Genomic DNA, 54,920 nt, shown 5'->3' on the forward strand with positions numbered 1-54,920 from the left:
TCGTCGCAACCGTCGCCACCATGCGCAAGCTGCTCACCATCCTCAACGCCATCATCAGGGACGGACGACCATGGCAAAACGCTTGACAAAGAAGACAGTCGCTCTCCCCGCGCGCGGGGCGAAGGGGGATCGCCGCAAGCTTTCCGTCCCCACTCACCTCTCGTATGGCACGTCCCCTCTCCCCGTCAGAACGGGGAGAGGGTTAGGGTGAGGGGCAGACTTCTTGAAATATGGCCGCCATTGCGCAAAATTCTGCTGCGCAAAACCCTACTTCCCCTCGCTCAACGAAAACACCAGCGTCGCCTTCGTCCCGTCATGTCCGGGATCATAGGCTAGATCCGATTTCAAGCTCGCGGCCATGGCCGTCAGAATACGCGCGCCGAGCCCCGTTCCCCGCGCCGGGCTCTCCGGATCGAACCCTGCCCCATCATCCTCGACGACAACCCTCAGCGCCTCGTCCGTCTGATCGACAAAGACGCGGATCTCGCCCGGTACGCTGTCCGGATAGGCATATTTGAAGGCATTGGTGACGAGTTCGCTGACGATCAGCCCGAGCGTGATCACCTTGTCGGTCGCCAGATTGACCGGTTCAGCGGTCAGCACGATGCGGTGCGGCCGCTTGTCGTCGCGCATCGAGGCTTCGAGTTCGGTCAGCAGACTGTCCAGATATTCGTCGACCTGCACCGAGCCGACCTGCCGGTTGGTATAGAGCCGGCGGTGCACGCTGGCGATGGCGTTGATACGCATCTGCGTTTCGTGCAGCGCATCGATCGCCACCTGATCCTTGGTCATCGAGGATTGCATGCGGATCAGCGCGCCGACCAGGCCGAGGCTGTTGGCGATGCGGTGATTGACCTCGGCAAGCAGCATTTCGGCAAGATCGCGCTGCTGGCGGATCACCTCTTGCGCCTGCGCCGTCTCGCGGCGAAAACGCGCCCGCTCCAGCGCCTGTTCCAGGGCGGCGGCGAGCAGGTCGAAATAATCGGCCGAGATCCCCTTGAGCATGTAATCGTCGGCGCCGGCCTTGAGCGCCGCGACCGCGATGCTGGTATCATCCGAGCCGGTCGCGTAAATGACCGGCGGATGATTCGGCTGCGCCATGATGCAGGGCAGAATGTCGAGGCCGATCTCGTCAGCCAGGACATGATCGAGCACCACGGCGTCGAAGCCGCCTTCGCCGAGCCTGGCAAGGCCGGCAGCACCGTTCGGCGCCCATTCGACCGAAAAGCCCCGCCGGCTCAGATTCTTCTGCATCAAGAGGGCGAGCCCCTCATCGTCATCGATATAGAGGATGTGGATCAGGGCATCCGCATCGCCGCTAGAATTGCTCATTCCGTCTCCCGGCTTTCTCTCACAGCGACGACCGCCGGTAAGCGTCCGAGTCGTCCGCATGGCAATGTCGTATTGCATTGGCCGCCTGCGGTAAACAGCGGCGCCCTTGTCGCCGGCGGCACAGAGAGAGGATGTCGCGAAACACCGCGCGGCCCGATGGGTTCCGCCGGCGCGTTAATTTTCCCGAAATTTCCGATGACCGGATACTTCGGCCCCTGCCTCAGCCGGCAATTGCAGGAAGCGCAATGACGACATGACGCCGATCGCGCCGACCACGACGAAAGCCCAACGGAAATCGGCAAGCGCGGGATTGTCGGCGCCCCTGACAGCCGAGGCGATATTGAGCACGGCCGCCGCCACCGCGACACCGAGCAGCATCGACGCCTGCTGCAGCATGCTCGACAGTGTCGAGGCGGAGCTGCGCTGTGCCGGGCCGATATCGGCGAAGGCGAGCGTGTTCAGCGCGGTGAATTCCATCGACCGCGACAGGCCGGCGAGGAAAAGCAGCGCATGAATGACAAACCGCGGTGTATCCGGCGACAGGAAACCGCAGGCGGCGATCGAAAGCGCGGCGATCAGCCCATTGAGCACAAGCACCGTGCGGAAGCCGAAGACGCGCAAGAGCGGCGTCGTCACCGTCTTCATGCCGAGATTGCCGAGGAAATAGACGAGCAGATAGGTGCCGGCGGCAATCGAGCTCAGCCCGAAACCGAGCTGGAACAACAGCGGCAGCAGGAACGGCGTCGCATTGATCGCCACCCGGCAGGCCGTGCCCGCCGACAGCGTCGACATCGAGAAGGTCTGGACGCGGAAGGCCGACAGGTCGAGCAGCGGATTGTCGACGGTGAGGAAATGCCGGGTCGCCATCACAGACAGCACGATACCGGCTGCAAGCATGAGCAGGACCGGCAAAAGCCCGCCGTCCCATTTGACCGAAAGCTCCAGGGCGGCGAGCAGAAAGGTCAGACCTGCAGCGCTCAGAACGAAGCCGACGAGATCGAGCCGGCCGGGATCGGTTTCGCGCTGCTCCGGCACGAAGCGCAGCACCAACCCAATACCGAGAATGCCGATCGGAATATTGATGAGAAAGTTCCAGTGCCAGCTGGCATAGGTGGTGATGACGCCGCCGAGCACCGGGCCGACCACAGGTGCGGTCAGCGCCGGCCAGGTGATCAGCGCGATCGCCTGGACGAGCTCGGATTTACGGGCGTTCTTCAGCACGATGATGCGCCCGACCGGCGTCATCAGCGCGCTGCCAGCACCCTGGACGGCGCGCCAAAGCACGAATTCCGTGAGGCTGCCGGAGAGCCCGCAAAACAGCGAGGCCGCGGTGAAGACGGCGATCGACATCAGGAAGATACGGCGCGCGCCGAATCTGTCGCCGAGCCAGCCCGACAGCGGAATGAAGGCGGCCATCGTCAGCATGTAGACGGTGATGCCAATGCTCATCGACACCGGCTGGACGTCAAAGCTTGCCGCCATCTGCGGCAGCGAGGTGGCGACGATCGTGCCGTCGAGGATCTGCATGAAGAAGGAAACGGCAACGACCAGCGCCACGATCTTCGCCTGGCGGCCGCTTGCCGCCTCTTGCTCATTCTCGCTCGTCTCTGCCGTTGCCATCGATCTGCCAATGAAAATTCTGGATACCGCGGCAGGAAAACAGGAAGGAAGCCGATCGGAGATCTGCCGCGCGGGGATACGCGGAAGAGCCGCGCACTGGGTGCATACGCTCGTTACTTCAGGCTGGAAAGGCTAAATCTCGCACTGCGCGGGATATTCCCGGCGCGGCGGGCCGCGTAAGAAAAAGGCCCCGCCGGAGCGAGGCCAAGTTTGAACCGCTCCCGGGAAAACAGGAGCGGCGTGACGTCCATAGCCTGAGGTACGTTGCGCAGCGAGGCCAGATTTCGCTGTATCGGTACGCCTGCGAAGGAAATTTAACGATTCGTCAAAGTATCACTTGCCTCAGTCGTCACGGCGGAAACCGGTTTTTCGCAAAGGCGGTGGACAGCGCCGCTTGCCGGCGGCAAAAAGGCAGGGCGACGCAAACCAACGAACGAGGTCTCAGTCGATGAAACATTTCTTCAATCGCCGGGAAACGATCGTCACCGAAGCCCTGGACGGCCTCCTTCAGACGAGCGCCAAGGGCCGTCTTGCCCGCCTCGACAGCTTTCCCGACATCAAGGTGATCCTGCGCGCCGACTGGGACAAGTCGAAGGTGGCGATCATCTCGGGCGGCGGCGCCGGCCACGAGCCCTCGCATGCCGGCTTCGTCGGCAGGGGCATGCTGACTGCCGCCGTCTCGGGCGAGATCTTCGCCTCGCCGAGCGTCGATGCGGTGCTGACGGCGATCCGGGCGGTGACCGGGCCGAGCGGCGCCCTGCTGATCGTCAAGAATTACACCGGCGACCGCCTGAATTTCGGCCTTGCCGCCGAAAAGGCCCGCGCCGAAGGCTTCGACGTCGAGATGGTCATCGTCGCCGACGATATCGCCCTGCCCGGCATCAACCAGCCGCGCGGCGTCGCCGGCACGCTGTTCGTCCATAAGATCGCGGGCTACCACGCCGAACGAGGTGAAGACCTGAAGACGGTCGCAGCTCGGGCCAGAGGTGCCGCCGGCGATATCGTCTCGCTCGGCATGTCGCTTTCCACCTGCAGCGTGCCCGGCCAGACCCATGAGGATCGTCTCGGCGCCGACGAGGGCGAACTCGGCCTTGGCATCCATGGCGAGCCGGGCGTCGAGCGCATCACGCTGCAGCCGGTCGCCGATATCGTCGCCACCATGTCAGCCCGCCTCTCGGCAACGCTTGGCGATGTCGGCGATCATGCGCTGCTGATCAACAATCTCGGCGCCGTGCCGCCGCTCGAAATGGCGGTCATCGCTCACGCCGTGCTCTCCTCACCGCTTGGCCGCCGCACCCGCCTGATCATCGGCCCGGCACCTGTCATGACCGCGCTCAACATGAACGGCTTCTCGCTGTCGCTGATCCCACTCGATGCCGAGCGTAAGGCGGCGCTGACGGCCGATGTCGAACCGCATGCCTGGATGCCCGCCGTCGAGCGCCATGAGATCGAGATCATTGCCGCGCCGAGGACGGCCAGCCGCAAAGCGGAAGCCGGCGAGAATTCCCATAATCGCCGTCTGATCACCGCACTCTGCGAGCATCTGATTTCGCTGGAAGACGAGCTCAACCGCCTGGACGCCCGCGTCGGCGACGGCGATACCGGCTCGACGGTGGCAACGGGCGCCCGCAGCCTGCTCACTCGCCTCGACACGCTGCCGCTCGACCGGCCGGCGGAAACCCTTGCCGCGATCGGCGATATCCTCGGCACCAGCATGGGCGGATCGAGCGGCGTGCTGCTGTCGATTTTCTTCACCGCGGCGGCCAAGGCGATGGCTGACAAATCGGATATATCGGCAGCGCTTCTCGCCGGCCTCGAGCGGATGACCTTCTACGGCGGAGCCGAAGTCGGTGACCGGACGATGGTCGACGCGCTCTCGCCGGCGCTGCATGCGCTCGCCTCCGGCGATGTCGAAGAAGCCGCAAAAGCGGCGGCATCAGGCGCGGAATCGACGAAGGCGATGACCAGGGCAAGAGCCGGACGTTCCTCCTATGTCGGCGAAAGGGATCTTGCCGATGTCGCCGATCCCGGCGCTGCCGCAGTCGCCGCGGCCTTCGCCGTGGTGGCGAGCCTTTAAACGTCAAGCGCAGCCATCTTCCGCCAGGCGCCGGTGCGATGAGCGCGGCCGTACCGGCGCAGATATTCGCGGTTCATGGCACCGTGAAAAACTGTCCGATCTTGTCGCGGAGAACCGCCTCTTGCTCGGCGCCTCCAGGGGCGTCGAAATGCCCGGCGTCCAGGATGAAGATTTCATTGAACTTCGGCATCGAATTGGCGACGGCGAACTGGCAGGGCGGGGCGACGGCAGGATCGAAAAGCGCCACTGCCGTCAGCATCGGCACCTTGATCCGCCGCGCGGCGGTCGCGGCATCGTAGAAGCTGAGCGTCTCCAGCACATTTCCATGTTCCGCCTGATATTCCTGCACCGATTGCGCGCTGCCGACGCTCGGCAGCGTGAGGCGCAGCGGCTGATGCCCGAAGCTCGGCAGTGCCAGATGGCCGCGATCGATGCGGTCATCATAGGCGATCGCCATCGCCCCGACGCCGCCGCCGAAGCTGATGCCGCTATAGCCGACATGCCGTGAAAGCCAGGGATACAGCGCGGCGAGCGTCGAGACGGCAAGCCAGATATCCTCGACGCGGCCGCCGATGATATAGGAATCCTTCTTGTCGATATCGTGCAGCACATGCCAGGACGGGTTCTGCGAAATCGGCGGATGGGCACTCAGCGACAATCCGCGGCAGCAGGGAAAGATGAGCGCCGTATCCTTCACCGGCAGATCGAAATCCGGTCTGTCCCGTCCGCCGTAACCGTGGCTCACGACAAGGCCGCGCCGCACCTCCCCCTGACGCGGCAGCATCAGCCAGCCGCCGATCCGGAACGCGTCGGTGGAGCGATAGACGAGGTCGAGCACCTGCCAATCGGGATGGGTAAGTTCGCTCCGGGACAGCACCGGCTGCGGATCGACCGTCAGCGCCTTGCGATACCGCGCCTGCCAGAACGCGTCGAAACCATCAGGCTCCTCCGGCGGCTCGATCGCCAGCAGGTCTTCGAGCTGCATGCCGTAGGTGGGGTCGAAATCAAAGGGATGTGTCGTCGGAATACTCATTCGGGCTTTGTCCCGTGAAACGGCCGGCCGCGCAAGACATGCTATCTTGACGGTCAAACCGACGGCGAAATGGCCTCGCGCCGCATGCGCGCCTACATACTGAACGCCGCCGCCTCGCTCAGCCGTTCCCTCGAAGTCGGCGAGCTGGTGTGTTTTCCCCTAGGGAAGCGGGCAGTGGTATTTATAGTGAACCAAAGTCATCATCAGCTCGTCGCCGGTCGCTTCGCGTATGCCGGGATTCTCTTCCAGGAACGTGCAGAGCGTATTGCCGATCGCTTCCGCCGTGATTCCCTCGGGGATACAGACGTTGACGCCAACGGCAATTGCAAAATGCGCCGAGTTCACCATCCTGCTGGGTCGGGGAGCGGCTTCGGTAAAAATGCGACGGGCGAGATACTCGTCACTATTCCATTTGTCCAACCAACCGGCAACATATCCGACGACAAACTGCCGGGATCCGCTGCAATCAGAATAAAGCATGTTGCCGCTGGATAGTCCGGCGGGAATCTTTGCTGAAACCGTTGCCAACAGCGTGGCGATAAGAATCCCCGACATCACAGCTCCCTAGCTCTCGATGGCGCGGAGCTTCGATCGGGAAAGTGTCGGAAATGAGCTTCAAAAGTGTTATCCTTTTGCCGCATTCAAAAGTTGAAATTAGCTGCAACTTGTGTGCTTGCGAGGTCGACAAAACACCGCTGAGGGGGAGACGGCCCGGCCCTCTCCTTCGGTGCCTGTCACAGGAATCCAGCCACCGCGTGTCCACGCGCTGATTGAACTTACGACACTCCCGCTCGAAGGAGATTTCGAGTTCGAGAATGGTCGGCTCCCGGAGGCTCCTGGTGAGAAAATTGATGAACGGCCCGGTCTGCTTTCGCCTGACCGGCCGACAGTGCCCGGGCGTACCGGCTCCTGAAAGTAAAACTTCGGCAATGATCAGGTTTCCCAGCTTTCTTGCCGTTGCGCATACAGCCGCTCTCAGCTACATCATCCCCGTCAATGGCCGGGTCACCCGGCCACGTAAGCGTTAACGTCACTCAACGCGTATGATCGAACGGCTTTGCGGCTTCGATCTGCGCGACTGTGTCCTGCGGATCGAGCTCCAAAAGCTCCTGAGGACACATGGATAACAATCAATTCAAAGAGCAGACTTCACCGGCCCCCGGCATCGAGCGGGTGCGCCACGAGACGCGCCGGCGCGCACTGACGGTTGAAAGCGTCGTCGATATCACCCCCGGCATGCGCCGCATCACCCTGACCGGCGACGATCTTGCCGATTTCACCAGCCTTGCGCCCGACGATCATATCAAGATCTTCGTTCCCGCCACCGATGGCGGGGAAGAGCGCCGGGATTATACGCCGCGCCGTTATGACAATGCCGAGCGGAGATTGACCATCGACTTCGCCCTGCATGAGGCAGGCCCGGTGACCCAATGGGCGATCGGCGCAGGCCTCGGCGACAGACTTGAGATCGGCGGGCCAAGAGGCTCCGCCGTGGTCTCGAAGGCAGTGACGAGGTGGCTGCTGATCGGCGACGAAACGGCGCTGCCGGCGATCGGCCGCCGGATCGAGGAGAGTGCGGCCGGAACGGTCATCACAGCGATCGCCGCCGTCAGCGGCCCGCAGGACGAGCAGACCTTCGACACCCGCGCCGACCTTGACGTCCATTGGGCGCACCGGCCTCTCTCTGAGGCAACCGATGCCGCGGCACTCCTGAAACTGCTGCGTACGGTCGATATCCAGCCGGAAACATTCATCTGGGTCGCGGCGGAAGCCGCGGTGACGCGCGATATCCGTGCCTATCTTTTGACGGAACGGGGCTACCCGCTGAGCTGGATCAAGGCAGCCGGCTACTGGGTGTTCGGCAAGGCCGATACGACGGAGAAGTTCGGCTAACCCACGCCGACGCTGGCCGCCGCTGCGGAAGCTGGGGCGACGGCCGGACACGCCGTTCGAAAATAGCTCAAGGCTCATTGCGATTTAATCGGATGCGATGTATATGTCCTGGCAACCAGAGCCTTCATAGGAATCCCCATGCCCAGCTCCAAAACAGCGAAACAGTCCGTGCCTGTGTCCGCTGCCCCAGGCACGGACGGCAGGAAGCTTTCGAATTTCCTGTGTTTTGCGGTCTATTCGGCCAACCTCGCCTTCGGCCGGGCCTACAAGCCGATCCTGGACGCGCTCGGCCTGACCTACACCCAGTATATCGCCATGGTGGCCCTCTCGGAGCAGGACGACCAGACGGTCAGCATGCTGGGGGAAAAGCTGTTTCTCGAATCCAACACGCTGACGCCCATTCTCAAGAAGCTGGAGACCGTCGGTTTTATCACCCGCCATCGTGATCCCGCCGACGAACGCCAGGTGCGTGTCAGCCTGACGCCGGCGGGACGCGCAATTCTCGAAACCAATCCCGGCTCCTCCCTGACCGAGGCTACCGGCCTCGGCGACGATTTCCCCATCGTACAGAAATCGGTGACGCGGCTGCGCGACAACCTGTTGCGGGCGCAGGCCGAACCGGAAAAATCGTGATCGCGGCCCATTTCGGCACTCGGTGACATGCCCGAGATCGCAATCGGCGCATTGATTGGGAAGGGGGCCGTTCTTCTCGCAAGGCGAAGCTCGGAGCGCAGGACCCACCCGGATCGATGGAGCCTGCCGGGCGGTCATGTCGAAGACGGCGAAGATGCCGAGACGGCAATGCGCCGGGAATTGCTGGAAGAAATCGGCGTGACGCCGCAGCGCTGGCTATTTACCGGAAAATTCATTTCGGAAAGCCCGCCCGGGTCATTCGCCACCTTCCATGTCTATCACGTCGACCGATGGCACGGCTCTCCGCGACTTATCGGTGACGAACACACCGGGCTCAGATGGTTTACTGCCGCCGAGATCGAATGCGAAACCGAGCTGGCGCCGCCGCAACTTGTTGAAATGCTCCTAAACCTGCTCAGGCCGAAAACGAGCCAACAGGCATGGTGATCGAGCAGACGTGGCGCTGCCTTAGCCTATAGCGCCAGTTGCGGGACCACCTCCCGACGTGCGCCCTCCTCCATCATCTCGGCCGCCCTGGCATAACCGCCGCCCATTCCGTCGAGGAAATGCAGGTGTGAATCCGGCCGGCCCGACGGCAGGAGGCAGGTCATCAGCGCATGCGACTGCCGGTGCAGCCCGAAATCAATCTCGCCGCGCGCTCGTGCCGCAACGAGGATGGCTTCGACGGCGTCGATCTGGTCCGGCGCGCAGTCGAGCGTCAGCCGTAGCCCGTCGTCGAACTTGCGGAAATCGGAATTGGAGGCGACCTCCGACCAGCGTTTTGCGCTGACCAGCTTCGCACTCCCCCTGGCTATCGCCGTCTCTCCAAAAAACGGACGGGACCGGCGCGGCGCGGCATCGAAAACCGCAAGCACGCGCTTCGCCAGCGCCGCAAAGACCTCCGGGCGCGTCTGGTCGCGAGGCTCGACCAACAACGACAGGATCTCGCCGCGCTGGCTCGGGAACGGCGCCCAATCGCAGCTCAAGCCCGTCAGGTCAGGCCGCATCGCATAACGGCCGGGCTTCACCAGAAAGCGGCCGCTCTTGATCTGCTGTTCCGCCCATTTGAGCCCACCGCCGGCAAACATCGCATAGGTCGCGCTCTCGGAAGCGGCATAGCGCGCGATCCTGACATCGCGCCCGTTCGCGCGGATTTCACCGACCGTGACGAGCCCGACGCGCAGGTCGAGATGAAGATCGGTTCTGGCGAAGCCCGCGACATCACGCAAGGCCGAGGTCGCGGCCATGATGCCATTCGCCGGCAAGGCGAAGGCTGCTCCGTCTCCGCGAAACACGAAGGGAAAGTCGAACGAACCCCAGGCATTGCCGAGGGCGGCGATGATCGATGCGCCTGCATAATTGACGTCTTCATAGCGCCCCGCGCGGATCGCCGCGGTCGAGTTGAAGACGTCGGTAATGCCGATCAGCCAATCGTCGGGCAGCGGCTCGTAGACCTCGGGATCGAGCACCAGAGAAAACTCATCATAGGCCCGGCGCGGCGCCGCGTGGCTGTTGATCATGGCACTTTCTCCGGATCGGCAGGGGTTGCTGCCAGTTCAGAAACGGGTCTGCCGCCGATCGGCAGACCCCCGCTTGAAGATGACGGCACGAGGCCGGCCCTCCCGCTCAGATAAGCTTGGTTTCGACGTCGATATTGCCGTGGACCGCCTTGGAATAAGGGCAGATGCCATGGGCCGCCTCGATCAGCTCCTGTGCGATCGCGCGATCGATGCCTGCCAGGCTGACATTGAGCCGTGCACGCAGGAAGTATGAGCCGTTATCGCCATTGAGCGTAATCTCGGCATCGACCTCGGGACCGGCAGGCAGCGTGATCTTCCGTTGCGCGGCGGCGAGTTCGATGGCGCCGATATAACAGGCCGACCAGGCGGCGCCGAACAGGTTTTCGGCCGCCGGATGCGGTTGTGGCAGCTTGATGTCGAGCGTGCCGTCGCTGCTGCGTGCATAGCCGTTGCGGCCGCCGACGATGTGGGTTTTGCCGGCGAAAAGAAGCTTCTCAGTCATTGTCGTATCCTTTGGTTTGATCACTGTTTATCGCATCCGCTTAAATCGGACGCGCTCTAATACGCCGCAGCGAATTTGCTGTCAACAACATTCCGATTTAATCGGATACGATTTATTTACTTGCAGACGGCAGACGTCCGGGGCGGGCCTGCAGCCAGGCTCGACCGGTTGCGCATAGTCACATCTTGTCCGGGAACGAAGCTCCCTATAGGCTCGCCTTTGAGCCGAGGCTTCACGAGGCAGGTGGAGAGTTCAGATGTCCTCCATAACCGAAGGCAATGCGGCACAATATGGCGACAGCCGCAAGCTCACCGCCCGCGCCAGGCTTCATACCGAATACACCATCGCCGAAACGGGCTGGTTTCCGTGGGTTGCAGCGCGGCTGCCTTTGAAACCGGCAGATCGCGTCCTCGACGTCAGCTGCGGGCCGGCATGGTTCTGGGCGGCAACGGCGGGTCTGCTGCCGGAGAATCTGCACCTGACGCTCGCTGACCTTTCGTCAGGCATGGTCGACGACGCAGTGGCACGCTGCAGCGCACTGCCCTTCGCCTCCGTTCGAGGCTGCCAGGCCGATGCCGCGGCACTCCCCTTCGAAGACGGCGCCTTCGATTTCGTGATCGCCATGCATATGCTCTATCACCTGCCCGATCCGGCCGCCGGCATCGCGGAGATGGCGAGGGTGCTGAAACCGGGCGGCTTTCTCGCGGTCACGACCAACGGCATCGGCAACATGCGCGAGATCTATCGGCTGACGACCGTCTTCGGCAGCGCGCCGACCGACCCGGCCGCCGCCGCCTTTGGATATGACGCCGCCGAGCAGATGATGCGGACGCAATTCGGTAGCGTCGCCATATCGCAGTATCCGGCAAGCATGCGGATCACCGAGCCCGAGGATGTCTTTCTGGCGCTGACTTCCTATCCGCCCGGCGAAGGCGCCGACGAGCCTGAACTCAGTCACTTCCGCCAGGCCATCGCCGATGCCTTCAGGCAAGGCAGCGGTGCGCTCGATGTCAGCAAAGAGACAGGGCTGTTCCTCAGCAGGAAGCCGGCCTGATCGGATCGCCGCCTTTCAGGATCGCGGCCGGCCGAGATCCTCGAGATGCAGACACTGGCGGTGAGCGCGAAGAATTCCCGGCGTCGCCGATCACGTAACAATCGCCTCCACATCTGAATGCATGCCGAGGAAGAAATCGACGAGAGGACGCGGCGCCTGGGCGTTGAAGCAGCGATTGAGGCCCGCGGCCGATTCCTGAGCGGCGCTTTCGCTGCGGGGAAACATGGCGGCCTCGTAGCAGGCGAGCGCCGCCTCGATATCGTCGCCGTCAGCGATGATGGCCTGGGCCAGATCCGCGCCGTCGCGCATGGCGAGATTGGCTCCCTCACCGGCAAAGGGCGACATAAGATGTGCGGCATCGCCGATCAGGGTGACACCGGCCCTGCGGCCCCAGCGATGGCCGACGGGCAAAGCAAAGAGCGGCCTCGCGACTAAAGGCTTCTCGCTTCTGGCGATGAGATCGACGAGCGACCGATCCCAGTCGCCGAAACGTTTCAACACGTCTTCGAACAAGCCTCCGGCCTCCGACATGATCTCGGCCGACCATTCGGCCGGCGCCTCGAAAGCGGCGTAGCTGCAGATCACATCGCCCGGCTCGCGATGGGCCAGGATGCCTTTGTGCTCGGAAACCGCCATCATCGTCCCCTTCCCGACGATCTCGGCCTGTTCTGGAAACCGCGAGGACACTTCCGTCAGCCGCGCTTCCGCAAAGGACAGGCCGGTATAGACCGGCCGGATATCGGTCAGCAGCGGCCGAACCTTCGACCAGGCGCCATCGGCGCCGATCAGCGTATTCACCCTGACCGACCGCCGGTCCGCAAAGGTGATGATGTAACCGCCGTCCATCGCGGCGGCGACCTCGGTGGCGCGATGTCCCCACTGGATGATCCCTTCGGGCAATGACGCGATCAGCATGGCTCGCAATTGACCGCGCTCGACCTCCGGACGCAGATCGTTGCCGGCCTCGGCAAGGTACACCCTGCCGGTCTTGTCGAGCACGCGGAGCGCATCGCCGCCCTTGAGCACGATCCGACGGAACTCATCGTAAAGGCCGGCGGCCTCAAGCGCCATCTGGCCGGTCTCCACGTGCATGTCGAGCATGCCGCCCTGATGACGCGCTGATGCGGAAGCCTCGCTTTCGAAGATCCGCACATCGACCCCGTTGATATGCAGGATGCGGGCGAGAACGAGCCCGCCGAGGCCGGCGCCAAGAATAGTGATCATGGCTTCGTCTCCGCCCGTCGTGTCGCCAGAATGCCGTTAATCAGCACGTCGAAGCCCCATTCCAGCCGGTCGCCGCCGCCCGAGAACAGGCCTGCGCCGAGCCGCGAGATGTTCGGCAGGATCTCGGCGTTGGCGGTTTCGATCGCCGCGGTCAGTGAGGAAAAATCCGAGGGTGAGCGCGAGGATGCTTTCCAGGCCGCCTTCTCGGCTGCCTGCGCCGTCGCAAACAGCAGCAGCAGGTCGACTGCCCATGCCGTCTCGGCATCCGGCACGTCGCCCTCCTTCAGGAGCGTCAGGATCTTCTCCACCAGCACCAGATAATTCGCTCCGCTCGGCATGGTCGACATCGCCATGCGCGCCAGTTCCGGATGCTCGAAAAGCACGGACATGTAACTCCGGAGCGTGCCCTTCAGCCGGCCGCGCCAGTCCGACGGCGAAGAAGGCGCGGCAATCTCGGCAAGCAGCGCGTCGAGGATCTCGGCATGAAGGTCCTCCGTGTCGCGGATATAGACGTAAAGCGAGGCGGGCCCGGTATCGAGCACCGCGGCCACCCGCCGCATGGTGATCTTCTCCAGCCCCTCCTCGTGGAAAAGCGCCAGCGCCGCCGCAATGATCCGCTCGCGGCTCAAAGCCGGCTTGCTCGGCCTCTCCCGCCGGCTCTTCGGTTGTCGTGCCATACACTCTTGCTCCATGACGAACATGATCTTAACGAACATGTTCGTCGTGGAGAGTCAAGAGCAACCTTCCTTGGCGAGAAGCCGGCGACTATCGAACCATGGTGCTGATATCGAAAGGCAAGCGGCATGTTGCCGCTGCGGCAGGCAGCGCTCCGGTCAGACCTTCTCTTTCTTCTTGACCTTTTCCTTCGGCTCGACCGGCGCATCCGGCGTCGGCGCCAGAAGCTTGCGCAGCGATGCGATCTTGTCCTTCACCAGTGGCCGGAAGCGCGTCGCGCGATAGGGCATGTCGGCCGCACCGTAACCCTCCGGCCCGTCGTCATTGCCGCGATGGATTTCCGCGAGCTTCACCCCGATGAACGTGCCGTCGACATAATGGGTGTATTCGCCCACCCAACGGATCGTATAGATCTCGCCTTTGCGAATGAGCTGGTCGATGCTGACATGCTTGAAGGTGTCGTTGATGCAGACGACCTTCTGGCCGACATGGAAATCATAGCTCATGGATCCAACTCTCAAACGGCAATCCGCTCCACCGATCTATAGCGCGCTGGACCGCAGGGATGAACCATTTTCTGCCAGCGGGCTTATTTGCCGCGACAACAGCCGCACCCGCGCCGCACGGTTCAAGGCAAAGCATATCAGTCGCAATAGACCTTGCCGCTCTTGCGCGAGCGAAGGTCGAAGTGGAAGTGGTTCCAGTGTTCGGGGTTGCTGCCCGGCCCGAGCACCGTATTGAAGTAACGGCAGCTATCGGTGCGCACCGCCTTCAGGAGCCGACCCTCGCGCAGCGAAAACAGCCCCTTCTTGCGCACGTCGATCTCGTGGCCGTTCTTCAGCACGAACTTGCCGACGTCGATGGCGTTGCCGCGGGCGTGTTCCGACATCGGATTGTATCGCTGCCGGCTGTTGTTCATGCGACGGCAGGAATAGCCTCCGAGCGGCTGGATCGTTCTGATGCCGCTCCAGTAGCGGTAGCGGGCAGACGGCGCCAGCTCGTTCTTCACCCATTTGGCGAAGGCGAGCGTCACCTGGCAGTTCAGCGTCACCGCCGGCTTGACGCCGATATTGCCGGAAAGCCCCTTCAGCGATACCGGATACGGCACCTGGCAGGCCGGCCCGTTCGAGATCGGCGGCTTCTCGTCGAAGAGCACACCCATGCGCTTCAGCTCGCGCCGGCAGGCAAGCTCGGAGGCCGGCATGACGCTCGGATCGACGGGGGCTGCCGGCTCGCTCATCATCGGATTGTTCGGCCGCAGCATCGCGACCTCTTCGCTTTCGTCCTCTTCCGGAACGCGTGCCGGCGCCACCACAGGGCTGCCGTCGTTCCAGGCGGGCGCCCGGCTCATTTGCGCCTGTGCCGCCGGCTGCGGCATCGCCTGCGGCGTGGACTGGTTCAGCTGGGTCGGATTATCGGTGCCGATGCCGTCGACGACGGGCTCGGTGGCGTTGCCCTCGGCGATCTGCTGCTGCTGCTCCTGCGCCAACCCGATGACGGGTTCAGCCCCGAGTTCGTCATCCATATTGACGCCGCCGGGAGGGATCGCAAGGTTCTTCGTGCCGCCCCAATTGCTGCTCGGCTGGCCCGCCGCCGACGCCTCATCGCTGTCGATCATCGGCAGTTTGCGCCCGTTCTGCGCCGCTGGTGCGGCGTGACCAGTGCCGGCAAGGTTCGGCGTGTCGAGATAATCGACGGAACCTTGGCTGTTGCCGACCGGCGCATTGGAGACGGGATAGGAGGCCTGGCTTTCCACGGGCGCCATCCGCACCGCAGGCGCCATCCGCGCCGCCCCTCGCGACGGCGAGATCGAGCTGACCCTGGTTCCGCTGTCGACATTGGCCGGCGGCACCAGCCCATCGCTGATCGAACAGGTCGTCAGCGCCACCGAGAGCAGCAAGGGCAAAAGGGATCGCCGAGGAAAGGAAACAAACGCCATACTCTTATCGCTTCCGCAGGCCGACTGGGCAGTGACAGAAAAAACTCACTCCAATTTTAATTAAAAACGGTGAACGAAAACTTACCCGCACAATCTGAACGCGACGGAGATGAAAAAGGCCGCTTTCGCGGCCTTTGATCTGTCGTTTAACTCACGCTGCCCGTGTGTACCGGGCTCCAGGCGATTGCCCTGCCCCGCGCAGCCGGAAACTCGAAAGCAGCGTCTTCAGCTGGGTGCTCTCGTCGGCAAGCGTGCGGCTTGCCGCCGTCGTCTCCTCGACCATCGCGGCGTTCTGCTGCGTCATCTGATCCATATGGTTGACGGAACCGTTGATCTCGTTCAGTCCGGTCGACTGTTCGCGTGCCGCCGTCGCGATCGACGCGACGTGATCGTTGACCTGGTTGACCAGCGCCTCGATCTCCAGCAGCGCCTCGCCCGTCGACCGCACCAGTGCCACCCCGCCCTCGACTTCCGTCGCCGACCGGCTGATCAGTTCCTTGATCTCCTTGGCCGCATTGGCCGAACGCTGGGCGAGTTCGCGAACTTCCTGCGCGACGACGGCAAAGCCGCGGCCCGCCTCGCCCGCCCGCGCCGCCTCGACGCCGGCATTCAGCGCCAGCAGGTTCGTCTGGAAGGCGATCTCGTCGATAACCGAGATGATCTGGTTGATCCGGCTCGAGGATTCCTCGATCCGGCCCATCGCCGTCACCGCATTGCGGACGATATCGCCGGAGCGTCCGGCGCTCGCCTTGGTTTCGGCCACCATCTCGCGCGCCTCGTTCGCCCGCTCGGACGCGGTCTTGACCGTGGCGGTGATCTCGTCGAGCGCCGCCGCCGTCTCTTCAAGGGCGGCCGCCTGCTGTTCCGTCCGCTTCGACAGATTGCCGGTCGCTTCGCTGATATCGGAAGCGCTGTCGTTGACGACACGGCTCGATTCGGCGATCGCGTGGATGACGCCGTTCAGCGCATCGACGGCGGCGTTGAAATCGCCTCTCAGCTTGGCGTAGTCCTCGCCGATGTCGCCGATCGCAACCGTCAGGTCGCCGCCGGCGAGCTTCTCCAGGCCGACGCCGAGCGCCTGCATCGCAAGCGTCTGCCGCTCGGAAGCCGAACGCAGGCTTGCCTCGTTGCCGCGGCGCTCGTCTTCGATCTGCCGCTGCCTCTCGTCTTCCCGGCCGCGCAGCGCGCTGCGCTCGTCGACGGAATCACGCAGCACCAGAAGCGCCTTGGCCATCTGGCCGATTTCGTCGCGACGATCGCTGCCGGCGATTTCCACCGATGCTTCTTCGGCGGCGATCGCGTTCATCGCCGTCTTCAGCCGGGCGATCGGCACGGTGACGCTGCGCACGATGGCATAGGCGATGGCAATCGTGGCGGCCGCACCGAGCAGGCAGAGCACCGCCGCCCAGATCGCATTCTGGCGATAGAGGGCGGCAAGGTCGTCGGCATAGACGCCGGTGCCGACGATCCAGCCCCAGGGCTCGAAGCCGGCGACATAGGAATATTTCAGCACCGGCTCGTCGGCGCCCGGCTTCGGCCAGTAATAGTCAACGAAGCCCTTGCCGTCCTTCTTCACCTTGTTGACGAATTCGACGAACAGGAACTTGCCGTTCGGATCCTTCATCTGCGAAATGTCGGTACCATTCAGCGCCGGCTTGATCGGATGCATCACCATTGTGGGATGCATGTCGTTGATCCAGAAGTAGCCATCGGCGCCGTAGCGCATCGCGCCGATCACGTCCTTGGCGGCCGCCTGAGCCTGCTCGCGGGTCATGGTGCCCGCCTGCTCCATCTTGTAATATTTGTCGAAGATGCCGATCGCCGTCGCCTCCATCTTCTCCAGCCCCGCCTTCCGCTCCGCTTGCAGCTCGGAATAGGAATAGTTCAGAAAGAACACCATCGTTGCCGTGAGCACCGCAAGGGTGAAGCCGACGAGGCAGTAAAGGCGGGTGGAAATCTTGATGTTGCGCATGAGGTTCCCGGCGATTCTTCTATGTGAATTCGCGCACATACTGAAGCAGCGGAATTACTGGAGCGTAAAGTTTAATGAGAAGATGATTAAATAACGTAAGGTGAGGCCTGGGCGACCGAAATCAAAGGCTTGAAATCGAATGAAATTTCAAACCACAACGGCTGCAACATTTTTCCGCCAGCTGCCTGCAACGCCCTCTTATACCGTCTTTTACAGCCCATGGCCTTTGCACTAGGGTGCTCTGAAGGAATCGTCGGCCGATGCCGCACCATATGGAGACCCCTCAATGACCGACACTGCCAAGCCGAGAGGCGACCTGACGCTGCGCACGCTCGCCATGCCGGGTGATGCCAACCCGGCCGGCGATATCTTCGGCGGCTGGGTTATGGCGCAGATGGACCTTGCATCGGGCATCCGCGCCGCCGAGCGTGCCAAGGGCCGTGTCGTCACCGCCGCCGTCAAGGAGATGGCTTTCGAGCTGCCGGTCAAGATCGGCGATACGCTGTCTGTCTATACCGATATCGAACGCGTCGGCCGCACCTCGATCACTCTGATCGTCGAAGCCTGGGCGCATCGCGCCCGCTACGCCAAGATGGAAAAGGTCACTGCCGCCACCTTCATCATGGTGGCGCTCGACGAAGAGGGCAAACCGAAGATTGTCCCCGCGGAGTGACAAGTTAGGCCGGGGCACAAGGGATGGAAACGGTCAGCTCGCCGGAGGTCTTCCTTCACATCAAGGCGGTGATGGGGTGAGACGCGGTCCCGCAAAGCGGGAGCAATCGATCCAGTGAATCGATTGCAGCGTCGAACGCCCTGAGCCAAGCGAAGGGCCGGGCAGCCGCTTGCTCCACAAACCTGCGTCCCAAGTTTGCGCCATCTCTCCAGCTTCATCCTGAGGCGTCCCGCAGGGGCCTCGAAGGACAATGCTGACCACCGCTTCGCCAAATGCCAAGGCTGGCGTGGCGGCAAGCCACCCGCCCCCGTGGTTCGAGACGGGCCTTCGGGCCTCCTCACCATGAGGGCTGGTCGGTGTGCCGTACCGCCCACTCAAACCTTCAAAAATTGCGACCCCTTATCGAACCCCAGCCCCGGAAAGATCTTCCCAGTCAGATCGTCCGCGCCGACGTCGAACTGCCGATAGAGCATCGCAGCCGCTACCTCGCGCACATCCGTCGTCGGCATCAGGTCGCGGTCGTCGAGCAGTTGACCGTCGCCGAGCCCGGGCCACTTGCCGAGGATGCGGCCGCCGGATAACGCGCCGCCGGCAAGGAGGGCGCAGCCGCCGGTGCCGTGGTCGGTGCCGGCGGAGCCGTTCTGGCGGGCAGTGCGGCCGAATTCAGTCATCGCCAGCACCACCGTCTTTGCCCAGATCTCCGGCCCGAGCGTCGCCTTCAGCGTGTTGATCGCCTGCGCCAGATCCTGTGCCGGCCGCTTGAACTGGCTGGCCTGGCCGATATGCGTATCCCAGCCGGTGATCGAGAAACTGGCGATGCGGTAATCGCCTTTCAGCATGTTGGCGGCAAGCGCCGCCACATCGGCAACCTTCTCGCCGCGCTGGCCGTCCGGCTCGATCGTCATCGCAGCAGTATCGGCCCGCGTCGCCTCGGCAAGCGCTGCGGCAAACGGCGGATCGCCGGCATAAAGCCGCGCCAGGAACTGCATCTCGTCACGCGCTGGCGCCAGATTGGAATCCGACGCCCAGACATCGACGTCGTTCGGCCCGGAGAGGATCAGCTCGGTCGAGGTGTTGACGTCGATCGCCTTGCGCGCATCCGAGCGCGGAATGACTGCGAGCGCCCGGTTCAGCCAGCCGGTCTTTTCCTCGGCGACATGTTCACCGCCCGATTCCAGCATATCCTGACCGTCGAAATGGCTGCGCTGATCGCGATAGGGTGTCGACACCGCATGCACGAAGGCGAGCTCGCGGCTCTTCCAAAGCGGCATCAGATCGGCGGCTGCAGGATTGAGGCCGAAATGCCCGTCGAGATCGAGAAGCCCGGTATCGGGCGTCAGCGCCAGCGTCGGCCTAAGTGCGGCAAAACCGGCATCGCCATAGGGCTGCACCAGATCCAGCCCGTCCATTGCGCCGCGCAGCACGATGGTGACGAAACGCTTGTCACCGGGCATCGCCGCGAAAGTGACCGGCGTGAAGACAGGAGCGGCGGCGAGACAGCAGGCCGAGGTCAGAAAGCCGCGGCGGGAAAGCGAGATCCGGTTCATCGACAGCGTCATGGGCGGGCCTCCTGAGCAGGTTCCGAAGGTGTGCAGCGGTTTTCCGGTCAGAACCTGCGACAAAACAAATGAGCTAAGCAGACGAAGCGTTGGCTTGCCAACGAAAGTCTGCTTAGCGGCGATTGAATTCGGGCGACGCCAGTACCAGCGTCAAGCCGCTGATCTTGTTCGGGGCCTGCGACACCACCCGGATCGTCTCGTCGCGGGCGGCATCGGCTAGCGTCGATTTCAGGAATTCGCGCGGATCCTCGTCGCGGCCGAACTGCGCAGAAGCGCGTCTTGCCCAAGCCAGCCGCTCGGCGAGCTGGCTGCCTGTGATCCAGGCGGAAAAACCTTCCTCGAAGCCGGCCGGGCTCGGCGGCAGCCAGGTCGGCTGTCCCATGCGCTTAAGCGCACCCTGCCCCAGCGCCCGCGCCGTCCGGAAGGCCTTGAGACGCTTATCCCTCCCTTCGCCGGCAGGATCCGTCGTCACAGGCGATCCGGCCATGCCAGGCGTATTCGCCGCCATGTCGCCCTCCTCAGTGCCCTGCTGGTTGGCCGCCAGGAAACTGCCGACGACGCCGTTGACCGGTCCCGCATTCAGCGCCCTCAGACCGGCAACGAGATAGTCGAAGGGCTGTCGCGCCTTGGCGCCTTCGTTCTGCCAGGCGGCGGGATGGTCGAGCATGGCGGTGTAGACGGCGGTGAGATCACCATCCGTCTTCTTCCAGACGGTCGCCATGTCGGACAGCATGCCCTCATCGGGCTGGTCGGAGACGAAATGCACTGCCAGCTTGCGGCTGATATGCGCCGCCGTTTTCGGATGGACGGAAAGATCGTCGAGCATATCGAGATAATCGTCGCGTGAACGCTTGCGCCCGCCATAGCTGACGCCGAGCACCTCATGCACGCCGGGCTCGGAAATATTCGGCCGGAAGGCGATGTCCATTTCCTTGCGGTCGATGGTGAGCCCCGTCAGCACCATGGCCGCCGCCGTCACATCCGCCTGGCTGTAGCCGCTGCCGGCACCGAGCGTGTGCAGCTCCAGCAGTTCGCGGCCGAGATTTTCGTTCAGCCCTTTGTTGCGCTTGATGCCGCCGGCCGAATCCGGCCCGAGCGAATCCGCCTGGTCGAGATAGATCAGCATGGCCGGATGGGCCGTGGCGCTGCGCAGCAGATCACCGAACTTACCCGACATGAACGGCCGGATCGCCTCGGCCTCATAGAGCGGCACGATGAGGCGCATCGACAGGCTCTTATTGGCGCTGGTGGAGAAATGATCGGTCCAGAAGGTCGCCAGCCGCTCGTAGAAACCGTATGGCGACAGCACCGCCTGCATCAGCCGCAGGTTCGCATCGTGCTGGAATTGCTGCTGCGCTTGCCGCTGTACGCCCTTGCGCATCTCGCGCCGCGCCGTATCGTCGGTCACCGTCTTGGCGTCCTGGCGGATCTGCTTCAGCTGTGCCTGCAGGCTGAGGATCGCGCGATGGCGCGTCTCGGGACCGCCGAGCGGAAAATCCGGCGTCGCCGCCGCCCCCTTGCTGAGCTGACCGATCAGCTCATCCTTGCTGCTGGGCGGCGCCTCGCCCGGCCGGAAACCATAGCCGAACCGGATCGCCGCCATCGTCGGGAAAGAGAGGCTCATGGTCGGTCACTTCCTGATCAATGGATGGTGACAGGCTGCCAGCCGATTGCGACGCCAATCTGTAGGAAATGTGGCGATACCTAGACATGGACGATTTGTAATCTGTTGAAAAAACTACAATTTACGCCCGAAAGATGAAGGATGCTCCGATTGCGATCAGCGCAAAGCCGATCGCATGGTTCCAGGTCAGGTTCTCGCCGAGCCAGAAGATCGAGAAACCGGCAAAGACAAGCAGCGTGATCACCTCCTGCATCGTCTTCAGCTGCGCCGTCGTATAGACCGCCGAACCGATACGGTTGGCCGGCACCGCCAGGCAATATTCGAAGAAGGCGATGCCCCAGCTGACGATGATGGCCAGGAAGATGGCGCTGCTCTTGTGCTTGAGGTGGCCATACCAGGCGAAGGTCATGAAGATGTTGGAGGCAAACAGCATGACGACAGGCCAGAGGGCGGCGGGAGAAAAGGACATGGAGTAACTCGGGCTGTGGAGGGGACAGGACTGATCCGGCGAGATACCGGCGGGCTTTACCTAGCACGCCGCCATTCGACGGCAAGCCCCCCAGACCCGGACCGATCGTCTCACGTTGCCAAGACGAGGCGGATCTTGGGGAATGCAAAACACTGTATTAGTCGCCGGGTTATTTGTACTGCTGGATCGATTCAACCCGCCGTAGAGAGGACTATATGGCTGCCATGCAGCAACCCATCTCTTTGCCATCACGTTATTTCTGGCGGCGCTTCGTGGCCTTTGCCCTCGACCTTTTCATCTTTCAGGCTGCTATTCTCATATCCGTCCATTGCATTTCAACGGCCTTCTCCCTGGACCTCCGCTTCGCCCGGTGGACGTCCATGGAGTGCACAGAGAAAGTGCCCGGTCAGCTTGCAAAGCGAATTGAGACCGGCTGGCCATTGAAGCCTAACGAATTGCGCACCAACGAGATCTGCGAAGTGCGTCAATTTCCTTTCGGACGGCAGAGATATCTGCGGACAACCGTTCTGATCGAACCATGGGACTACGTGACACCAACTCAAGTGCTGACCATCCCCGTGGACACAGACGACAATCCGGTAACGAGAACCACGCCTTCTTACTCCAACCTGATATCAGGCATCGGCAACACCGTGTTGATCGCGCTGGCTTTCGCCTGCTTTTCCGCGAAGGGCCGCCGCACTTTCGGAAAGGCGGTTTTCTTTCTCAGGGTAACCTCGGTCGATGGCAAAGGCCCCGACTTCGTCACCGCGTTGAAACGCGAAATCCTGAAGTTCAGCCCGAACGTGCTTTTCAGTGCCGCTGCTTTCGCAAGCTCGCTGTTTCCGGCCTATCCGACGGAAGACTTCGACGCTTTGCTTGCCATATTCCACGACGGATATGCGCCTTCAGACACCACCATGATTTGGCTCTACGGCATCTGGACGGTCACGATCATGGCCTGGTGGCTCCTGCCGTTCGCCGAGTGGAAAGGAGAGGTCCTTTATGATCGCATCTGCGCCTGCAAAGTCATGACGACCCTGGAGGCCAAGGGCACATTTTCAAGCACGGTATTCAGCAGCGAATAGGAAGCCGCGCCTTTGACGCAGAGGCCGAAGCCTCGAAGCAAGCCGCAACGCTGCTTCTTGCCTCCATCTGACGCCCAGCACTTGCCTCGTCCTTCGAGGCCCCTGCGGGACACCTCGGGATGAGTCTCTTCGAAGCGATGGCGCATGCTGGCTATCTCGCAGTCTTTAAACCGCTACGCCTAGCCGCCCGCCACTCTACCCCGGCACGCCCACGCCACCGACGCAAACGACCGCGGCCCATCCGGCTCGCCGGCTTCATATGCGGCTCTCATGGCAACGCCGAGCGCCTTTCGCTTCGCTGAAGAGAGCCCCCAGACATACTTGCCGAGCGGCCCCTCACCTACGGCGATCGGCCCCCAATAGTCCTCGAAGGAGCCGTATTCCATCCGGATCAGCAGCGACGTCTCCTCGACGTCGACAAGACCTTGGCTGACAAAACTCTGCTTCAGCTCCCCCGGCCGCATCATCGGCTGAAAGCAATATTTGCGACGCAACGGCAGCGCCTCCTCGTCGAGCATGGCAGCCGTGTCCCACATCATCCGCATGACCGGCATGCCGCCGTAATGGTCCCAGACGGCGGCGGCAACCACACCGCCCGGGCGCACGACACGGGCCATCTCCGCCACCGCCTTGGCGGCCTCCGGCACGAAATGCAGCACCAGCAGCGACATCGCCCTGTCGAAACGGTTATCCTCGAAGGGCAGCGCGCAGGCGTCGCCCTGCTGGATCGTGACCCGCGGATCGGTATTCGCCCGCTTCGCTGCGTCAACGAACACAGGCGAATAATCGACGGCCGCGATCTCCCTGAGATCGGACCTTTCCGCCAACGTGAAGGCCAGGCTGCCGGTGCCGCAGCCGACATCGAGCACACGATCCCCATCCGCCAATCCGGCGAAATCGATCAGCATCGGCGCCAGCCTCTTGCTCCAGCGCCCCATCAGCCGCTCATAACCATCGGCACTTTCGACATTGAAACTCGACGGCATCGAAGCCTCCCTCTTCAACAACGATGGTCTATCGCCATAGAGCCGAGCGATCCGTTGCCGTGCGCAAGGCGGGTCGGGCTCTCCGTTGTCCCCGGTTCAGGCCGGGGACGACGGAGAGTGTATCAGGCGGATGCCTTGCCGAGAACGCTCCAGTCGAAGCCGCGCGCCCAATCGGCATAGCTGTGCCAGCCGACATCGGGGAAATCGCGGCGCAGGGCGGCGATGTCGACGTCGTAGCCGGTGCGGTCGAACCATTCGAACATCAGCGCCGCGTCCTCGCTCTGCTGGCGCATCGCGGCGATCGGCAGTTCCTGGTAGCGTATCGGCCGATCGAGTGTCTCAGACAGGATCTTCACCTGCTGCTCCCCAGACAATTCGTCGCCGGCAATATCGAAACGCTTGCCGAACACCTGTTCGCGCCGCTCGGCCAGTGCCGCGACGAAAGCGCCGATGTCGTCGATGGTGATCTGCTGCAGCACGCGCGCCGGCGGCAGGGCCGCCGCATAAACGCCGTGGCGCAGCCCGTCGATCGCCCAGGGCGCCACCGTGTTTTCCATGAAGGCGACGGGCGCGCTGATCGTATAGGGAATGCCGAGGCCGGCGATATGCTTTTCGACGAGGTACTTGCTGTCGAAATGGGGAATGCCGGTCTTCTTGTCGGCATCGCCAACCGAGGAATAGATCAGGTGGCCGATGCCGGCGGCTTTTGCCGCATCGGCGACGGTGATGCCCTGGCGCGTTTCCGCTTCGGTCCCGGACTCGTAGCTGTTGCCCATCAGGAACATCGTATCGACGCCGTCAGCCGCCTTCACCACGGATGCGCCATCGTTGAGGTCGCCGGCGACGACCTCGACTCCCGCCGCGGCCAGCCGCTTTGCGCCATCGCTGTCCGGCTTGCGTGAGATCGCCTTGACGCGGTGTCCCCGCGCGGTCAGGGCGCGAACGACCGCGCCGCCCTGCTGGCCGGTGGCGCCGGTGACCAGAACGTTTCGTGTGTTGCTCATCTGTCTTCTCCTTGTTTGTGGCTGATGGAGCAAAGTTAGAGCCTATCACATTGAACCATAATGGCTTATAATTGGGAAACATCGTACCATATCAGGATACAATGCTCGACCTCAACGATATCATGATCTTCGCCCGCGTCATCGAGGCCGGCAGCTTCACCGCCGCGGCGCGGCTGCTCGGCATGCCGAAGACAACAGTCAGCCGACGCATTGCCGCTCTCGAGCGCGAACTCGGCGTGCGCCTGCTGCAGCGCACGACCCGCAGCCTCAGCCCGACGGATGCCGGCCGCCTCTATTACGAGGAAAGCAGCCAGGCGCTCCGCACGATCGAAGGCGCCAACCTGCGTCTTGCGGAAGCACGGGCGGAGCCCGCCGGCACGATCCGCATATCGGCGCCGGTCGGCTTCGGCGGCCACTTCCTGCAGGATGCGATCTTCGACCTTCTGGCGACCTACCCGAAGTCGAGGGTCGAGTTGCGGCTAACCGACGACAGGCTGAATCTCGTCGAAAACGGCATAGACCTCGCCTTCCGCACCGGCATTCTGGAGGATTCGACGCTGATCGCCCGCAAGCTCGGCTCTACCCATCGATTGCTCTGCGCGAGTCCCGACTATCTCGCCCGCTGCGGCGCGCCCGATCGTCCGGCAGATCTCGTCCGCCACGACTGCGTTGTCGCCGGCCAATTCACCCATGCGCAATGGCTGCTTGAAGGCCCGCACGGGCAGGAAACGATCCCGGTCTCGGGGCGCTTCGCCGCCAATGAAATGCAGGCGGTCATGGCCGCAGCGATCGCCGGTTACGGCATCGCCCGACTGCCCCATGGGGTCGCCAATGCGCTCATCAGGGATGGGCGGCTGTGTCGCGTTCTCGACGGCTACACGACCCCGGTTGGCGGCCTGCATGTCGTCTATCCGAGCAGCCGGCACCTGCCGCCTCTGGTCAAGACCTTTATCGAACTCGCCACCAGACGGTTGAACGCGGGAGCCGATGGCAGCGACGACTTCGCCATCATATAGCAGTATCCCCGTCACACTTCCTTCAACACCACCTTGCCGTCGAGGCTTTCGATCAAGGTGGCGCTGGCCTGATTGAGGCCCGCGACTTCCACGGCGATGCCATGTGCCTTGAAGCGCTGCACGACCTTATCAAGCGCGGCGACCGCGGTGATATCCCAGAAATGCGCCTCGGAGACGTCGATCAGCGCGGTCTTGCCGATCGCGTCCTGAACGTCGAAGGCCTCGACGAAGACATCGGCGGAGGCAAAGAACACCTGGCCGGAGACGCGATACGTGAGCCGCTCGGCGGCTTGATCGGGCGCCACATCGATGCGCAGCAGGCGGGCCACCTTGAAGGTGAAGAACACGCCGCTGAGCAGCACCCCGACCGTCACGCCCAGCGCCAGATTGGCGGTGAAGACGGTGACCACGACGGTCACCACCATGACGGCGCTCGACATTCGGGGGTGGACCACCACGGCCCGGAGCGACGACCAGTCGAAGGTATCGATCGAGACCATGACCATGATCGCCACCAGCGCGGCGACCGGAACTTCGGAGACCCATGGCTTCAACAGCACCATCAGGATCAGCAGGAACGCGCCGGCAAACAGCGTCGAGAGCCGTCCGCGCCCGCCATATTTCACATTGCTCACCGTCTGGCCGATCATGCCGCAGCCGGCGATGCCACCGAACAGGCTCGCGGCGGCATTAGCGAGACCGAGACCGGTGCATTCGCGGTTTTTCGAACTCGGCGTATCCGTCAGATCGTCGACGACGCTCGCGGTCATCATCGATTCCAGCAGCCCGACCATGGCGATGGCCAAGGCGGGGCCGGCGATGATCCGGAGGGTTTCCACAGACAGCGGCACCGCCGGCAAGGCGAACACCGGAAGCGAATCCGGCAGCCTGCCGAGATCGGCGACGGTGAGAACGGGAAGCCCTGAAGACACCGAGGCGACGGTCAGGATCAGGACGCAGATCAGCGGCGACGGGATCGCCGTGGTGATCCGCGGCGTTAGATAGATGATGATAAGCCCGGCACCTAGCACGGCATATTCCATCCAGCCGGCGCCGATGATGTGCGGCATCTGCGCGGCAAAGATCAGAAGGGCGAGCGCATTGACGAAGCCGGTACGCACGGATTTCGAGACGAAGCGCATCAGCACGCCGAGCCGCAGCAGGCCGAACACGATCTGCAGCAGCCCCGCCAGCAGCCCGGCCGCAAAGAGATAAGGCAGTCCATGGGCGTGCACCAGCGGTGCCGCCACCAGTGCGACCGACCCGGCCGCCGCTGAAATCATCGCCGGGCGCCCGCCGGTAAACGCGATGACGATGCCGATGACGAAGGAGGCGAATAGGCCGACTTCTGGATCGACCCCCGCCACGAATGAAAAGGCGATGACCTCGGGGATCAGGGCGAAGGTCGCCACCGCCCCGGCAAGCATTTCGCGCATGGGATTGGCGGCCCAATCGCGACGGATAGAGGAAAGCAGCATGGGATGGAGTCTCGCAAAGCATGGCCCGACACGCTCTGCCGAGCGGTCGCGTGATGGCGTGCAGGTTGCGTTGTCTGGCGGATCGGCGGCCAGAAGAGCCACCCGGGGTCTCACCGGGTCCGTGGTGAATGCCTGGGGTATAGACGAAGTTTTTGCCGCAGTGCAACATTCAAATGTGCGGGAATGAAAGCGAAAGCGGGGAGCGAATTGATAATAGCCTGAGCGCGCCGCTTGAGATCGCGCCGGACGGCAAGATGAAACTCGTCGCCGCGGTGTTCCTGCGACGCGGGACCGGAGCCGAAGCCTCCTTCATTGCCAGAGGAAATCCGGGCCTGTGCTCTGGGAGGTAAGCTTGAGCGTGCCATCCAGCTGAACCACATAAGTCTCGAATACACGATAACCGAATTGGCCGAGAAAGGTATTTTTGACCACAGTCCCCGGTCGATAGGGTGAATGAACGACCTTTCCGCCGTATGTCAGACTACCCGAAAGCGGTTGAGGGCCTTCCGCGCTGGCGCAGGCCGTGAGCGTGAAGAGAATGGCAAGGAGTGTGTGCCTCATCCGGATGATCTCCCTGGAAGGTCCAGCGACGTGCACGACGTCGATCTCCTTTTTATCAGATCGCTACCCTGCTGCCGTCAAAATCCTTGCGTCGGGCCGCCTCTGCTCGCGAGAGCGCGCTGACAATCCTTTCGTCGGTGAAAGGCTTGGCGATCACGTCGAGCGCTCCAGCGATACCGTTGCCGACACTCTCGGGACTGCCGGTCACGAAAATGACGTCCACGCCGAAGCGATCGATCAGCCGGCGCGCAAGCTGGGCGCCGCTCAGCCCGTCGGAAAGGCTGAGATCGACGAGCGCCACATCGCTCTTCGGAGCATAGGCGAGAGCTTGCTCCATGGTCGAAACCGGCCCGACCGTCTGGTGCCCGGCCTCTTGCGCGATGCGTTCGAGTTCCAGAGCGATGATATTCTCATCTTCAACGATCATGACCTTCATGAATAGTCTCCCTGTCAAAGCGGGCGGGCGCAATGCCGGTAGCGGGTAGAACGCGGCTTGCGCCATAATGTTTCCACTCTGCATTGAATTTCTTTGATGACCGCAGACGCCGACGCTCGATTCCGCCGTTGCGCACCGAACATGCCGAAGACGCAGAAGTTCCTGCCAGAACGGGCTCGGAACGGCTTTTGACAGGTGTTCCGACTGAGGCGCGTGCCGCAGCGGGAAGAAAGTGGATTTGAGCCGACTTCGGCAGGCCAGCTGCCCTCACTCGTCTTTGCGTAGGAACCAGCCGATCGCGGCGTCGTTCCGGCACCGTGAGAGTGGCAATTGTCGCACGGAACGAATGCGGCTGATCCCACCCTCGCCGTCCGTGTCGACGTCCATGCAGGCGCAGGCATAGCCGTGCGTGGCATGGGTGTAGACGTATTCGCCGGCCGTCAGGTCCGGGATCTTGTCGATTCCCTCTGCCTTGTAGCCGCTGCCATTCTCCATAATGGTCCAGCCGCCGCCGGCATCCATGAGCGACCAATTGGCGGTCGAGGGATTGTCCAGCCAGCCGCAGCGCCGTTCGGCATGCGCCGCAACGGGCGCGAGAAGCATCATCAAACCAAGCGCATGCAATCTGGTCATCGCCCCCTCCGCGTCGCCGGTCACTATGCATGGCCTGCAGCGGAAAAGGCAACTGAGGCAATGACAGGTGGCTGATCGGTGTGCCGGGCAGATCGATCGACGGCACGGCTCACGATTTCTCGTTTACACTCTCGGCCCGGAACGCCGCCTCGCCGGCATCGGATACCTCGACCCACTTCTTGTCGGGCTCGGCGTCGGCGACATAGGCGTCGTTCCAATTCCACCACTTGTAGGTCGTGGTCTGGGGATAACCCTCCGGCGAATCCTCCCAGACCTCCTGGCGGCCGAGCGGCGTGATGTCGAGATAGTTCCAGGTGCCGCCCATCTGTTCGTCGCCGCGGTTGTTGATGAAATAGGTGCGGAAGATGCGCTCGCCGTCGCGGTAGAACACGTTGGTGCCGTGCCACTCGTCGACCCCGAAATCCCTGTCGAAACTGTCGGTGATCGTCACCCACGGCATCGTCCATCCCATTCGCGCTTTCAGCCGGGCGATATCGGCTTGCGGCGCGCGCGAGGCGAAGACCAGCGTCGTGTCGCGGGCGTTCAGATGGGCGACATGGGCGACCTGATCGGCCACCATCGAGCAGCCGCGGCAGGCATGTTCGGGCCAGCCGAAAACGCCCGGCTCGTAGAAGGCGCGGTAGACGATCAACTGGTGCCGGCCTGCAAACAGCTCGAGCAGGCTGGCCCTTCCCTCAGGCCCTTCGAAGACATAATTCTTTTCCACGACCACCCAAGGCATGCGCCGCCGCTCGGCGGCCAGCGCATCGCGGGCACGGGTATGAGCCTTTTCCTTCACCAGAAGCTGTTTGCGGGCCGCCTCCCACGCCTCCGGCGATACCACCGCCGGTTTCTGCATGGACTGTCCGCCCGTTCCATTCTCGGCTGTAGCAGTCATCGCTTCGATCTCCTCATTGGGGCGAATTTCCGCGTCTCTTCATCGAACCGCGGTTCTTCGCGCATTGGTCGGACATAGTTTCGCAGCGGAATTAGAACAGTGGGAGTAACAAGTGTGACCGCATTTCCGCCGCCGTCCGCTTGCAGCAACGGCCCCGCGAGGTGATCCGAGCCAAATGGAAGTTGCCAAAATCCCCGGACTGACGGAAGATTGGCGGCGGCCAGTGTGGACGGATTGCACGCCATGACGACAGAATCCACTTACGGGGAGTCGGCCAGCCACGGCAGCGCCAGAATCTGCCGCGGCTGCTGGGATCAGATGCATATGCCGATCCCGATCGGCGGCCCGCTCGCTTTGCCCTTCCGCGCCTTCGGCATCACCCGCAGCAAGATGAACCCCGATATCTGCACGATCTGCGAACGTTCCTTCCAATATGTCAAAAAGCAGCGCCAGATCACTGTCGACGCCACCATCCTGTTTGCCGATATCAGGGGATTCACCGACCTGTCGGAGCGCATCGAGGCGGTGCAGCTGAGCGAGATCGTCAGCCTCTTCCAGGATCGCTGCGCCCAGGCGATCTGGGCGCATGACGGCATCGTCAACAAGCAGATGGGCGATGGCCTGATGGCGATCTTCAATTTCCCGATCGTCAGCAAGGATCACGCAGCCGCGGCGATTAGGGCCGCGCAAGAGATCCAGCGAAACTGCGCCGCCGCGCTGAACGGCCTGCCGCTCGAGGCCCTGCCCGGCCGCACCCTCGGCGTCGGCGTCGGCATCCATTCCGGCGAGGTGCAGATCGGCGAATTCTCCAGCTTCCGCAGCGATTTCACCGCCATCGGCGGCGTCGTCAATCAAGCTGCCAGGCTCGAATCCCAGGCCGCCGCCGGCGAGATCCTGATCTCCGCGGAAACGGCCGCGAAGGCTCCCGAACTCACGGCAGGTGCAGAAACACGTAGGCTTGCGCTGAAGGGCATCGAACAGCCGGTGCAGGCGAGCGTGCTGATCAAGCGCTGATTGCGAGCGCCACGGCCGTCTTCGAAGCATCATCTCACCCTCACCGCCGCAGCCGCGGTTTCTCACGCTGTGATTGCCGAACGCATCGCCTTGCAAGCCGATTAATCTTCCCGAAACGAACCTTGCTTATCGTGAGGCCGTTTAAATCCTCGGGGTATCTTATGGGTAGTTTTTCTCTGTTTCACTGGTTGATCATCCTGGTCCCGCTCAGCGTGGGGTTAATCCTCGCTTTCAGAAAACCGGCGGCCGGGCCGAACCGTTTCGGGGACCTGCCACAGGCAATGGGTTTCGGCCAGGCGATCAGCAGCTTTTTCCGGAAATATGTGGATTTCACCGGCAGAGCGAGCCGATCGGAATTCTGGTTTTCGACGCTCTTCGTCGTTCTCGTCAGCCTCGCTTTGTACCTTATCGAGCCAACCGGAACATTGGGCGGAATTTGGTCGCTGGCGGTGTTCCTCCCGTCAATCGCCATGGCCACCCGCCGACTTCACGACATCAACCGCAGCGGCTGGTTCCAGCTTATTGCGCTGTTGATTCCCATCGGAACGATTGTCGTCCTCGCCTGGTATTGCAGAGCGCCGGCTGCGGCGGATTCGCGAGCGTCCGTTTTCTGAGGCGTGATCATGCGGATATGTTTCCACTTGGCAGCGACCGTTGCGAGCTTCGGCGGTTCTGAGGCTGCGGGGAACCTGATCGTCTGCTCGAGGCAATGACACTGAGCGAGCCGCCCGGTTTGAGAGCTTTGCCTTTGCTTTGCCGGCCCTGCTTGGCATAATTGCAGCAATGGCGGATGCAGCCGTGCCGCATGGCTGCCTCCGCGTCGCTTCTAAAATCCAGGCATAGCCTCGCCGTAAAACAGCCCTTCTCCCAATTGGACCGGTGGGCGGCGCTTCCGAAACCCCTCGCCTCTCGTCAGGTCTTCATGCCGTTCATCTCAGGAAACGGGTAGTAGCGCAGCCGCTTGTCTTTGCAGCGATTATCATTCGCCGTCGCGCCTAGGATTTGGCTATCCGTGAAGGAGACGCCGAGATAGGCCCAGTCTCCCCAGCTGTGCTTGGGCACCACGCGAACACAGTAAGCATAGATCTTCTTCTCAGGATCAAGCAGCACCACGCTCGAAATCCGGGCCCAAACCACTTCTCCCGCTTCGTGTCTATAACTTCTCTTGAACACGATGTTGACGAAGTTCTGCCGGACGTCATTCGAGGGCGGACGCTGGGAATCTGCAACGGATTGCGACACAGGGGCGTTGCAGCCGGCCAGCATCAGCAGGGCAGCGCAAGCAAGGACTTTTATTCTCATTCGGTTGGATCTCCAAGAATCGGAGCGTATAAACGCTGCGCATTCCTACAAACACAGCGGGAACAATATTTTCAATACACGAAAATCAACTTATTGACCCTGTGCATGTGACTGCGTGACCGTGGATATCGCTACGCCGCTCGACTTATACCGGCGAGTTCGAAACGGAGCTTGCGGTCCCATTCTCATCATCGGCGATCGCCACGCCGGCTTCCAGCGCCGCGAGGATAAAGGCCTGTCGCACTGTCTCGGCCGGCATGCGGCCCGCAAGCCAGGCACGGCAGAAATCGATGGCTCTCTGCTGATGGACGCCCTCATGGATCGGCCAGTCGGAGACGAGTGCATAAAGCGCATCCTGCGGTGAGCGGAGAACCAGCCGTTCGCCGGCATCAAGATCGATCGAGATCGTTTTTTTCCAGAAGGCGGAATGGTCGTTAATGGCAGTCGCACCTGAAGCTGAATTGACCAGGATTAACTGCCGAAGGCCGATCTCGGTTCCAGTATGCGTCCGGTGGCGTCACTGTTGGAAAGGGCGGTACGCCGACAACGGAAGCACGCAAGAAGCAGCATAGCGGCGAGGATGCTAAGGCTCCGCCAGATGGGCTGCGCACTTCAGGATGAAGAGCGTTGGAGGATGCCGAGGCAGCGCTCAAGAGAGCCTTGGATGACCGCCGGCGCCCAAGAGAGCCTCATCCTGAGGTGCCCCGCAGGGGCCTCGAAGGGCGAGGCGGGTGCGCCGCCCGCTATCAGGCGGGCAGCTTGCAGCCCTTGCTCATGCCAGCGGACTGCATGGCGGAAACCTTGCCTTTTGATGCAGCAATTTCGCCTTCCTTATCTCCCCCCGCAACGCTGCCGATCGGGACGCCGACGAGAAAGACGCCGAAGGCATCGCCGTTCGCCGCACTGATCTGCTGCTTCGACAAGTCGTCCAGCTTGGCCCGCTCTCTCTTGAGTTCGACAGCGAGAGCTTCGCAGCTGAGGTTCGTATAAGCCGCCATTGGAATATCGACCTGAACGATAGCGTCAGGACGTTTGGCGCAACTGGCCAATGCAGCGGTCGCCGCGAATGCGATAATCATCTTTTTCATGAATGGTCCCCAATTCCCGCAGCAGCTGTAGCATCACCGCCCGCAATACGGGAGACGGACCGACCTTCAACCACAGACTTTTGTTTTATTCGGTCGCAGCCCGCTCGAAGGAACCTGATTGTGGCGTTTCCCGCGTGCGTTCCGCGACAAAACTATTCACCCAATCCGAACAAACAGTTCGTTTCCCTTTTGTACTCTTTGCCTCTTCCCTTTCGCGCTGACTCTCTCCATATTCCCGCCATGGCCAAATCTCCGAAGAAATCTCCCGCCCCGAATGGCTTCGAGGAAGCCCCGCAGTCGTCCTTCGAGGGAGCCCCCCTCTCCGGCTCCGTCGCCGATTGGGTGAAGCAGCTTGAGGCCGATGCTGAAGCCTCGGGCGTTGAGACCCAGCGCCAGATCGCCTCGAAGGCCGGCAAGCACCGTAAGAAGGTGGAAATCGCCGCTTCGAAATCGGCGCGCGGCACCTCAATGGGCGGCTCGACCGACCCGAAGACGCGCGCCGCCGCCGGCCTCAATCCCGTCGCCGGTATGAATACGACGCTGGAGGAGGCGTCGTCGCTGCAGGCCGGCACCGCCGTCACCGCCACGGTCGAGGCGCTGTCGGCGCTGATAGAAAGCGGCAATCCGCTGCACAAGAACGGCAAGATCTGGACGCCGCACCGCCCCGCCCGGCCCGACAAGTCGGAAGGCGGCATCCGCATCCTGATGAAATCGGATTATGAGCCCGCCGGCGACCAGCCGACCGCGATCCGCGATCTCGTCGAGGGACTGGAGAATGGCGACCGCAGCCAGGTGCTGCTCGGCGTCACCGGTTCCGGCAAGACCTTCACCATGGCCAAGGTGATCGAGGCGACGCAACGCCCGGCCGTCATCCTGGCGCCGAACAAGACGCTGGCCGCCCAGCTCTATTCCGAATTCAAGAATTTCTTCCCCGACAATGCGGTGGAATATTTCGTTTCCTACTACGATTATTACCAGCCGGAAGCCTATGTGCCGCGCTCCGACACCTATATCGAGAAGGAAAGCTCGATCAACGAGCAGATCGACCGCATGCGCCACTCGGCGACGCGCTCGCTGCTCGAACGCGACGACTGCATCATCGTCGCCTCGGTCTCTTGTATCTACGGTATCGGCTCGGTCGAGACCTATACGGCGATGACCTTCCAGATGTCGGTCGGCGACCGGCTCGACCAGCGCCAGCTGCTGGCCGACCTCGTCGCCCAGCAATACAAGCGCCGCGACATGGATTTCGTGAGAGGCTCCTTCCGCGTGCGCGGCGATACGATCGAACTCTTCCCGGCCCACCTGGAGGATGCCGCCTGGCGCATCTCGATGTTCGGTGACGAGATCGACGCCATCACCGAGTTCGATCCGCTGACCGGCCAGAAGGTCGGCGACCTCAAATCGGTGAAGATCTACGCCAATTCGCACTATGTCACCCCGCGCCCAACGCTGAACGGCGCCATCAAATCGATCAAGGAGGAGCTCAGGCTTCGCTTGGCCGAACTGGAGAAGGCCGGTCGCCTGCTGGAAGCCCAGCGCCTGGAGCAGCGCACCCGCTACGATATCGAAATGCTCGAAGCCACCGGCTCGTGCCAGGGCATCGAGAACTATTCGCGTTATCTCACCGGCCGTGACCCCGGCGATCCGCCACCGACCCTGTTCGAATATATCCCCGACAACGCCCTGGTCTTCATCGACGAAAGCCATGTCACCGTGCCGCAGATCGGCGGCATGTACCGGGGCGACTTCAGGCGCAAGGCGACACTCGCCGAATACGGCTTCCGCCTGCCCTCCTGCATGGACAACCGGCCGCTGCGCTTCGAGGAATGGGACGCCATGCGCCCCGACACCATCGCCGTTTCGGCCACCCCCGGCGGCTGGGAGATGGAACAGTCAGGCGGCGTCTTCGCCGAACAGGTGATCCGACCCACCGGCCTGATCGACCCACCGGTCGAGGTCCGCTCGGCCCGCACCCAGGTCGACGACGTGCTCGGCGAGATCCGCGAAACCGCCGCCAAGGGCTATCGCACCCTTTGCACCGTGCTGACCAAGCGCATGGCCGAGGACTTGACCGAATATCTGCATGAGCAGGGCGTGCGGGTGCGCTACATGCATTCCGACATCGACACGCTGGAGCGTATCGAGATCCTCCGCGATCTCCGCCTCGGCGCCTTCGACGTGCTCGTCGGCATCAACCTTCTGCGCGAGGGCCTCGACATTCCCGAATGCGGCTTCGTCGCCATCCTCGACGCCGACAAGGAAGGTTTTCTCCGCTCCGAGACATCGCTGATCCAGACGATCGGCCGTGCGGCGCGCAACGTCGACGGCAAGGTCATCCTCTATGCCGACCAGGTCACCGGCTCGATGAAGCGGGCGATGGAAGAAACCGGCCGCCGCCGCGAAAAGCAGATGATCTACAACCAGGAGCACGGCATCACCCCGGAATCGGTCAAGGCCAGGATCTCCGACATTCTCGACAGCGTCTACGAACGCGACCACGTCCGCGCCGATATCTCAGGCGTCTCCGGCAAGGGCTTCGCCGATGGCGGCAACCTCGTCGGCAACAACCTGCAGACCCATCTCAACGCCCTCGAAAAGAGCATGCGCGACGCGGCCGCCGACCTCGACTTCGAAAAAGCCGCCCGCCTCCGCGACGAAATCAAACGCCTCAAAGCTGTGGAACTCGCCGCCATGGACGACCCGATGGCCCGCGAGGAAGCGAAGGCGATGGAAGGCAGCAAAAAGAATGGCAAAGCCAGCCGCGAGTCTATCTCCCCCCTTGTGGGGGAGATGTCCGGCAGGACAGAGGGGGGTGCCACACCCACCAAATCTCTCTTCCAAAAACCCTCCCTCGACGACATGGGCCCAGGCACCGACACGACCACGCCCCTCTTCCGCAAACCGGATCTGGACGACATGGGCCGCGACATCGCCGAACCCGCAAAGAAGAGCCTCTTCCGCAAAAACGACCTCGACGAGATGACCGTCGGCCGAACCGAAAAGCCGGTCATCGGCCACGTGCCGGAAAAGCCGGATGCCGCCAAGAGCACGAAGCGGTTTTCACCGCTGCTTGAAGGCCAGCCGGAACGCGATGACGTGCGGCCGGTCGTGCGCGGGAAGACGGGCGTCGGGAGCTATGAGGACCCGGGCGAGCAGAAGCGCAAGGGGCGGACGAAGGGGAAGACTGGTCGGCCGGGGCGGTGAGTTCATTTTCGCTCAACTGCCTTGATCCAATTTATTAGAAAACCATTTGGACTCAGCGCTTCTTTGTTGAAAGCATCTACATTTGTTACTTCAAATGTTTTCTCAAAGCTTTACTGAACGATTTTGCAACTACAAATTTTGCGTGGCGGCGGTATCTCTGCGTTTGCATCGAAAAAACTGGATTATACCCTATGAAAGCCTTGCTGGCTCGGCCTACATACTTAGAAAAAGTCCAAGTTTCGTATCCAATATCTTGATTAAATGTTACATTTCGCAATAGTTTTGTCTCAAGCTTATACTGATCGTAATTCAAAATCAGCCATGCTTTTCCTTTAGCGCGGTATCGTTTCACAAACCGCCAAGCGTCACCGTAGGCCCGCCTCTTAAGCTTTCTCCATGCGTTAGATAGAGTCGAATTTTTGATTTTTACCGTTTGGCCATCGAATTCAAAACCGAGATATTCAAGCCCGTTCTTAGAAGCTTTTCCATACAAATGCGTGAATGAAAGGCTGGAGCCACTAGCAGAGAAGTTACAAACAGCGACCTTTTTGTCCTGTATCTTCAATTGTTTTCCGTATTTTTTAATTTCCGCCTGAAGTCGCTGCTTTGCAGCCATCGGATCCAGAAGCGCATCTCTCGGGACCACAATGACGATGTCATCGGAATAGCGTCTATATAGCCCCCCGTGAGCCTGAGCCCAAGAGTTCATCTCCTCATCAAAATCGATGAGATAAAAGTTTGCAATCAGATCAGACAAAGGCGTGCCCTGCGGAATGCCAAAATCAAATCCGTTTTTTTGAATCAAACTCGAGTGCCCCTGTCCTTTTCCCGCAACAATATTCCTAAAATCTGCCGGTTCGCAAATTTGCTTAAATCCGTTCGTCCGAAGTATATCTATCTTGCGTTTGCGCTTTTCTACTCTGTTACTTCCAGATCCCGTTTCATGCATACGAAGACGGCTGAAGAGAAGGTCAATATCTACCACAGAGTATCTTGTAACAGCCTTAAATACGGCCAAATGATCAGCGGATAAAGTTGCGCCCATAAGCATCTGCCAAGCATCTTTAATACGCTGATGATCCAGACTCTCAAAATATGATTTAATATCAACTACGGTAACACAACAATCGCCACATTGCTTTATAAAGGAAAATACATCTCTCGCTATTTCGATATTACATTTGTTCCCACCACCAGCCTTAGGCAACCTACGATAGGCTACAGGAACATCGGCGATGCCGCGCCTTTCCAGCTCTTTCTCATACAACTTCGCGAGCTTTGTTCGATAACGAGCGAATATCGCAGCATCTTTTCTGGACGCATATCTGATGGGCCTCACCTTTGTGGTTCGATCGCCATCTTTTCTGAATTTTGTCCATTCTTCATGGAACAACAATAAAGGGAGGAAAGAATTCGTTGCGACTTCTTTCGGATCATTTGCAATGCGTGCCAGCTCGTGGCGCGATAGATTCCTGTCGAAATGGATATAAGTCTTTATATCCTTATCGCGCGGAACCCAATCTTCCGATGGTGGACTTATCTCGGTTGCGAGGTGAGAGGAGGCAAAAACACCATCAGGCATGGTTTAGTTTCTGCCTCCGCCAGCAATCATGGCACAAGTGCCACTAACGTCCTTCATTAACGAAATATGCTATTCTGTCATTGTGGAGCTGCTGTCGACCGTGGTCGGCATCATCGCCAGGAAGACCGGAAAGCGAAGTACCATCGGAGTAATATTGATGATCGCAGCGCTATTAACCGTCTGTCCAATTGACAGTCTAAACACTTGACTCACGCGTTACCGTGATCCGGGACACCAACCGGAGTTGGGCTTGCCGTCTGGGAACCCCCATACCGCCTGATATCGGATTTGACCTTTTAACTTTCAAGTCTGCCGGAGAGAAATTTACAATTTTTTAGTGTTTGTTCTAATCGCCACCTTCCAACATCACCTGCATTGGCGCTTGTGGTTAAGATTCATAGGTAACTTGCTTGATGGCGTCCTCTCGGCGGCAGGAGACTGCGACGCGGCTGGTCAGGGAAGCGACGCGGCGTCCGGGTTCATCGCAAATTCCAGATGTATCGCAGCGCTTATCTCAAGAGCCCGCTACTCTTCTTTTGAAGGGCTGAACAAACGCCCCTGTCCCCTTGCAAATAACCCCTCAAGCATCGAATACCTTTCGCAGTTCGATGAGCAAGCGCTTGTGACCACAAAGGCAACCAACAATGTCCGACACCATCCTACGCTACGTCCCAGCTGACCCGTCTTGGCAACCCTCCCCGGAAAACGCAAACAAGGCGGTCTCCTTGCTGGAAACAATCGTCCCCGGGGCGGATGAAGTGAAAGCGAGCTTCGAGGATGAGATCAGGTTCTACGATCCCGGCGAAAACTGGTCTGGAGTGGACTGCAGCGCCTGCGGTGCGGATGCCGAGGAATGGTGGGGAGAGGCGATGGAGGCGGCTTCCGCCGGTGGGTTTAAAGACCTCAACACCGTGGCCCCTTGCTGCGGCGCCACCGTATCATTGAACGACTTGCGGTATATCTGGCCCGCCGCGTTCGGCCGCTTTGCTCTCGAGGCCCACAATCCAGGCATCGGCGATACCACCGAGGAACAGGATCGGAAAATGGCTGAATGCCTTGGAACGCCGCTGCGGAAAATATGGGGGCAGGTTTAGGTGATATCAGGACGCTCACCAGGGCCTATCGTGCCAGCCGACACACCGCCAGCGTGAAGGAAGGAGCCGCCACCCATGCCAGACCTCCGCATTGCCCCCTTCCCCTCGCCCGCCGAACTCACCACACTCTGTCCGCCGCCTGGAACACCGCCCCACCGCACCTGACTTCTCCCGAATCCTGCCCCGCAGCCTCGCCCATGTCGGCGCCTATCACGACGGCAGCCTCGTCGGCGCCAACGTCGCCTGGAATGGCGGCATTCATGCCTTCATTCTCGACCCCGGCGCTCAGCCCTATATGCGCCCACAAGGCATCGCCAAATAGCTGGTCAGGGAAGCGACGAAAATTTCCCGCGAGCGTGGCGCCAAATAGCTGCATGTCGATTTCGAGCCGCACATGCCCTATCTACCGCGCCCGCCGTTTTCGGCCGACAGAGGCGGGCCTCCTCAAGCCGGCACGCACCTCCCCCCACTCACCCACACCCCGTCCTCCCCGTCCCCGCCGCCAGCGCAAAATAAATCCGCTCCACCCGACAGGCTGCACTCCTGGCGCTCGCCTCGAACCCCGCCGCCGGCCATCCGCGTCGAGGGCTGCCGTCGGCTGCGATCAGCCAGTACCAGCGCTCGTCTGACCCGGTCAGATCGATCTTGAAGATCCGCCCCATGCAGACATCGCCATAGAAGCCGATAAAATCGTCGCCGGGCTTTTCCTTCCAGGAGTGACGCCATCTTCCCCTCGGCGTCTCGCCGCTGATGACCATCTCCCAGCTCTTCCAGCCGTTATAGTCCGATTGCGCCGTCAGCGAGCCATCATAGGGTTTCGGCTCGATCTGCAGGCAGCCTTCCAGAAACTCCGCGACCGAGTTGCAAACGGTGCTCCACGCCTCGTCACTGTGCCAGGTCAGCTTGTAGGCGAACTCATCGGAGACATTCTTCAAGGCTGCAGCGACGGCGGAGGCGACGCCTTCCCTGCTCGCCGGTTCGCCGCGCAGCCTGATGCGGAGATAGGTGCAGAGAAAATCTGCCGTATCCCCGGCGATCGGCTCGATGACATGGAGCTTTCGGCGCTTGCCGACTTCATAGCCGCCGAAATCCCGGATGCGACGCTGAGGCTGTTTGCGAAGGGCATTATTGAGGAACGACCTGAGGAGCGTTCCGATATCGTCTTGCATGCGTTTCCTCTCCTCATGAGGATGTCTCTGCCGCATGGTTTCGTGAATGGCTCCGCCCGAGCCGGTAATTCAGAGCAATCCCGACAAAACCGCCGCGCACTTTTGTCGGGATTGTTCTAGATCAGCGTCGGTTCCGGATCGTCCTCGACCTCTTCGATGATCTCCGGCCTGTCGTTCTTCGGAGAGCCGACATCCCGGCCGATCTTCCACATCGTCATCAGCTCCGCCGGGAAAGGCTTCATCAGATCGTTCGGGTCCGGTTCGGGTGACAGCCACCTCTCGTAATCGGCGCGATGCAGGATGACAGGCATGCGGTCATGAATCTCCGCCATCATCTCGTTCGGCTCGCAGGTGACGACGGCGAAGTTGCGGATGGACACGCCCCTCTCATCCGTCCAAATCTCCCAGATGCCGGCGAGCGCAAAAGGCGAGCCGTCCTTCATGGCGATGGCATAGGGCTGCTTGTTCTTGCCGGTGCCGTGAATGTCCTTCCATTCGAAGAAGCCATTGATCGGAATGAGGCAGCGACGCGATCGGTATGCGGAGCGGAACATGCCGTTGCCGCCGATCGTCTCGCATCGAACGTTGACCGGCGGCGGCTTGCCGCCGGGCTTGGCCCAGGAAGGCATCAGGCCCCAGCGCGCAGTAACGAATATAGGCCCCGAAGTATCGGGCTCGCGCACGATATCCCTGATGATAATAGGATAATCTTGCGATGGCGCTCCATTCCAGCGGGGAAAGCGATTTCCCAGCCCATCGATATCCCCGCCCTTCACCGCAAAGGCGAAATTGCCGATCAATTCTTCAAGCGAAGTTTTGATGAAGATGCGTCCGCACATCGTGCTTCCTGTCGATGGAATATTAGATGTTCCGATTATGTTCTCGGCGGAGACGTCGTCAACGAAGCGTCAGTTGTGCCCGTTCAGGAATGCCAATTCGCGGCCATTAGGACACAGAAATGAAGGATGAGAAGGGGCGCCCTCACGTCGGAAGCAGAGAGGAGGTCTGCCCATCAAATCGATCTCATTGCGAAGCAAGCGGAATTGTCAGAAAAACACGTCCGGCAAGCGACGCGACAACCGAATCGGAAACCACCTATGCCCGAACTCCGCATCGACCCCTTCCCCTCGCCCGCCCAACTCAACGCCCTCTGGTCAGCAGCCTGGAGCACGCCCGAAGCGCCGGATTTCTCCCGCATCCTGCCCCGCAGCCTCGCCCATATCTGTGCCTATCACGACGACACACTGGTCGGCTTCGTCAACGTCGCCTGGGATGGCGGCATCCATGCCTTCATTCTCGATACCTCGGTTCATCCCGACCTGCGCCGGCAGGGGATTGCGACGCGGCTGGTCAGGGAAGCCACGAGGGTTGCGCGGGAGCGCGGCGCTGAGTGGCTGCATGTCGATTTCGAACCGCACCTGACCGGCTTTTACCGGGCCTGCGGATTTCAACCCACCGAGGCGGGGCTCATCGAGCTGGCATGAGACGCCTCGCCGAGGGCGGCCCCGAACAGGCAAGCATCAAGCCCGTGATTGGGCGGACGGCGCGCCGACGGCAATGCCAAAGCAACGCCAGACGAATCCAGTTTTTCCACGCTTATACCGCGAGCTTATGACCGCATAGGAAGGGGTATGAATTAAAAGACTAAAATACCACTTTTGGTTTGCAAATTCAAAGTCCTTCCCCAGTATTTCAGCCTTACTTTTTCGTTAAAAAACCAATAAAAAATCACAATTTTTCATTGAAAACATCACGATTTATTGGCATAGATCCCCGTGGGGTTGTCTTCCGCCGAACCAATTAAACAGTTCTTCCGCGGATTTCCATATTGCAAAGCACAACGCATCTATTGGGGTAATTTTAAATATGGCCTTGAATATACTGGACACCAACGGCGCCACAGTCACGAAGACCGGCGCCGAGTTCGAAGCGTATGACGTCATCCGCGACTCCGCAGCCAACCCTTCCGCACCTGTCACCCTCGTTGTCTCCGATTCCGGCCTGGCAGATCTGGCCGACGAACTCAGCTCGGTTTCCGCAAATGTGACCGGCTCGAGCGGCGACAACACGATCACGACGGGCGCAGGCAACGACAACATCAATGGCGGTGACGGCGCAGACACGCTGAACGGCGGCGCCGGAAACGATCTGATTCAGGGTGGAGTTGGTAATGACACGCTGAATGGCGGGGACGGCAATGACATGCTTTGGGGTGACGTCGGAAATGACGTCATCAGAGGCGGCACGGGCAACGATACGATCTCCGATGATGACCGCTTCAGCTTTACCCCTGCGGTCTTTAACATCGATGCGGGCGACGGCGACGACGCCATAACGGTGGATACATTTTCTTCACTGAATTCCGGAACGATCGACGGCGGTGCCGGGATCGATACGCTGCAAGCCCCGTCGCTCCAGGGCCTGACGATTAAGAACATCGAAATCCTTGAAACGGCGGGCTCTTGGGTTGCAGGGTCAAGCGCGCAGTTCGAAAGCTTTGACAAGATCGTCTGGTCAACCGATCCGTTCCCCAATTTTAACCCCTCGTTGGCAGTGACGGACAGTGTCCACCTCGATCTTTCCGACGAGTTGGGAGATCGGGGATCTTTCATCCACGGCTATGCCTCCGGCATTGACGTCAAGACCGGTGGCGGCGACGACGAGTTTTTTGGCACCGACGGCAACGACATTTTCGACGGCAATGGCGGCAACGACATCATCAATGGCGAGGCCGGCAACGACAAACTGACCGGCGGCGCAGGCAACGACGCCATTAACGGCGGTGCCGGCATCGACACTGCGGTCTTCTCAGGCAATTTCGCCAATTATTCCTTCGCATCGAACAACGGCGATCACATCCTGACGAGCGCCGCGGAAGGGACGGATACGCTGACAGACGTCGAATTCGCCCGTTTTGCCGATGGCGTCTACAACTTCGCCACGGAAACTTTCACGCTCGACGGCAGCAATACCGCACCGACCAACATCCAGCTCTCGAAAACCGCCCTCTCCGAGGACACCCCGATCTGGACGACGGTCGGCCTGCTGAGCGCCAAGGATGCCGATGGCGACAAGCTTACCTACAAGCTCATCGACGGAGCGGACGATCACTTCCGGATCAACGGCAACCGTATCGTGACGTCAAAGGCATTGGACTACGAGACGGACAAGTCCTACACGATCAAGGTCGCCGTCTCCGACGGCAAGGTCACTGTGGAAAAGGACATCACGATCAACGTCCTCGACGTCAACGAAGCGCCGGTCAACCAGGCGCCGATAAAGCTTTCCTTCTCACGCAGTTCGATCTCCGAGAACGTCGCGATCGGCACCTCGGTCGGCCTTCTCTCGGCCGTCGATCCGGAAGGCGGGGCGGTGAAGTGGCGGCTGACAGATGATGCGGACGGCATCTTCAAACTCGTCGGCAACAAGATCCAGACCAAGGCCGCGATCGACTTCGAAAGCAACCACAGCCTGACCTTCACCGCTGAAGCCTATGATGCGGCTGGAAATGCCACCAGCCACGACTTCACGATCTCCGTGAAGGACGTCTTCGAGCCGTCCTTTTCGAGCCTGTCGCATGAGACGTTGATCTAATCGCAATACGATCGCCGGTGGACGTAAGATGCGTCACCGGCGATCTCGACAAAAAGGTGGGACTCCCGCGTGGCTATTGTCGTCCCACCGACCGAACTTGCCTGATACCCTGAGACCTGCCGGAGACGGCAAGGCCGGCGGCCACTCCCAGGCAGCCCCTCTCAAAATGCAGCTCCACCTTGACGCCGGTTTCGGTTATGATTTCCACCCGTCCGAGGAGAGCCCGCATGCGCCTGCCCACATTCATCCTGGCCCTTGCCGTCTCAGCACTCGCAGCCTTGCCCGCATCGGCCGAGACCTACAAGACGCCGAAGGCGCTGCTCAAGGCGCTCTACAGTTACAACACCGACAACAGCGACGCCGAGGCGCCCTCGCCTTATTCGATCTTCTTCTCCGACCATCTGAACGAGCTCCTCCAGGCCGACCTCGACAATACGCCCGAGGGCGATGTCGGCGCGATCGACTTCGATCCCGTCATCGCGGGCCAGGACGGCACGGCGAGCGATGTCAGGATCGGCCAGCCGATCCTGCTGGATGATAAGGCCGAGGTGGAAGTTCAGTTCGAAAACGGCGAAGAGGTGACGCTCTTCTACACCCTGGTGCGGCAGCATGGTGGCTGGAAGGTCGACGATATCGCCAATCAGAAGGGGGATAATCCGTGGAGCCTGAGCGCGTTGCTGGGTGATGCGCAGTAGGCGATGGCCACAGGCCGCAAGATCAGCCCTCATGGTGAGGAGGAACCACGAGGGCGGGCGTGGAACTTCCGATACAATTTCGCATGCCCCGCCTCCAGAATCGAAGGCAATGGCTCCGGTGGCAGCCCCGCCCTTCGAGGCTTCAGCTTCGGCTTCCGCACCTCACGATGAGGGCTGATTGGTGTACCGACGCAGCAGGCGCCGCCCACGACACAATCCACACCGGCCGCCGAATCTGCCTTCCATCCCGTTTCGGCACGCAATCCCGCTATGACACATCAATACAAGGAACCGCTAACTCTCCGTCAAGTATCTGAATCTTCGGCATTTCCTGCCATCGATGCGAGCATGCCAAAAGAATCCCGCTTGCTTTTTGCCCGAAAAGCTGGCACCAATTCACCTACTCGGGCATTTGCATGCCGGTGACTGGACTGATGTGGTAATCCCTTCCGTTTGGAAGGCGGCGCGGGACTACCCGCCTACGTAGACGTTCTTTCCCCGTACGTGACTTCTCCGACTGACCCTTCGTCCCAATCGATCGGGGCGAAAGCTAAAGCCGTCCGCTTCCTCTCGGGGGCGCGGATACTACACAGACTAAGGGAAAAGGACGATCCCAATGGCCACCAAGGGCACCGTAAAATTCTTCAACCAGGACAAGGGTTTTGGTTTCATCACGCCGGACGGCGGCGCAAAGGACGTTTTCGTCCACATCTCTGCGCTGCAGGCTTCTGGCATCCAGTCGCTGCGCGAAGGCCAGCAGGTTACCTTCGACACCGAGCCGGATCGGATGGGCAAGGGCCCGAAGGCCGTCAACATCTCGGCTTCGTAAGTCAGACTTCCGCTTCGGCGGCATGAACGGCGCTCCGCAAGGGGCGCCGTTTCTGTTTGCGGGGTGAACGTCATTTGTCGATCGCACCGCCAGATGTTATATGCGCGCCGAAGAGATGATCCCGCCCCCGCGGCGGCGCGGCGCCCATGCGGCACCCAGAGAAGAACGAATTATGGAACGTCGATGACGCAGAAGAGCCCGATTTTTGCGGTCGCCCCGATGATCGACTGGACGGATCGGCATTGCCGTTATTTCCATCGGCAGATCAGCCGGCAGGCGCTGCTCTATACCGAGATGGTGGTGGCCGATGCGATCATCCACGGTCCGCGCGACCGGTTGCTCGGCCATGACGCAACGGAGCATCCGCTGGCGCTGCAGCTCGGCGGGTCGGACCCGGGCAAGCTTGCCGAGGCGGTGAAGATCGCAGAAGCCTACGGCTACGACGAGATTAACCTCAATGTCGGCTGCCCTTCCGACCGGGTGCAGTCGGGCACATTCGGCGCCTGCCTGATGCTGACGCCGGAGACAGTGGCCGAATGCATCGCGGCGATGAAGAGGGTTGCGACCGTGCCGGTGACGGTGAAATGCCGTATCGGCGTTGACGAGCAGGAGCCGGAACAGGCGCTGCCGGAACTCATCACCCACGTTCTCGATGCCGGCGCCGACGCGATCTGGATCCATGCCCGCAAAGCCTGGCTGAAGGGCCTGAGCCCCAAGGAAAACCGGGAAATCCCGCCGCTGGACTACGAGATTGTCTACCGGATGAAACAGCGCTGGCCCGATGTCTTCATCGGCATCAACGGCGGCATCCGCACGCTTGATGAAGCCGCCGCCCATCTCGACCATGTCGACGGCGTCATGCTCGGCCGCGCCGCCTACCAGAATGCCGCGATCCTTGCCGAGGTCGACCAGCGCTTCTTCGGCGCCCCCGCTGGGGAGCCGGACTGGGAAGGCCTGCGTGACCGGATGATGGCCTATGCCGAGCGCCATATCGCTGGCGGCGGCCGGCTGCAGCACGTCGCCCGCCACATGGTCGGCCTCTTCACAGGCCTACCCGGCGCCAGGCGCTACCGCCAGATCCTCTCGACCGATGCAGCCAAAAGCGGCGCCGGGCCGGAGGTGCTGGCGGCAGCCTTTGCGGCCGTCGATTTTGCAGGGACGGAGCAGGACGCAGTCAGCGCCTGACGTCGCGTTATGCCTTCATCGCCACTGCCGCATCGGTGGGTGCCGTCAGCGGTAGTGCTCGTATCCGCCATCTCGGTAAGCACCCGCCAGGCTGGTCCGCGGGCGGAAATAGCGGCAATGCCGATCCGTCCGGTCGATCATCGGGGGCACGATCACAAACGGAAATGCCGCGTGCGCTTACGGTACCTTACGGAATCTGCATCGGCTCATAACCGCGGCGTTGGCCGCAATATCTTCTTCTCGATCTTGCCGGCCACCGAAAACACCAGAATCTCCGTCTCCTTGCCGATCCTGCTGCCATCCATCGATCGAACGATATCATCGACGCCGCCGACCGGGCTGCCGTCGATCGCGAGAATATAGTCGCCCTCCTGCAGCCCTCCCTTTGCCGCCGGTCCCTCCGGCTCGACGCGGCGGATGCGGACGGAGGTCGTCTGCACCGTGCCCGCCGCAAGCGCCACACGGCGCGGCAGCACGATCGTATCGCCTGCAATACCGATGAAGGCACGCCTGACCTGGCCATAGCGGAGAATCTCCGAAACGACGAAATTGGCGGTATTCGACGCCACCGCGAAGGCGATGCTCTGCGCGCCCTGAATGACGGCGGTATTGACGCCGATCACCTCCCCGCTGGAAGACACCAGCGGCCCGCCCGAGTTGCCGGGATTGAGCGCTGCATCGGTCTGAATGACATCCTCCATCAGCCGGCCGCTGGCGGCCCGCATCGACCGGCCGAGCGCCGAGACGATGCCGGCGGTGACGGTCCATTCGAAACCGAGCGGGTTTCCGATCGCGATGGCGATATGACCCCGGCGCAGGCGCTGGGAGTCTCCGAGCTTGGCCCAGGCGCCGGTGCTTGTATTGGCGCGAATGAGGGCGATGTCGGTATCGATATCCCGGCCGAGCACGCGGCCCTCGGTAACGAACCCGTCGGGCGTGGTGATGCGAACGACCTTGGCGTCGTCGACGACATGGCTGTTGGTGATGATCAGGCCGTCGGGCGAGACGGCGAAGCCCGAACCGTGCCCCTGCCGGCCACCAACCCTCTCGATCCGGCTGACGGCCGGCCCGACAGTGTCGACTGCCGCTGCGATCGATTGCGAATAGGCATCGATCAACGCCCCGTCATTCTGAGGCGCAATATCCTTGTCCATGTAACCCATGATGTGACCCTCAGACGGCAGTAACGGCCGTCCGCCGCCGGCGAAGCCGTCGCCGTTGCGACGGTTCGCCACTGTGCTGTTGTTGAGGATTAGATGGTTGGGCGTCGACAGGCGTTCAAGTGAGGGCGTCATCCGTCCTCATCCCGAGCGATGAACGCCGCACTCCGCTCCGCATCCGTGACGCATCGACTAAAAATACCCCTGCCCGTGAACCCTGCTCCGATACAAAATTCTGTTATGTCAATTGAATACAAAGAGCAGCTTGATGAGATCGTCGACATATACGAACCTCGCCCCGCGCAGCCGTGCCTATGGCCTTGTCAATCTCGCCGGCAACGACGCAGACTTCTGATCGCATCAATCCAACCCATTAACGGAGTTAAAAGATGAGCACAGTCACCACCAAGGACGGCGTCGAAATCTTCTACAAGGATTGGGGGCCGAAAACTGCCCAGCCGATCATGTTCCATCACGGCTGGCCGCTCTGCTCCGACGACTGGGACGCCCAGATGCTGTTCTTCCTCGACAAGGGCTACCGGGTCGTCGCCCATGACCGGCGCGGCCATGGCCGCTCCACCCAGGTAGGCGACGGCCACGACATGGATCATTACGCCGCCGACGCCGCAGCCGTCGTCGAGCATCTCGATCTCAGGAACGCCGTCCATATCGGCCACTCCACCGGCGGCGGCGAAGCGACCCACTATGTCGCCCGCCATGGCCAGCCGCAGGGCCGCGTCGCCAAGCTCGTCATCATTGGCGCCGTGCCGCCGATCATGCTGAAAACGGATGCCAATCCCGGCGGCCTGCCGATCGAGGTCTTCGACGACCTGCGCAGGCAGCTCGCCGCCAATCGTTCGCAATTCTACCGTGACCTGCCGGCCGGCCCGTTCTACAGCTTCAACCGGCCGGGTGCGAAGGTGTCGGAGCCAGTCATCGACAATTGGTGGCGCCAGGGCATGATCGGCGGCGCCAAGGCCCATTACGACGGCATCAAGGCCTTTTCGGAAACCGACTTCACCGAAGACCTGAAGATCATCACCGTGCCGACTCTGGTCATGCACGGCGACGATGATCAGATCGTGCCGATCGCCGACTCCGCCCTGCTCTCGTCCAAGCTGCTGCAGAACGCCACGCTGAAGGTCTACGAGAAATTTCCCCACGGCATGTGCACTACCCATGCCGACGTCATCAATCCCGACATCCTCGCCTTCATCAAGGGCTGACCGATCAATCCGCCGGGCGCCGATCAGGCTCCCGGCAGTCGGAATGAGTGCGCGGCGAAATCATCATCGGCCGACTGCAACAAACGAGCGCCGCCCGATCAGGCCGGTCGATTGATGGCCGGTTACGCATTTCGCATGAAACCGTTTTCGCCGATTTGCGTTTAGCGGCCATGAAAAGAGAACGTGAACCCTCATCAAAGGCTTACCGGCAGGATCGTTTCGAAAACACCGAGCGCGCCGCCAAGGAAACCATCGAGGCGGAGCAGCGGGCCCGCCGGGAGAAAACCAAGCGGCTGAAAGAACTGCGCCTGTCGAAGCAAAGCGACAAGGATCCCGCGCCCAGGTAGATCCCACGCTGGCGAGATCTGTCACGCCGCGCCCATCGGCCTGACACAGATCGGCGCTGCGCTCGCCCGCATCTTTCCGGGCGTGCGTGCACGCGCGCCCTGAATTGTTTTTGAACATCAGACGTTCGCCCATCTTGCAGAGCCAAGATCGCGAAATTATCTTTTTTCCATCGATAGCGATTCACGGCATCGGAAAGGGCAGATTGCGATGTCAGACAAGCTGTTCAGCACGCGTGACGAACCGCTCGCATCCGAAGACCTCGATGTGTGCAGGCGTGTCCATGAAGGGTTGTGTCACGAACTCCAGATTAACCGATCGGGAGAGAAAGCCGCCCGTCTCGGCGCTCTGATCATCGAGCTTTATCGGCAAGGTGTGCATGACGAGACCCAGCTTCGATTGCTGGCCGGCGGCAAACGAGCCTGAGAACACAATCCGCCACACGCTCGGATAGCATCCTTCCAATCTACGGCAGGACGCCACCGCCGGCGGCCAAGCTATCTCTTGCGTTAGCAAATACGCACATAGATTGCCCCTCCTCATCCCGAAATGAAACCAATTGCCTTCCCCAGCGTTATACCCTCGATACATCCATTGACCCAAGGTGAGTGAAATGAACAGATTCGCCATCATTGCCCTGTCGATAGCGACGGCCTTCTCCGGAATGCCGGTCTCGGCAGCTCCCGTCTTTGTGCCGAGCCCGGCGCAGCAGGCGGCCGCGCAGCCGGTCCCCGGAGGTGGCAAGATCATCACCGTCGGCTGCAATAACTTCACGAACTGCCCTGGCCAGTTTGGTAACAATGACGACTGGTACCGCAAACGCCACCACTACCGCGACCGCAGCTATTATCGGGACCGAGACTACTATCGCGGCGACCGCTACGGCCGGCGCTATGGTCACCGCTACCGTCATGACAATACCGGCGCCATCATCGGCGGCTTGGCGGCAGGCGCCCTGATCGGCGGCATCATCGCCTCGCAGCCGCGCGCCTACCGTTCCACCGGCTACAGCTCGCACGCCGAATATTGCTATGCTCGCTATCGGTCGTACCGCGCCTACGACAACACTTACCAGCCGAACTACGGCCCGCGCCGCCAGTGCCGGTAATATCCAGTCACCTGGCCCGGAAGGAAGCCTCGCATGAACATGCGGGGCTTTTTTTGCTACGTATCAGCGCCACGGTGACCTCCACAATAGCAAGGACGGACGGAGCAAGGCTTGCCGGCCTTTACCCCGTCCGTCCCGTCAGCCTAGGAGTGAAGCACTTTAGCGACTACTTTACTCCGGGAGTGGTTCGCTGCAGGAGTGAGGCACTCCTGCAATGATCCACTTCGGGATGAGTCGCTTCCGGAGTGACGGCACCACTTCCTCGGGGTCAGGGCTGAGCTTTCGGTTGGTAAATGGCGGCCGGCTTCGGCTTCTTCTCCGTCCATTGCGGCGGCGCGCCGTATTTGCCGGCGACCGCGCCAATCAGCCCCGGCTCGCGGCCGAAGGTATCGCAGGCGGCGTATTTCGGCTTTCCGCCGAGCCAGGATTTCATCCGCTGGCCGGAAGGAAGTGAAAGGTCCAGCCCCTTCGGCTCCTTGCGTGCGATCAGCATGCGGGAAAATTCGCTGCTGAACTTCGAAGCAAGGCCATAGGCGTCGCCCACGTCGGAAACGCGCGGCTCGTTCTGCAGCGAGTTCGCCCCGCGTGACCAGACCATCGCCGCCCGCTGCACGCCCGAGCCGTCGACGGCTTCAGCCTCTACCGCCAGTCCGCCGAGGCCTGCCGGCAGCCGCGGCACGCCGACCGGCAGCACGAAACCGGTACCGACGGTCACGACGGCGGAAACACCAGCCATCGCTTTGTTGGTCGGCACGATGTCTGTAACGACGGAGCGGATCGTTAGGTCGGCGGGCTCGCCCGGTGCCACTATCCGGTATTTATCGCTGAGCGAGATGCAAAGCGCCCGGTCGAGCGCATTCGACACCATCGTCCGATCATCAGGCGATTTGATGCGGGTCGCGGCGCTGAAGGCAAAGGTGGTCGGGGCGATGGCGACCGTCTTCGCCGGCGCAAGACCCGTCCCGTCGACATAGATGCGCGACTTCTGAAGCTTGCCCTTGGGCGGACCGAGATTGGAATAGGAAGAAAGCGTGCCCGCTTGCTTCAGCGGCACCGTGCTGCACCCGGCCGCAGCCGCCGCAAGCGCCAGCGGCAGGGCAAAGGAAAAAAACTTCGAAATCCGCTTTGAAAAGGAAGAAGTGAATGGATTGCTGCGCACTCTGTCTGGCCTCCATCGCCGATAGCGCATAACCCCGAAATCGAGATCGATTTCGGAAAGGATTATGCGCAGTTTATAGTGCTAGAGCGTCCTTAGCGCGTCTGTCGGACGCGCGGCGCTCTAGTTCAGGCAAAAGTGGCGGCCGAGAATTGCCGCAGCATTACATCGTTTCCGGCAGCGTCGGCTGCCGGAAGCAACCCGCATCATCAAAGCCGGATCGTCACCTCGGTGCCGGCGTCGCCGCTCTCGATGCTGACTTCGCCGCCATGGTTTGCGGCGATCTGCTTGACGAGGCTGAGGCCGAGCCCCGCCCCCGTGCTCTTCGGCGTGACGCGATAGAATGGTTCGAACACCAGTTCGCGGTGCTCGGCCGGAATCCCCGGCCCCTCGTCGGCGACGCTGATCCGACCGCCGCCGGAGGCCGACACGGAGACGGTGATCATGCCGCTCCCGCCGCCATGGTCGATGGCATTGCGCACGAGGTTGCTCACCGCCCGCGGCAGCGCCGAGGGGCTGCCCTTGCGCTTCAGGCTCTCGACCTCGCTCTGAAACGAGATCTGGTAGCCGGCGCCGATCGCCAGCGGCGCGAGGTCGGCAACGACGGAGCGGGCAATCTCGACGAGATCGACCATTTCATGGAGATCGGTCGCCTGGTCGTTGCGCTCGAAATCGAGCAGTTGCTCGGCCGTCTCCGCCAGCCGCGCGACGTCGTCGAGCAAGCGCCTGCGGTCCTGCCCGTCGGCCGTTCCATCGATCCGCGTCTGCATGATCGCGATCGGCGTCCTCAGTTCATGCGCCGCATCGATCAGGAAGTGTTGCCGTTTGCGGTACTCGTTTTCGAGCCGGTCGAGCGCCTCGTTGAAGGCGATCACCAGCGGCGCGACCTCCCGCGGAATGCCGTCGAGCGGCAGGCGCGCATCGTAGCGGCGGGCGTCGATCTCGGATGCCTTGCGGGCGACCTCGCTGACGCTGGCCAGCCCCCGCCGGACGATCCTGGGAACGGCGAGAAAAACCGCGGGCAAGGCGATGACGAACAGCGGGACGTAGATCGGATAAACGGCGCCCATCAGGGTAAGAACCGGCCAGCCCTTGTCGGCAACGCCGCCAAACAGAACCCGTAGCTCGCCGATCGCGGTCTCCACGCTTTCGACCGAGGCGATCTCGCCCGTGCCGGCCGATCCCCTGATATCGGCCCCTTCGAACAGGTAAGTCAGACGCGCAAGCTCGCTGTAGGCTGCAGGAATAGTCCCGTAAGACACGGAGGAACCGTTCGTCGTGGCCGCGACATACCAAAGCCCGTCATACTGCCGCTTGAGTGCATCCAGCTCCGGCGTCTCCGTTATTTCGAGCCGTCCCTCGGCATCGAGCGCAACGGCCGGAGCCAATGCGGCGGTGACATGGTCCTCCAGCGCGACGTTCGGCGAGAGGATCGTCGCACCGTAGAAGCAGAGCCCGATGGTGACAGCAGTCACCACACCGACGAAGACCAGGCTGAGCTGCCAGCTGAGCCGCCACCAGAGCGAAGGGTTAGGCTTGCACTTTTCGCCCATCATTCTTCCTTCAGGAGATAGCCGACGCCGCGGATATTGTGGATCGAAACCTCAGCGCCAGCCTCGGCAAGCCGCCTGCGCAGCCGCGAAATGTGCGCATCGAGCGCGTTTGACTGGATTTCCTCTTCGTAGTTGTAGACGGCCGCCTCGAGCGTCGCGCGCAGCACGGTCTTCTCCTTGCGCTTGGCAAGGGCCGCCAGCACCAGCAGCTCGCGTCGGGGCAGATCGAGCGGCGCGTCATCGATGGTTACGCTGAGATGTAAGGGATCGATCACCATCCGCCCGGCGGTGATCTTGAGTTCGGCAAGGTTCGGCGGCCGCCGCAGCACGGCTCTCAGCCGCGCCATCAGTTCCTCCACCAGAAACGGCTTGCCGAGATAGTCGTCGGAGCCGAGATCGAGCCCTTGCACCCGCTCCTTCGGCTCATTCAGCGCCGTCAGCACGATGATCGGCGTGTCCTTGCCCGTCCGCCTCAGCTGCGGAATGAAGCTCAGCCCCTCTCCATCGGGCAGGCGCCGGTCGAGCAGGATCGCGTCATAGAGGTTCTGCCGCGTCAGCTCGACGGCATCGGCCAGATGCATCGTGTGGTCAGTGACGATCCCATGTTTGCCGAGCGCTGCCGACAGCGCTTCGGCCAGCTCCCGCTCGTCTTCTATCAACAATATCCGCATCGCCCGCCTGTGTTCTCAGTTTCCCTTTTCTCCGCCACAAGGGTTGCGGCAGCATTGCGGAGCTTGCAAGGCGCCGGTCATGCTGCCGCAATTGTCGAGGTCCACCACAAAGACTATCCGCGGCATTTGGAGATCGAGATGATCCGACCTATCCTCCGTTTCCTCACGAGACACGTCCTCTCGGCCTTCATCCTCGCCGCGCTGCTCGCAGCCCCGCTGGTGATACTGCACACGCTTGACGGAAAAGCAGGGGGCGGGAGCGGCCTCCTGATGGAGGTCCGATGACAAGGCAAGCCTCCTAGACGGCTGCCTTGCAATAGGCCGAGAAAGCCTGAAGATAGGCCTGCACCCTCGAACGGTTCTCCGCCGTCTCGACCGCCCGCAACACCTCGGCCGGTTCCAGCTTCATCAGAGGAAGCCGGAGGAAGATATCCTCGGCGAACCGATCGGTGATGGTGGCAAGGATGGTGCGCAGACCGGCGAGCATATCATCGCCCCGATGCGATGCGTGCAGCAGCGCGACGGGCTTGTGGACGATCTGCTCTCCCGACACCAGCCAGTCGATCGCATTCTTGAGGCCGCCGGGGATGGATCGCACATATTCCGGGCTGGCAATGATCACCCCGTCACTCCCAGTGATCATTGCGACGAAATCCCGCACCGCCGGCGGCAGAGCTTCCCCCTCGAGATCCGGTGAGAACACCGGCAAACCTCCCACGCCATCGAAGATCGCAATCTCGATCTCACGTGGCGCGACGGCGCTGACCGCCCGCAGCATGGCCGTATTGGTGGAATTGCGCCGAGCGCTGCCGGATATTGCGAGAATCTTCATGAGCCTAACAGCGATCGATTGATCATGGCTGTCAACGCAAAAGCCTGCGCCGCCGCGCGTCTTTTCAGAAAGGCAGAACACGCTGCAGGACTTTGAACTGCCCGATTGAGTGATCGGCAAAAGCGACTTTTGCTTGCACTCGCCGAGCCCGGCGTTAGCCTGCGTTCCAATCCTCACAGCTGCCGAATCGGCGGGAAATACATATGACGGC

Annotated in this window: 54 protein-coding genes, 1 pseudogene and 1 other annotated feature (1 of these 56 running past the window's edge); of the genes and pseudogenes, 23 read left to right on the top strand and 32 right to left on the bottom strand. The window is 61.6% G+C overall.

The window, feature by feature from the left end; genetic code table 11:
- Window positions 1-267 precede the first annotated feature (267 nt).
- Complete coding sequence (locus ATY75_RS12290) at window positions 268-1,332, bottom strand: histidine kinase dimerization/phosphoacceptor domain -containing protein (protein WP_088937767.1); 1,065 nt, start codon at window positions 1,330-1,332, stop codon at window positions 268-270.
- Window positions 1,333-1,506: 174 nt separating this feature from the next.
- Window positions 1,507-2,952 carry an MFS transporter gene (locus tag ATY75_RS12295; RefSeq protein ID WP_088937768.1) on the bottom strand — a complete coding sequence of 482 codons (1,446 nt, stop codon included), beginning with the start codon at window positions 2,950-2,952 and terminating at the stop codon, window positions 1,507-1,509.
- A 448-nt stretch (window positions 2,953-3,400) separates the two neighbouring features.
- Here ATY75_RS12295 and ATY75_RS12300 point away from each other — a divergent pair, with 448 nt between their 5' ends.
- A complete protein-coding gene (locus ATY75_RS12300) occupies window positions 3,401-5,029 on the top strand; it encodes a dihydroxyacetone kinase subunit DhaK (protein WP_088937769.1) in 1,629 nt (542 codons plus the stop codon).
- A 73-nt stretch (window positions 5,030-5,102) separates the two neighbouring features.
- Here the strand turns inward: ATY75_RS12300 and ATY75_RS12305 are convergent, their stop codons facing one another.
- Together ATY75_RS12305 and ATY75_RS12310 are read right to left on the bottom strand one after the other, a co-directional pair.
- A complete protein-coding gene (locus ATY75_RS12305) occupies window positions 5,103-6,062 on the bottom strand; it encodes an acetylxylan esterase (protein WP_088937770.1) in 960 nt (319 codons plus the stop codon).
- Window positions 6,063-6,221: 159 nt separating this feature from the next.
- Complete coding sequence (locus ATY75_RS12310) at window positions 6,222-6,617, bottom strand: Rap1a/Tai family immunity protein (protein ID WP_088937771.1); 396 nt, start codon at window positions 6,615-6,617, stop codon at window positions 6,222-6,224.
- Window positions 6,618-7,181: 564 nt separating this feature from the next.
- Between ATY75_RS12310 and ATY75_RS12315 the strand changes: the two genes are divergently transcribed.
- From ATY75_RS12315 to ATY75_RS12325, 3 genes are all read left to right on the top strand, one after another.
- Entirely contained in the window at window positions 7,182-7,955 is a 774-nt protein-coding gene (locus tag ATY75_RS12315) for a siderophore-interacting protein (protein ID WP_088937772.1), read from the top strand.
- Window positions 7,956-8,093: 138 nt separating this feature from the next.
- A complete protein-coding gene (locus tag ATY75_RS12320; protein ID WP_088937773.1) occupies window positions 8,094-8,588 on the top strand; it encodes a MarR family transcriptional regulator in 495 nt (164 codons plus the stop codon).
- 27 nt (window positions 8,589-8,615) lie between these two features.
- Window positions 8,616-9,035: an NUDIX domain-containing protein gene (locus ATY75_RS12325; protein WP_064841362.1), complete on the top strand. Its 420-nt coding sequence runs from the start codon at window positions 8,616-8,618 to the stop codon at window positions 9,033-9,035.
- A 26-nt stretch (window positions 9,036-9,061) separates the two neighbouring features.
- Here ATY75_RS12325 and ATY75_RS12330 read toward each other — a convergent pair whose 3' ends face one another.
- Window positions 9,062-10,108, bottom strand: a complete 1,047-nt coding sequence (locus ATY75_RS12330; protein ID WP_088937774.1) for a DUF3095 family protein — start codon at window positions 10,106-10,108, stop codon at window positions 9,062-9,064.
- A gap of 106 nt (window positions 10,109-10,214) precedes the next feature.
- On the bottom strand, window positions 10,215-10,610 hold the full coding sequence (locus ATY75_RS12335; protein ID WP_088937775.1) for an Ohr family peroxiredoxin: 396 nt from the start codon (window positions 10,608-10,610) through the stop codon (window positions 10,215-10,217).
- Between the two features lie 256 nt (window positions 10,611-10,866).
- On the opposite strand from ATY75_RS12335, the gene ATY75_RS12340 reads away from it, so the two are divergent.
- A complete protein-coding gene (locus ATY75_RS12340; RefSeq protein ID WP_088937776.1) occupies window positions 10,867-11,664 on the top strand; it encodes a class I SAM-dependent methyltransferase in 798 nt (265 codons plus the stop codon).
- Between the two features lie 90 nt (window positions 11,665-11,754).
- Here ATY75_RS12340 and ATY75_RS12345 read toward each other — a convergent pair whose 3' ends face one another.
- The 5 genes from ATY75_RS12345 to ATY75_RS12365 all read right to left on the bottom strand — a co-directional run bounded on the left by ATY75_RS12345 (window position 11,755) and on the right by ATY75_RS12365 (window position 17,474).
- Entirely contained in the window at window positions 11,755-12,888 is a 1,134-nt protein-coding gene (locus ATY75_RS12345; RefSeq protein WP_088937777.1) for an NAD(P)/FAD-dependent oxidoreductase, read from the bottom strand.
- The gene (locus ATY75_RS12350) at window positions 12,885-13,565 is read right to left on the bottom strand and encodes a TetR/AcrR family transcriptional regulator (RefSeq protein ID WP_245317564.1); all 681 of its coding nucleotides are present in this window, start codon (window positions 13,563-13,565) and stop codon (window positions 12,885-12,887) included. Before ATY75_RS12350 ends, ATY75_RS12345 begins: the two co-directional genes overlap by 4 nt.
- Before the next feature lie 156 nt (window positions 13,566-13,721).
- Complete coding sequence (locus ATY75_RS12355; RefSeq protein WP_010067496.1) at window positions 13,722-14,069, bottom strand: hypothetical protein; 348 nt, start codon at window positions 14,067-14,069, stop codon at window positions 13,722-13,724.
- Between the two features lie 137 nt (window positions 14,070-14,206).
- Complete coding sequence (locus ATY75_RS12360) at window positions 14,207-15,502, bottom strand: extensin family protein (protein WP_088937779.1); 1,296 nt, start codon at window positions 15,500-15,502, stop codon at window positions 14,207-14,209.
- Between the two features lie 151 nt (window positions 15,503-15,653).
- Window positions 15,654-17,474 carry a methyl-accepting chemotaxis protein gene (locus ATY75_RS12365; protein ID WP_088937780.1) on the bottom strand — a complete coding sequence of 607 codons (1,821 nt, stop codon included), beginning with the start codon at window positions 17,472-17,474 and terminating at the stop codon, window positions 15,654-15,656.
- A 286-nt stretch (window positions 17,475-17,760) separates the two neighbouring features.
- On the opposite strand from ATY75_RS12365, the gene ATY75_RS12370 reads away from it, so the two are divergent.
- On the top strand, window positions 17,761-18,147 hold the full coding sequence (locus ATY75_RS12370; protein ID WP_088937781.1) for an acyl-CoA thioesterase: 387 nt from the start codon (window positions 17,761-17,763) through the stop codon (window positions 18,145-18,147).
- A 374-nt stretch (window positions 18,148-18,521) separates the two neighbouring features.
- Here the strand turns inward: ATY75_RS12370 and ATY75_RS12375 are convergent, their stop codons facing one another.
- The 3 genes from ATY75_RS12375 to ATY75_RS12385 all read right to left on the bottom strand — a co-directional run bounded on the left by ATY75_RS12375 (window position 18,522) and on the right by ATY75_RS12385 (window position 21,799).
- A complete protein-coding gene (locus ATY75_RS12375) occupies window positions 18,522-19,706 on the bottom strand; it encodes a DUF1501 domain-containing protein (RefSeq protein WP_088937782.1) in 1,185 nt (394 codons plus the stop codon).
- 112 nt (window positions 19,707-19,818) lie between these two features.
- Entirely contained in the window at window positions 19,819-21,330 is a 1,512-nt protein-coding gene (locus tag ATY75_RS12380; RefSeq protein ID WP_088937783.1) for a DUF1800 domain-containing protein, read from the bottom strand.
- A 121-nt stretch (window positions 21,331-21,451) separates the two neighbouring features.
- A complete protein-coding gene (locus ATY75_RS12385) occupies window positions 21,452-21,799 on the bottom strand; it encodes a DMT family protein (protein ID WP_007629759.1) in 348 nt (115 codons plus the stop codon).
- A 215-nt stretch (window positions 21,800-22,014) separates the two neighbouring features.
- Between ATY75_RS12385 and ATY75_RS12390 the strand changes: the two genes are divergently transcribed.
- Window positions 22,015-22,887 (top strand): RDD family protein, encoded by an 873-nt coding sequence (locus tag ATY75_RS12390; protein ID WP_088937784.1) that lies wholly within the window; start codon window positions 22,015-22,017, stop codon window positions 22,885-22,887.
- A gap of 179 nt (window positions 22,888-23,066) precedes the next feature.
- Here ATY75_RS12390 and ATY75_RS12395 read toward each other — a convergent pair whose 3' ends face one another.
- Window positions 23,067-23,873, bottom strand: coding sequence for a class I SAM-dependent methyltransferase (locus tag ATY75_RS12395; protein WP_088937785.1), 807 nt, complete (start codon window positions 23,871-23,873; stop codon window positions 23,067-23,069).
- Between the two features lie 122 nt (window positions 23,874-23,995).
- Entirely contained in the window at window positions 23,996-24,877 is an 882-nt protein-coding gene (locus tag ATY75_RS12400) for an NmrA/HSCARG family protein (protein WP_088937786.1), read from the bottom strand.
- A gap of 101 nt (window positions 24,878-24,978) precedes the next feature.
- Here ATY75_RS12400 and ATY75_RS12405 point away from each other — a divergent pair, with 101 nt between their 5' ends.
- A complete protein-coding gene (locus ATY75_RS12405; protein WP_088937787.1) occupies window positions 24,979-25,893 on the top strand; it encodes a LysR family transcriptional regulator in 915 nt (304 codons plus the stop codon).
- Between the two features lie 11 nt (window positions 25,894-25,904).
- On the opposite strand, the gene ATY75_RS12410 is transcribed toward ATY75_RS12405, so the two are convergent.
- From ATY75_RS12410 to ATY75_RS12430, 5 genes are all read right to left on the bottom strand, one after another.
- On the bottom strand, window positions 25,905-27,371 hold the full coding sequence (locus ATY75_RS12410) for a SulP family inorganic anion transporter (RefSeq protein WP_088937788.1): 1,467 nt from the start codon (window positions 27,369-27,371) through the stop codon (window positions 25,905-25,907).
- 68 nt (window positions 27,372-27,439) lie between these two features.
- Window positions 27,440-27,495, bottom strand: a sequence feature (sul1 is cis-regulatory element that is thought to sense ions involved in sulfur or methionine metabolism; They are found in Alphaproteobacteria).
- A gap of 185 nt (window positions 27,496-27,680) precedes the next feature.
- Window positions 27,681-27,932 carry a hypothetical protein gene (locus tag ATY75_RS12415; RefSeq protein WP_088937789.1) on the bottom strand — a complete coding sequence of 84 codons (252 nt, stop codon included), beginning with the start codon at window positions 27,930-27,932 and terminating at the stop codon, window positions 27,681-27,683.
- A gap of 55 nt (window positions 27,933-27,987) precedes the next feature.
- A complete protein-coding gene (locus tag ATY75_RS12420) occupies window positions 27,988-28,368 on the bottom strand; it encodes a response regulator (protein ID WP_064839041.1) in 381 nt (126 codons plus the stop codon).
- A 267-nt stretch (window positions 28,369-28,635) separates the two neighbouring features.
- Complete coding sequence (locus ATY75_RS12425) at window positions 28,636-29,001, bottom strand: DUF4087 domain-containing protein (RefSeq protein ID WP_088937790.1); 366 nt, start codon at window positions 28,999-29,001, stop codon at window positions 28,636-28,638.
- Between the two features lie 109 nt (window positions 29,002-29,110).
- Window positions 29,111-29,899 (bottom strand): DUF899 domain-containing protein, encoded by a 789-nt coding sequence (locus tag ATY75_RS12430; RefSeq protein WP_088937791.1) that lies wholly within the window; start codon window positions 29,897-29,899, stop codon window positions 29,111-29,113.
- 243 nt (window positions 29,900-30,142) lie between these two features.
- Between ATY75_RS12430 and ATY75_RS12435 the strand changes: the two genes are divergently transcribed.
- Both ATY75_RS12435 and ATY75_RS12440 read left to right on the top strand, forming a co-directional pair.
- A complete protein-coding gene (locus ATY75_RS12435) occupies window positions 30,143-30,913 on the top strand; it encodes an adenylate/guanylate cyclase domain-containing protein (RefSeq protein WP_088937792.1) in 771 nt (256 codons plus the stop codon).
- 161 nt (window positions 30,914-31,074) lie between these two features.
- The gene (locus tag ATY75_RS12440; RefSeq protein WP_088937846.1) at window positions 31,075-31,527 is read left to right on the top strand and encodes a DUF805 domain-containing protein; all 453 of its coding nucleotides are present in this window, start codon (window positions 31,075-31,077) and stop codon (window positions 31,525-31,527) included.
- 298 nt (window positions 31,528-31,825) lie between these two features.
- Here ATY75_RS12440 and ATY75_RS12445 read toward each other — a convergent pair whose 3' ends face one another.
- From ATY75_RS12445 to ATY75_RS12455, 3 genes are all read right to left on the bottom strand, one after another.
- Window positions 31,826-32,215: a hypothetical protein gene (locus ATY75_RS12445; protein ID WP_064839051.1), complete on the bottom strand. Its 390-nt coding sequence runs from the start codon at window positions 32,213-32,215 to the stop codon at window positions 31,826-31,828.
- Window positions 32,216-32,360: 145 nt separating this feature from the next.
- Window positions 32,361-32,705 carry a DUF982 domain-containing protein gene (locus tag ATY75_RS12450; RefSeq protein ID WP_348627400.1) on the bottom strand — a complete coding sequence of 115 codons (345 nt, stop codon included), beginning with the start codon at window positions 32,703-32,705 and terminating at the stop codon, window positions 32,361-32,363.
- A gap of 256 nt (window positions 32,706-32,961) precedes the next feature.
- A complete protein-coding gene (locus ATY75_RS12455; protein WP_088937794.1) occupies window positions 32,962-33,303 on the bottom strand; it encodes a hypothetical protein in 342 nt (113 codons plus the stop codon).
- A gap of 240 nt (window positions 33,304-33,543) precedes the next feature.
- Here ATY75_RS12455 and uvrB point away from each other — a divergent pair, with 240 nt between their 5' ends.
- Window positions 33,544-36,510 (top strand): excinuclease ABC subunit UvrB, encoded by a 2,967-nt coding sequence (gene uvrB, locus ATY75_RS12460; RefSeq protein ID WP_088937795.1) that lies wholly within the window; start codon window positions 33,544-33,546, stop codon window positions 36,508-36,510.
- An 85-nt stretch (window positions 36,511-36,595) separates the two neighbouring features.
- On the opposite strand, the gene ATY75_RS33885 is transcribed toward uvrB, so the two are convergent.
- Window positions 36,596-38,092: a reverse transcriptase domain-containing protein gene (locus ATY75_RS33885; protein WP_143535295.1), complete on the bottom strand. Its 1,497-nt coding sequence runs from the start codon at window positions 38,090-38,092 to the stop codon at window positions 36,596-36,598.
- 644 nt (window positions 38,093-38,736) lie between these two features.
- Here ATY75_RS33885 and ATY75_RS12470 point away from each other — a divergent pair.
- Together ATY75_RS12470 and ATY75_RS12475 are read left to right on the top strand one after the other, a co-directional pair.
- On the top strand, window positions 38,737-39,186 hold the full coding sequence (locus ATY75_RS12470; RefSeq protein ID WP_088937797.1) for a hypothetical protein: 450 nt from the start codon (window positions 38,737-38,739) through the stop codon (window positions 39,184-39,186).
- A 75-nt stretch (window positions 39,187-39,261) separates the two neighbouring features.
- Window positions 39,262-39,635: pseudogene (locus ATY75_RS12475) on the top strand (GNAT family N-acetyltransferase); the annotation flags it as partial.
- Window positions 39,636-39,656: 21 nt separating this feature from the next.
- On the opposite strand, the gene ATY75_RS12480 reads toward ATY75_RS12475, so the two are convergent.
- Window positions 39,657-40,355, bottom strand: coding sequence for a hypothetical protein (locus tag ATY75_RS12480; RefSeq protein WP_088937798.1), 699 nt, complete (start codon window positions 40,353-40,355; stop codon window positions 39,657-39,659).
- A 116-nt stretch (window positions 40,356-40,471) separates the two neighbouring features.
- Window positions 40,472-41,194, bottom strand: a complete 723-nt coding sequence (locus ATY75_RS12485) for an SOS response-associated peptidase (protein WP_088937799.1) — start codon at window positions 41,192-41,194, stop codon at window positions 40,472-40,474.
- Window positions 41,195-41,452: 258 nt separating this feature from the next.
- Here ATY75_RS12485 and ATY75_RS12490 point away from each other — a divergent pair, with 258 nt between their 5' ends.
- From ATY75_RS12490 to dusA, 5 genes are all read left to right on the top strand, one after another.
- Window positions 41,453-41,839, top strand: a complete 387-nt coding sequence (locus tag ATY75_RS12490; protein ID WP_064839069.1) for a GNAT family N-acetyltransferase — start codon at window positions 41,453-41,455, stop codon at window positions 41,837-41,839.
- 382 nt (window positions 41,840-42,221) lie between these two features.
- A complete protein-coding gene (locus ATY75_RS12495) occupies window positions 42,222-43,949 on the top strand; it encodes a cadherin domain-containing protein (protein ID WP_088937800.1) in 1,728 nt (575 codons plus the stop codon).
- 227 nt (window positions 43,950-44,176) lie between these two features.
- Window positions 44,177-44,644, top strand: coding sequence for a DUF3828 domain-containing protein (locus ATY75_RS12500; protein WP_088937801.1), 468 nt, complete (start codon window positions 44,177-44,179; stop codon window positions 44,642-44,644).
- Between the two features lie 616 nt (window positions 44,645-45,260).
- Entirely contained in the window at window positions 45,261-45,473 is a 213-nt protein-coding gene (locus ATY75_RS12505; RefSeq protein ID WP_003540801.1) for a cold-shock protein, read from the top strand.
- A 183-nt stretch (window positions 45,474-45,656) separates the two neighbouring features.
- Window positions 45,657-46,658 carry a tRNA dihydrouridine(20/20a) synthase DusA gene (gene dusA / locus ATY75_RS12510; protein ID WP_088937802.1) on the top strand — a complete coding sequence of 334 codons (1,002 nt, stop codon included), beginning with the start codon at window positions 45,657-45,659 and terminating at the stop codon, window positions 46,656-46,658.
- Between the two features lie 206 nt (window positions 46,659-46,864).
- Here dusA and ATY75_RS12515 read toward each other — a convergent pair whose 3' ends face one another.
- The gene (locus ATY75_RS12515; protein ID WP_088937847.1) at window positions 46,865-47,821 is read right to left on the bottom strand and encodes a trypsin-like peptidase domain-containing protein; all 957 of its coding nucleotides are present in this window, start codon (window positions 47,819-47,821) and stop codon (window positions 46,865-46,867) included.
- Window positions 47,822-48,207: 386 nt separating this feature from the next.
- Here ATY75_RS12515 and ATY75_RS12520 point away from each other — a divergent pair, with 386 nt between their 5' ends.
- From ATY75_RS12520 to ATY75_RS12535, 4 genes are all read left to right on the top strand, one after another.
- Window positions 48,208-49,044 carry an alpha/beta hydrolase gene (locus ATY75_RS12520; protein ID WP_064839079.1) on the top strand — a complete coding sequence of 279 codons (837 nt, stop codon included), beginning with the start codon at window positions 48,208-48,210 and terminating at the stop codon, window positions 49,042-49,044.
- Between the two features lie 47 nt (window positions 49,045-49,091).
- On the top strand, window positions 49,092-49,391 hold the full coding sequence (locus tag ATY75_RS12525; RefSeq protein ID WP_172599112.1) for a hypothetical protein: 300 nt from the start codon (window positions 49,092-49,094) through the stop codon (window positions 49,389-49,391).
- Window positions 49,392-49,599: 208 nt separating this feature from the next.
- Window positions 49,600-49,815, top strand: a complete 216-nt coding sequence (locus ATY75_RS35045; RefSeq protein WP_088937803.1) for a hypothetical protein — start codon at window positions 49,600-49,602, stop codon at window positions 49,813-49,815.
- Window positions 49,816-50,002: 187 nt separating this feature from the next.
- A complete protein-coding gene (locus ATY75_RS12535) occupies window positions 50,003-50,497 on the top strand; it encodes a BA14K family protein (protein WP_088937804.1) in 495 nt (164 codons plus the stop codon).
- 268 nt (window positions 50,498-50,765) lie between these two features.
- Here the strand turns inward: ATY75_RS12535 and ATY75_RS12540 are convergent, their stop codons facing one another.
- The 4 genes from ATY75_RS12540 to ATY75_RS12555 all read right to left on the bottom strand — a co-directional run bounded on the left by ATY75_RS12540 (window position 50,766) and on the right by ATY75_RS12555 (window position 54,709).
- On the bottom strand, window positions 50,766-51,686 hold the full coding sequence (locus tag ATY75_RS12540; RefSeq protein WP_088937805.1) for a DUF3313 domain-containing protein: 921 nt from the start codon (window positions 51,684-51,686) through the stop codon (window positions 50,766-50,768).
- 176 nt (window positions 51,687-51,862) lie between these two features.
- Window positions 51,863-53,206, bottom strand: coding sequence for a HAMP domain-containing sensor histidine kinase (locus ATY75_RS12545; RefSeq protein WP_088937806.1), 1,344 nt, complete (start codon window positions 53,204-53,206; stop codon window positions 51,863-51,865).
- The gene (locus ATY75_RS12550; RefSeq protein WP_064839090.1) at window positions 53,206-53,877 is read right to left on the bottom strand and encodes a response regulator transcription factor; all 672 of its coding nucleotides are present in this window, start codon (window positions 53,875-53,877) and stop codon (window positions 53,206-53,208) included. The genes ATY75_RS12545 and ATY75_RS12550 overlap by 1 nt, the downstream gene beginning before the upstream one ends.
- Window positions 53,878-54,175: 298 nt before the next feature.
- Window positions 54,176-54,709 (bottom strand): NADPH-dependent FMN reductase, encoded by a 534-nt coding sequence (locus ATY75_RS12555; protein ID WP_088937849.1) that lies wholly within the window; start codon window positions 54,707-54,709, stop codon window positions 54,176-54,178.
- Between the two features lie 203 nt (window positions 54,710-54,912).
- Between ATY75_RS12555 and ATY75_RS12560 the strand changes: the two genes are divergently transcribed.
- Window positions 54,913-54,920, top strand: partial view of an ATP-binding cassette domain-containing protein gene (locus ATY75_RS12560; protein ID WP_088937807.1) — the 5' portion only. Its footprint extends 994 nt past the window's final position; the window shows 8 of its 1,002 coding nt (coding positions 1-8); the start codon lies at window positions 54,913-54,915; the stop codon falls past the right edge of the window.

Origin of the sequence: Rhizobium sp. N122 (genome assembly GCF_002211295.1) — a bacterium.
Taxonomy (GTDB): Bacteria; Pseudomonadota; Alphaproteobacteria; order Rhizobiales; family Rhizobiaceae; genus Rhizobium.

What these genes read in the sequence shown, in the direction of transcription:
- ATY75_RS12500 (WP_088937801.1), top strand. Translation starts at nt 44,177, where the DNA reads ATGCGCCTGCCCACATTCATCCTGGCCCTTGCCGTCTCAGCACTCGCA.
- ATY75_RS12315 (WP_088937772.1), top strand. Translation starts at nt 7,182, where the DNA reads ATGGATAACAATCAATTCAAAGAGCAGACTTCACCGGCCCCCGGCATC.
- ATY75_RS12355 (WP_010067496.1), bottom strand. Translation starts at nt 14,069, where the DNA reads ATGAGCTATGATTTCCATGTCGGCCAGAAGGTCGTCTGCATCAACGAC.
- ATY75_RS12350 (WP_245317564.1), bottom strand. Translation starts at nt 13,565, where the DNA reads ATGGCACGACAACCGAAGAGCCGGCGGGAGAGGCCGAGCAAGCCGGCT.
- ATY75_RS12435 (WP_088937792.1), top strand. Translation starts at nt 30,143, where the DNA reads ATGACGACAGAATCCACTTACGGGGAGTCGGCCAGCCACGGCAGCGCC.
- ATY75_RS35045 (WP_088937803.1), top strand. Translation starts at nt 49,600, where the DNA reads ATGTCAGACAAGCTGTTCAGCACGCGTGACGAACCGCTCGCATCCGAA.
- ATY75_RS12485 (WP_088937799.1), bottom strand. Translation starts at nt 41,194, where the DNA reads ATGTGCGGACGCATCTTCATCAAAACTTCGCTTGAAGAATTGATCGGC.
- ATY75_RS12425 (WP_088937790.1), bottom strand. Translation starts at nt 29,001, where the DNA reads ATGACCAGATTGCATGCGCTTGGTTTGATGATGCTTCTCGCGCCCGTT.
- ATY75_RS12445 (WP_064839051.1), bottom strand. Translation starts at nt 32,215, where the DNA reads ATGAGAATAAAAGTCCTTGCTTGCGCTGCCCTGCTGATGCTGGCCGGC.
- ATY75_RS12545 (WP_088937806.1), bottom strand. Translation starts at nt 53,206, where the DNA reads ATGGGCGAAAAGTGCAAGCCTAACCCTTCGCTCTGGTGGCGGCTCAGC.
- ATY75_RS12360 (WP_088937779.1), bottom strand. Translation starts at nt 15,502, where the DNA reads ATGGCGTTTGTTTCCTTTCCTCGGCGATCCCTTTTGCCCTTGCTGCTC.
- ATY75_RS12345 (WP_088937777.1), bottom strand. Translation starts at nt 12,888, where the DNA reads ATGATCACTATTCTTGGCGCCGGCCTCGGCGGGCTCGTTCTCGCCCGC.
- ATY75_RS12415 (WP_088937789.1), bottom strand. Translation starts at nt 27,932, where the DNA reads ATGAGGCACACACTCCTTGCCATTCTCTTCACGCTCACGGCCTGCGCC.
- ATY75_RS12320 (WP_088937773.1), top strand. Translation starts at nt 8,094, where the DNA reads ATGCCCAGCTCCAAAACAGCGAAACAGTCCGTGCCTGTGTCCGCTGCC.
- ATY75_RS12335 (WP_088937775.1), bottom strand. Translation starts at nt 10,610, where the DNA reads ATGACTGAGAAGCTTCTTTTCGCCGGCAAAACCCACATCGTCGGCGGC.
- ATY75_RS12400 (WP_088937786.1), bottom strand. Translation starts at nt 24,877, where the DNA reads ATGAGCAACACACGAAACGTTCTGGTCACCGGCGCCACCGGCCAGCAG.
- ATY75_RS12550 (WP_064839090.1), bottom strand. Translation starts at nt 53,877, where the DNA reads ATGCGGATATTGTTGATAGAAGACGAGCGGGAGCTGGCCGAAGCGCTG.
- ATY75_RS12290 (WP_088937767.1), bottom strand. Translation starts at nt 1,332, where the DNA reads ATGAGCAATTCTAGCGGCGATGCGGATGCCCTGATCCACATCCTCTAT.
- ATY75_RS12405 (WP_088937787.1), top strand. Translation starts at nt 24,979, where the DNA reads ATGCTCGACCTCAACGATATCATGATCTTCGCCCGCGTCATCGAGGCC.
- ATY75_RS12370 (WP_088937781.1), top strand. Translation starts at nt 17,761, where the DNA reads ATGACCGACACTGCCAAGCCGAGAGGCGACCTGACGCTGCGCACGCTC.
- ATY75_RS12470 (WP_088937797.1), top strand. Translation starts at nt 38,737, where the DNA reads ATGTCCGACACCATCCTACGCTACGTCCCAGCTGACCCGTCTTGGCAA.
- ATY75_RS12390 (WP_088937784.1), top strand. Translation starts at nt 22,015, where the DNA reads ATGGCTGCCATGCAGCAACCCATCTCTTTGCCATCACGTTATTTCTGG.
- dusA (WP_088937802.1), top strand. Translation starts at nt 45,657, where the DNA reads ATGACGCAGAAGAGCCCGATTTTTGCGGTCGCCCCGATGATCGACTGG.
- ATY75_RS12295 (WP_088937768.1), bottom strand. Translation starts at nt 2,952, where the DNA reads ATGGCAACGGCAGAGACGAGCGAGAATGAGCAAGAGGCGGCAAGCGGC.
- ATY75_RS12480 (WP_088937798.1), bottom strand. Translation starts at nt 40,355, where the DNA reads ATGCAAGACGATATCGGAACGCTCCTCAGGTCGTTCCTCAATAATGCC.
- ATY75_RS12325 (WP_064841362.1), top strand. Translation starts at nt 8,616, where the DNA reads ATGCCCGAGATCGCAATCGGCGCATTGATTGGGAAGGGGGCCGTTCTT.
- ATY75_RS12515 (WP_088937847.1), bottom strand. Translation starts at nt 47,821, where the DNA reads ATGGGTTACATGGACAAGGATATTGCGCCTCAGAATGACGGGGCGTTG.
- ATY75_RS12535 (WP_088937804.1), top strand. Translation starts at nt 50,003, where the DNA reads ATGAACAGATTCGCCATCATTGCCCTGTCGATAGCGACGGCCTTCTCC.
- ATY75_RS12340 (WP_088937776.1), top strand. Translation starts at nt 10,867, where the DNA reads ATGTCCTCCATAACCGAAGGCAATGCGGCACAATATGGCGACAGCCGC.
- ATY75_RS12300 (WP_088937769.1), top strand. Translation starts at nt 3,401, where the DNA reads ATGAAACATTTCTTCAATCGCCGGGAAACGATCGTCACCGAAGCCCTG.
- ATY75_RS12490 (WP_064839069.1), top strand. Translation starts at nt 41,453, where the DNA reads ATGCCCGAACTCCGCATCGACCCCTTCCCCTCGCCCGCCCAACTCAAC.
- ATY75_RS12305 (WP_088937770.1), bottom strand. Translation starts at nt 6,062, where the DNA reads ATGAGTATTCCGACGACACATCCCTTTGATTTCGACCCCACCTACGGC.
- ATY75_RS12540 (WP_088937805.1), bottom strand. Translation starts at nt 51,686, where the DNA reads ATGCGCTATCGGCGATGGAGGCCAGACAGAGTGCGCAGCAATCCATTC.
- ATY75_RS12410 (WP_088937788.1), bottom strand. Translation starts at nt 27,371, where the DNA reads ATGCTGCTTTCCTCTATCCGTCGCGATTGGGCCGCCAATCCCATGCGC.
- ATY75_RS12365 (WP_088937780.1), bottom strand. Translation starts at nt 17,474, where the DNA reads ATGCGCAACATCAAGATTTCCACCCGCCTTTACTGCCTCGTCGGCTTC.
- ATY75_RS33885 (WP_143535295.1), bottom strand. Translation starts at nt 38,092, where the DNA reads ATGCCTGATGGTGTTTTTGCCTCCTCTCACCTCGCAACCGAGATAAGT.
- ATY75_RS12310 (WP_088937771.1), bottom strand. Translation starts at nt 6,617, where the DNA reads ATGTCGGGGATTCTTATCGCCACGCTGTTGGCAACGGTTTCAGCAAAG.
- uvrB (WP_088937795.1), top strand. Translation starts at nt 33,544, where the DNA reads ATGGCCAAATCTCCGAAGAAATCTCCCGCCCCGAATGGCTTCGAGGAA.
- ATY75_RS12430 (WP_088937791.1), bottom strand. Translation starts at nt 29,899, where the DNA reads ATGACTGCTACAGCCGAGAATGGAACGGGCGGACAGTCCATGCAGAAA.
- ATY75_RS12330 (WP_088937774.1), bottom strand. Translation starts at nt 10,108, where the DNA reads ATGATCAACAGCCACGCGGCGCCGCGCCGGGCCTATGATGAGTTTTCT.
- ATY75_RS12420 (WP_064839041.1), bottom strand. Translation starts at nt 28,368, where the DNA reads ATGAAGGTCATGATCGTTGAAGATGAGAATATCATCGCTCTGGAACTC.
- ATY75_RS12495 (WP_088937800.1), top strand. Translation starts at nt 42,222, where the DNA reads ATGGCCTTGAATATACTGGACACCAACGGCGCCACAGTCACGAAGACC.
- ATY75_RS12395 (WP_088937785.1), bottom strand. Translation starts at nt 23,873, where the DNA reads ATGCCGTCGAGTTTCAATGTCGAAAGTGCCGATGGTTATGAGCGGCTG.
- ATY75_RS12520 (WP_064839079.1), top strand. Translation starts at nt 48,208, where the DNA reads ATGAGCACAGTCACCACCAAGGACGGCGTCGAAATCTTCTACAAGGAT.
- ATY75_RS12385 (WP_007629759.1), bottom strand. Translation starts at nt 21,799, where the DNA reads ATGTCCTTTTCTCCCGCCGCCCTCTGGCCTGTCGTCATGCTGTTTGCC.
- ATY75_RS12375 (WP_088937782.1), bottom strand. Translation starts at nt 19,706, where the DNA reads ATGACGCTGTCGATGAACCGGATCTCGCTTTCCCGCCGCGGCTTTCTG.
- ATY75_RS12505 (WP_003540801.1), top strand. Translation starts at nt 45,261, where the DNA reads ATGGCCACCAAGGGCACCGTAAAATTCTTCAACCAGGACAAGGGTTTT.
- ATY75_RS12380 (WP_088937783.1), bottom strand. Translation starts at nt 21,330, where the DNA reads ATGAGCCTCTCTTTCCCGACGATGGCGGCGATCCGGTTCGGCTATGGT.
- ATY75_RS12455 (WP_088937794.1), bottom strand. Translation starts at nt 33,303, where the DNA reads ATGAAAAAGATGATTATCGCATTCGCGGCGACCGCTGCATTGGCCAGT.
- ATY75_RS12555 (WP_088937849.1), bottom strand. Translation starts at nt 54,709, where the DNA reads ATGAAGATTCTCGCAATATCCGGCAGCGCTCGGCGCAATTCCACCAAT.
- ATY75_RS12440 (WP_088937846.1), top strand. Translation starts at nt 31,075, where the DNA reads ATGGGTAGTTTTTCTCTGTTTCACTGGTTGATCATCCTGGTCCCGCTC.